This is a genomic window from Acinetobacter sp. YH12208 (genome assembly GCF_013418055.1).
In the GTDB taxonomy this organism is placed as follows: Bacteria; Pseudomonadota; Gammaproteobacteria; order Pseudomonadales; family Moraxellaceae; genus Acinetobacter; species Acinetobacter pseudolwoffii.
The window spans coordinates 1-57,671 of sequence record NZ_VPCT01000012.1 but is presented as its reverse complement, the minus strand read 5'-3'; the positions used below and the strand labels follow the sequence as shown (position 1 = coordinate 57,671).

Annotated in this window: 46 protein-coding genes, 1 other RNA gene and 1 pseudogene (1 of these 48 running past the window's edge); 36 read left to right on the top strand and 12 right to left on the bottom strand. The window is 41.1% G+C overall.

Features of this window, described 5'->3' with window-relative positions; all coding sequences use genetic code 11:
• The 5 genes from argB to FTU95_RS11525 all read left to right on the top strand — a co-directional run.
• Positions 1-414, top strand: the 3' end of a protein-coding gene (argB, locus tag FTU95_RS11545; RefSeq protein WP_005096046.1) for an acetylglutamate kinase. 495 nt of this gene lie to the left of the window's left edge; only the last 414 of its 909 coding nucleotides appear in the window; its start codon lies off the left edge, out of view; the stop codon is at positions 412-414.
• Positions 415-546: 132 nt separating this feature from the next.
• The gene (locus FTU95_RS11540) at positions 547-1,395 is read left to right on the top strand and encodes a class II glutamine amidotransferase (protein WP_180078568.1); all 849 of its coding nucleotides are present in this window, start codon (positions 547-549) and stop codon (positions 1,393-1,395) included.
• Positions 1,396-1,676: 281 nt separating this feature from the next.
• On the top strand, positions 1,677-2,132 hold the full coding sequence (locus tag FTU95_RS11535) for a bacteriohemerythrin (RefSeq protein WP_005096048.1): 456 nt from the start codon (positions 1,677-1,679) through the stop codon (positions 2,130-2,132).
• Between the two features lie 143 nt (positions 2,133-2,275).
• Positions 2,276-3,355: a hypothetical protein gene (locus tag FTU95_RS11530; protein WP_005096049.1), complete on the top strand. Its 1,080-nt coding sequence runs from the start codon at positions 2,276-2,278 to the stop codon at positions 3,353-3,355.
• Complete coding sequence (locus tag FTU95_RS11525) at positions 3,355-3,687, top strand: RnfH family protein (protein ID WP_180078566.1); 333 nt, start codon at positions 3,355-3,357, stop codon at positions 3,685-3,687. The genes FTU95_RS11530 and FTU95_RS11525 overlap by 1 nt, the downstream gene beginning before the upstream one ends.
• 100 nt (positions 3,688-3,787) lie before the next feature.
• Here the strand turns inward: FTU95_RS11525 and FTU95_RS11520 are convergent, their stop codons facing one another.
• Positions 3,788-4,186, bottom strand: a complete 399-nt coding sequence (locus FTU95_RS11520) for an outer membrane protein assembly factor BamE (protein ID WP_004279275.1) — start codon at positions 4,184-4,186, stop codon at positions 3,788-3,790.
• Between the two features lie 112 nt (positions 4,187-4,298).
• On the opposite strand from FTU95_RS11520, the gene fur reads away from it, so the two are divergent.
• On the top strand, positions 4,299-4,736 hold the full coding sequence (fur, locus tag FTU95_RS11515; protein WP_005096051.1) for a ferric iron uptake transcriptional regulator: 438 nt from the start codon (positions 4,299-4,301) through the stop codon (positions 4,734-4,736).
• A gap of 69 nt (positions 4,737-4,805) precedes the next feature.
• Here fur and FTU95_RS11510 read toward each other — a convergent pair whose 3' ends face one another.
• Positions 4,806-5,927: a PilT/PilU family type 4a pilus ATPase gene (locus tag FTU95_RS11510; protein WP_005096052.1), complete on the bottom strand. Its 1,122-nt coding sequence runs from the start codon at positions 5,925-5,927 to the stop codon at positions 4,806-4,808.
• A gap of 30 nt (positions 5,928-5,957) precedes the next feature.
• Positions 5,958-6,995, bottom strand: a complete 1,038-nt coding sequence (locus tag FTU95_RS11505; protein ID WP_004279279.1) for a type IV pilus twitching motility protein PilT — start codon at positions 6,993-6,995, stop codon at positions 5,958-5,960.
• A 123-nt stretch (positions 6,996-7,118) separates the two neighbouring features.
• Here FTU95_RS11505 and FTU95_RS11500 point away from each other — a divergent pair, with 123 nt between their 5' ends.
• The gene (locus tag FTU95_RS11500) at positions 7,119-7,805 is read left to right on the top strand and encodes a YggS family pyridoxal phosphate-dependent enzyme (protein ID WP_180078580.1); all 687 of its coding nucleotides are present in this window, start codon (positions 7,119-7,121) and stop codon (positions 7,803-7,805) included.
• Between the two features lie 33 nt (positions 7,806-7,838).
• Here the strand turns inward: FTU95_RS11500 and FTU95_RS11495 are convergent, their stop codons facing one another.
• Genes FTU95_RS11495 through FTU95_RS11485 form a run of 3 tightly spaced genes read right to left on the bottom strand, consistent with a single transcriptional unit; the run spans position 7,839 to position 13,821 of the window.
• Positions 7,839-8,942 carry an acyltransferase gene (locus tag FTU95_RS11495; RefSeq protein ID WP_100357381.1) on the bottom strand — a complete coding sequence of 368 codons (1,104 nt, stop codon included), beginning with the start codon at positions 8,940-8,942 and terminating at the stop codon, positions 7,839-7,841.
• A 5-nt stretch (positions 8,943-8,947) separates the two neighbouring features.
• A complete protein-coding gene (locus FTU95_RS11490; protein ID WP_180078564.1) occupies positions 8,948-12,559 on the bottom strand; it encodes an AAA family ATPase in 3,612 nt (1,203 codons plus the stop codon).
• An 8-nt stretch (positions 12,560-12,567) separates the two neighbouring features.
• Positions 12,568-13,821 carry an exonuclease SbcCD subunit D C-terminal domain-containing protein gene (locus FTU95_RS11485; protein ID WP_180078562.1) on the bottom strand — a complete coding sequence of 418 codons (1,254 nt, stop codon included), beginning with the start codon at positions 13,819-13,821 and terminating at the stop codon, positions 12,568-12,570.
• Between the two features lie 468 nt (positions 13,822-14,289).
• Here FTU95_RS11485 and FTU95_RS11480 point away from each other — a divergent pair, with 468 nt between their 5' ends.
• Both FTU95_RS11480 and FTU95_RS11475 read left to right on the top strand, forming a co-directional pair.
• A complete protein-coding gene (locus tag FTU95_RS11480; protein WP_100357320.1) occupies positions 14,290-14,751 on the top strand; it encodes an ABZJ_00895 family protein in 462 nt (153 codons plus the stop codon).
• Between the two features lie 152 nt (positions 14,752-14,903).
• Positions 14,904-15,809: a TIGR01777 family oxidoreductase gene (locus FTU95_RS11475; protein WP_180000916.1), complete on the top strand. Its 906-nt coding sequence runs from the start codon at positions 14,904-14,906 to the stop codon at positions 15,807-15,809.
• Here the strand turns inward: FTU95_RS11475 and thiO are convergent.
• The gene (gene thiO / locus FTU95_RS11470; protein WP_180078560.1) at positions 15,798-16,925 is read right to left on the bottom strand and encodes a glycine oxidase ThiO; all 1,128 of its coding nucleotides are present in this window, start codon (positions 16,923-16,925) and stop codon (positions 15,798-15,800) included. The genes FTU95_RS11475 and thiO overlap by 12 nt on opposite strands.
• Positions 16,926-16,940: 15 nt before the next feature.
• Positions 16,941-17,954, bottom strand: coding sequence for a porphobilinogen synthase (gene hemB, locus FTU95_RS11465; RefSeq protein WP_005172298.1), 1,014 nt, complete (start codon positions 17,952-17,954; stop codon positions 16,941-16,943).
• 105 nt (positions 17,955-18,059) lie between these two features.
• Here hemB and FTU95_RS11460 point away from each other — a divergent pair, with 105 nt between their 5' ends.
• A complete protein-coding gene (locus FTU95_RS11460) occupies positions 18,060-18,557 on the top strand; it encodes a thioesterase family protein (protein ID WP_100328911.1) in 498 nt (165 codons plus the stop codon).
• A 73-nt stretch (positions 18,558-18,630) separates the two neighbouring features.
• Here the strand turns inward: FTU95_RS11460 and glpK are convergent, their stop codons facing one another.
• Complete coding sequence (gene glpK, locus FTU95_RS11455; protein WP_180078558.1) at positions 18,631-20,115, bottom strand: glycerol kinase GlpK; 1,485 nt, start codon at positions 20,113-20,115, stop codon at positions 18,631-18,633.
• Positions 20,116-20,245: 130 nt separating this feature from the next.
• On the opposite strand from glpK, the gene ssrA reads away from it, so the two are divergent.
• The 20 genes from ssrA to FTU95_RS11355 all read left to right on the top strand — a co-directional run bounded on the left by ssrA (position 20,246) and on the right by FTU95_RS11355 (position 47,492).
• Positions 20,246-20,604, top strand: a transfer-messenger RNA (tmRNA) gene (ssrA, locus tag FTU95_RS11450).
• A 183-nt stretch (positions 20,605-20,787) separates the two neighbouring features.
• Positions 20,788-21,939, top strand: a complete 1,152-nt coding sequence (locus FTU95_RS11445; RefSeq protein ID WP_100534746.1) for a tyrosine-type recombinase/integrase — start codon at positions 20,788-20,790, stop codon at positions 21,937-21,939.
• Between the two features lie 455 nt (positions 21,940-22,394).
• Entirely contained in the window at positions 22,395-25,196 is a 2,802-nt protein-coding gene (locus FTU95_RS11440; protein WP_180078556.1) for a hypothetical protein, read from the top strand.
• 283 nt (positions 25,197-25,479) lie between these two features.
• Positions 25,480-26,397, top strand: coding sequence for an inovirus-type Gp2 protein (locus FTU95_RS11435; protein WP_100534471.1), 918 nt, complete (start codon positions 25,480-25,482; stop codon positions 26,395-26,397).
• 66 nt (positions 26,398-26,463) lie between these two features.
• Positions 26,464-26,736, top strand: a complete 273-nt coding sequence (locus FTU95_RS11430; RefSeq protein WP_100534745.1) for a hypothetical protein — start codon at positions 26,464-26,466, stop codon at positions 26,734-26,736.
• 20 nt (positions 26,737-26,756) lie between these two features.
• Positions 26,757-27,791, top strand: coding sequence for a DUF932 domain-containing protein (locus FTU95_RS11425; protein WP_100534470.1), 1,035 nt, complete (start codon positions 26,757-26,759; stop codon positions 27,789-27,791).
• Positions 27,792-27,939: 148 nt separating this feature from the next.
• Positions 27,940-29,004, top strand: a complete 1,065-nt coding sequence (locus tag FTU95_RS11420; protein WP_100534469.1) for a YqaJ viral recombinase family protein — start codon at positions 27,940-27,942, stop codon at positions 29,002-29,004.
• Between the two features lie 278 nt (positions 29,005-29,282).
• Positions 29,283-30,182 carry a hydrolase or metal-binding protein gene (locus FTU95_RS11415; RefSeq protein WP_100534468.1) on the top strand — a complete coding sequence of 300 codons (900 nt, stop codon included), beginning with the start codon at positions 29,283-29,285 and terminating at the stop codon, positions 30,180-30,182.
• 96 nt (positions 30,183-30,278) lie between these two features.
• On the top strand, positions 30,279-30,509 hold the full coding sequence (locus FTU95_RS11410) for an AlpA family transcriptional regulator (RefSeq protein WP_100534467.1): 231 nt from the start codon (positions 30,279-30,281) through the stop codon (positions 30,507-30,509).
• A gap of 72 nt (positions 30,510-30,581) precedes the next feature.
• Complete coding sequence (locus FTU95_RS11405; RefSeq protein WP_100534466.1) at positions 30,582-31,166, top strand: bifunctional 2-polyprenyl-6-hydroxyphenol methylase/3-demethylubiquinol 3-O-methyltransferase UbiG; 585 nt, start codon at positions 30,582-30,584, stop codon at positions 31,164-31,166.
• The gene (locus FTU95_RS11400) at positions 31,159-32,166 is read left to right on the top strand and encodes an HNH endonuclease (RefSeq protein WP_100534465.1); all 1,008 of its coding nucleotides are present in this window, start codon (positions 31,159-31,161) and stop codon (positions 32,164-32,166) included. Before FTU95_RS11405 ends, FTU95_RS11400 begins: the two co-directional genes overlap by 8 nt.
• Before the next feature lie 16 nt (positions 32,167-32,182).
• Positions 32,183-33,196 carry a competence protein CoiA family protein gene (locus FTU95_RS11395; protein WP_100534464.1) on the top strand — a complete coding sequence of 338 codons (1,014 nt, stop codon included), beginning with the start codon at positions 32,183-32,185 and terminating at the stop codon, positions 33,194-33,196.
• Between the two features lie 102 nt (positions 33,197-33,298).
• Positions 33,299-35,752 (top strand): type I restriction-modification system subunit M, encoded by a 2,454-nt coding sequence (locus FTU95_RS11390; RefSeq protein ID WP_100534463.1) that lies wholly within the window; start codon positions 33,299-33,301, stop codon positions 35,750-35,752.
• The gene (locus tag FTU95_RS11385; RefSeq protein WP_100534462.1) at positions 35,752-37,092 is read left to right on the top strand and encodes a restriction endonuclease subunit S; all 1,341 of its coding nucleotides are present in this window, start codon (positions 35,752-35,754) and stop codon (positions 37,090-37,092) included. Before FTU95_RS11390 ends, FTU95_RS11385 begins: the two co-directional genes overlap by 1 nt.
• A gap of 31 nt (positions 37,093-37,123) precedes the next feature.
• Positions 37,124-38,980, top strand: a complete 1,857-nt coding sequence (locus tag FTU95_RS11380; protein ID WP_100534461.1) for a DUF262 domain-containing protein — start codon at positions 37,124-37,126, stop codon at positions 38,978-38,980.
• A 23-nt stretch (positions 38,981-39,003) separates the two neighbouring features.
• Positions 39,004-42,096, top strand: a complete 3,093-nt coding sequence (locus FTU95_RS11375; protein ID WP_100534460.1) for a type I restriction endonuclease subunit R — start codon at positions 39,004-39,006, stop codon at positions 42,094-42,096.
• Entirely contained in the window at positions 42,093-42,797 is a 705-nt protein-coding gene (locus FTU95_RS11370) for a M48 family metallopeptidase (RefSeq protein ID WP_100534459.1), read from the top strand. The genes FTU95_RS11375 and FTU95_RS11370 overlap by 4 nt, the downstream gene beginning before the upstream one ends.
• A 556-nt stretch (positions 42,798-43,353) precedes the next feature.
• Positions 43,354-44,748: a GntP family permease gene (locus tag FTU95_RS11365; RefSeq protein WP_005400066.1), complete on the top strand. Its 1,395-nt coding sequence runs from the start codon at positions 43,354-43,356 to the stop codon at positions 44,746-44,748.
• 37 nt (positions 44,749-44,785) lie between these two features.
• On the top strand, positions 44,786-45,943 hold the full coding sequence (locus FTU95_RS11360) for an iron-containing alcohol dehydrogenase (protein ID WP_005400065.1): 1,158 nt from the start codon (positions 44,786-44,788) through the stop codon (positions 45,941-45,943).
• A 52-nt stretch (positions 45,944-45,995) separates the two neighbouring features.
• Positions 45,996-47,492, top strand: coding sequence for a CoA-acylating methylmalonate-semialdehyde dehydrogenase (locus FTU95_RS11355; RefSeq protein WP_005400064.1), 1,497 nt, complete (start codon positions 45,996-45,998; stop codon positions 47,490-47,492).
• Positions 47,493-47,536: 44 nt separating this feature from the next.
• Here the strand turns inward: FTU95_RS11355 and FTU95_RS11350 are convergent, their stop codons facing one another.
• Together FTU95_RS11350 and FTU95_RS11345 are read right to left on the bottom strand one after the other, a co-directional pair.
• Positions 47,537-48,289 carry an IclR family transcriptional regulator gene (locus tag FTU95_RS11350; protein WP_100534458.1) on the bottom strand — a complete coding sequence of 251 codons (753 nt, stop codon included), beginning with the start codon at positions 48,287-48,289 and terminating at the stop codon, positions 47,537-47,539.
• 174 nt (positions 48,290-48,463) lie between these two features.
• The gene (locus FTU95_RS11345; protein WP_100534457.1) at positions 48,464-49,195 is read right to left on the bottom strand and encodes a Fic family protein; all 732 of its coding nucleotides are present in this window, start codon (positions 49,193-49,195) and stop codon (positions 48,464-48,466) included.
• A gap of 387 nt (positions 49,196-49,582) precedes the next feature.
• On the opposite strand from FTU95_RS11345, the gene FTU95_RS11340 reads away from it, so the two are divergent.
• From FTU95_RS11340 to FTU95_RS15110, 6 genes and pseudogenes are all read left to right on the top strand, one after another.
• On the top strand, positions 49,583-49,999 hold the full coding sequence (locus FTU95_RS11340; protein ID WP_227591103.1) for a cation efflux protein, CzcI-like: 417 nt from the start codon (positions 49,583-49,585) through the stop codon (positions 49,997-49,999).
• Positions 50,000-50,047: 48 nt separating this feature from the next.
• The gene (locus FTU95_RS11335; RefSeq protein WP_005096108.1) at positions 50,048-51,373 is read left to right on the top strand and encodes a TolC family protein; all 1,326 of its coding nucleotides are present in this window, start codon (positions 50,048-50,050) and stop codon (positions 51,371-51,373) included.
• Between the two features lies 1 nt (position 51,374).
• Positions 51,375-52,601 (top strand): efflux RND transporter periplasmic adaptor subunit, encoded by a 1,227-nt coding sequence (locus FTU95_RS11330; protein ID WP_005096109.1) that lies wholly within the window; start codon positions 51,375-51,377, stop codon positions 52,599-52,601.
• Positions 52,591-55,755, top strand: coding sequence for an efflux RND transporter permease subunit (locus FTU95_RS11325; protein ID WP_100534456.1), 3,165 nt, complete (start codon positions 52,591-52,593; stop codon positions 55,753-55,755). The genes FTU95_RS11330 and FTU95_RS11325 overlap by 11 nt, the downstream gene beginning before the upstream one ends.
• A 63-nt stretch (positions 55,756-55,818) precedes the next feature.
• The gene (locus tag FTU95_RS11320; protein ID WP_005096111.1) at positions 55,819-56,721 is read left to right on the top strand and encodes a cation diffusion facilitator family transporter; all 903 of its coding nucleotides are present in this window, start codon (positions 55,819-55,821) and stop codon (positions 56,719-56,721) included.
• Positions 56,722-56,846: 125 nt separating this feature from the next.
• Positions 56,847-57,096 (top strand): annotated as a pseudogene (locus FTU95_RS15110) (Fic family protein); the annotation flags it as partial.
• A 460-nt stretch (positions 57,097-57,556) separates the two neighbouring features.
• On the opposite strand, the gene FTU95_RS11315 reads toward FTU95_RS15110, so the two are convergent.
• Positions 57,557-57,671, bottom strand: a 115-nt coding sequence (locus tag FTU95_RS11315) for a transposase (RefSeq protein WP_180050720.1), incomplete at its 5' end; no start/stop codon positions are given.

Here is a 57,671-nt window from a genome sequence, read left to right as displayed (position 1 = left end):
GATGTGCTGGAAATGTTCACCAACAGCGATTTCATTCCCGTGATTGCACCGCTGGGTGTGGATGAAGAAGGCAATACCTATAACATCAATGCAGACTTGGTGGCAGGTAAAGTCGCAGAAGCCCTAGGTGCAGAGAAGCTGATTCTGCTGACCAATATTACAGGTGTTCTGGATGAAAATAAAAACCTGCTGACGGGTTTAAGCACTCAGGAAGTTGACCGTCTGATTGAAACAGGTGTGATCTATGGTGGCATGATTCCTAAAGTCGGCTGTGCACTGGATGCGGTCAAAGGTGGCGTAGTGAGCGCGCATATTGTAGATGGTCGTGTGCCACATGCCAGCTTATTGGAAATTTTTACCGATCATGGCGTTGGTACACTGATTACCAACCGTGCCCATCCACCTCGTCCATAAGTTGTTTTTTTGCGGAAAAGAGCCTCAATTGAGGCTCTTTTTTATCTCTATTTATAACTGATAGCTATTTGAAATGACTCGGGTAGTCATGCACAATAAGCATCTAAGAAAATAGAAAGCTGAAACCAGACCATGTGCCAACTGCTCGGAATGAATTGTGCCACCCCGACGGATATTACCTTTTCATTTCGTGGGTTTTCCCAGCGGGCCGGAATTACCTCGGATCATGCCGACGGTTTTGGAATTGCTTTTTTTGAGGATAAAGCCTGTCGCCTATTTGTCGATAACCAGTCTGCGGTTGAATCTCCGATTGCCGAGCTGGTGCGTAACTATCCGATCAAATCACGTAATGTGATTGCCCATATCCGTAAAGCCACTCAAGGCAAAATTAATCTGGAAAACTCGCATCCTTTTAGCCGTGAACTTTGGGGGCGACAGTGGATTTTTGCCCATAATGGCGATTTACATGATTATTTTCCCGAACTGTCAGGGCGCTTTACCCCAGTCGGCAATACCGACAGTGAGCGTGCCTTCTGCTATCTGCTCGATCAGCTGGTCAAACGCTTTGGTTATGATGAACCGAGTCTGGATCAGGTCTTTGAACTACTTGCTGAGGTTTCACCTACGATTGCAGAACACGGCACTTTTAATTTCTGTCTTTCCAATGGGCAGGCGCTGTTTAGCTATGCCATTACCAAATTGCACTGGCTGGTGCGTGAATACCCGTTTAGACCGGCACAGCTGATTGATATTGATGTCGAGGTGGACTTTAGTCAGGTCACTACGCCTAAGGACAGGGTTGCGGTTATTACCACCGAGCCATTGACACAAAATGAGGAATGGACCGCTTTTCAGCCGGGTGAAATGATTCTGTTTAAAGAGGGTGCCAAGTTCCGTTCGCAACTGACTCAGGTAGATCGGTTGGAACGGGAACGTCTAGATCCGTCCTTAAAACGTGTGACCAAAGCAGATTTATATTAAAAATAGATTTTTTTATTTTAAAGATGGGATTTAATTCCCGTTTTTTAATATCTTTTTTATTTAAATTAAAGAGAAACCATATTATTAGAAATAGTAGATTGATTAAAAAATATCTGATTCTTATACTCGGGTTTAAAATATATTCCTAATAAAAACAGTTAATTGCAAGGTTTCTCTTAAATTAAGCCGAAAGCCGACTAATTTACTTCATTTTTATTCAAATCAATACGTTATATGATGATTTTTATGTGATAAGTCCTTAATATTTATAGGTGGTCGTAATGAAAATGAAATGGGTTCCAGACTATAATACTGGTATCGATGTGATTGACGATCAGCACAAACGAATTCTCGATTATATCAATGAAATTGATGAGATCAATGTAAATACCGACCGTGCCCGTATTAAACAGATCCTCGAAAATATTATCGATTATACCCAGTCGCATTTTACTTTTGAAGAATCTCTTCAGGAAGAAGCGGGTTATAAATACCGAGTTCCACATAAACGTGTACATGACCTGTTTATCAAGAAAATCGAGTCTTATCGTGATCGTTTTGAACTGGGGCAGTCGATTGAATCAGAACTGCATGAAGTATTATCTAAATGGTTAATCAACCATATTCAGCACGATGACGCTGATTATGTCGGCGCAGTCAAAGAAAATATGATGGGCATTATCAAAGAAAAAGAACAGAAAAAAGGTAAAAACTGGTTCGCTCGTTTCTTCTCATAATAAAAGACGTAACGAGATAACAAGAATTACAATTTAATAATAAATTTTGCGCAGCAAATCACTGTTATGGTGGTTTGCTTTTTGTTTTTGATTTTCACCGCTTCACAAGGCAAAATAGCGCTAGATTTTTATAGGAATGCATCATGCAGGACAATGCTATGTCAAAATGGTTATCACCGCTGATGGCTTTCTGTTTATCGTTTATTATCATCGCGACGCTCGCACCGATAACGGGTATACAGATTGATCGTCAGCTGGATTTCTGGATGCTCTGGTTAGCCACTATGTTGATTCTGGCGCTTCCCATCTGCTACTTGGAAATTGCTTTGGCCAAGCGCTCTAAAACAACGGCATTACAGGCACTGTCAACGCTGACCCGTGAAGCAGATGCCTCACAAAAATGGCGTATAGTCGGCTGGCTCAGTGTGATCTTTATTCCTTTTCTGGCCGGTGCCATGCTGAACAATGCCAGCAATGTTCTGGCGCTTGCTGCTCTTGATCTTGCACCGAATCTTTTGTTTATAGGTCTGGTAATTGCCGCTCTGGTCTTGTCACTGCTGCCGCGTCAAATTTTGTTAGTCATTACGGCGATTGGCGTACTGGCATCTCTGATCTTGGCAAATGTGATGGGAACTGCGCTACCTGCATGGCAAGTCACGCCAGTTGAATTCTCGGAATGGGGCAATGCCACCGTATTGGCACTGGTTGCAAGTGGCCTAGGCATGGGCTTGTACTGGCAGTCTAGCCTGAGTGCTGTACAACAGCAGGATGTCGCCAGCAAGACGGTCTTGCCGATCTGGATCGCACAATTGCTTGCTGTGATTGTATTTGCCTTCTTTGCTGTACAAGCACAAATCCCTGCATTTACGTTGGTGGCCGCGATTGTAGCGACTGCTGCATTCATCCTGCAGATGGCACGAGAGCAGTTACAGCAACGTCAGCTTCACCCTGCGATTCAATGGGCGATTATGGCTGTCGTCACCCTGATCTGGGCCATTCCAAATGTGACACCAATGTTCAACGTAGTCTTACTGCTTTGGGGCTTATTGATTTGTTTGATTTATGCGCTCTTTGCGGGCTGGATCATGAAGATCAGCCATTTACGTAAATCAATGAATTTTAGCTCTGAAGGGTTCTATAACCTGTGGCGTATTGCTGTCCGTGTGGTATTGCCTGTTTCGATTATCGTGGCGATGGTCGCTGTTCTAGGACAACTGTTCTGATGAATAATGCACTGATCTGGGTGGTCTACGCGACTCCGGAGCAACAGTTTCATCTGGCTGTGCCATTTCAGCCCGGCATGACAGCATTGGATGCCATCCAGCAAAGTGGCATAGCAGAGCAGGTTACCCTACCTGAACCCTTGTCTTTGGGCATCTTTGGTGTACGCTTGCAAGATCATCAGCAGCCACTTGCAGCAGGTGATCGAGTCGAAATTTACCGAGCACTGACTATCAATCCTAAAGATATCCGACGTAAACGTGCCGAGAAAAATCCGGTGGGTCGTTATGCCAGAGGCAATCTTTTAAGAAAGCTGAAACCATCTTCCGAATAGAAAGCGGCTTGAATGAGCATTAGTTTCAATGATCTGCTCAATCAATCGACTTAATCAAAAAAGCCCCTGATGATTCAGGGGCTTTTTCATGAGAAAGCGACTATAGTGGAGGCGCATTTAAAATTGCTTCTTTTGAACCTGGTAAGCCGGGTTGAGATTCTGGAATGGTTTCCAGACCTTCAACACGTTCCACGATACCAGACTGGTTAAAGTAAATTTTCAAATGCTGGCCTTGGGCTGCCGGGATCTTGGCTTTTTTAGCGTAGGTTCCTGGGGTATAGTTATAGATGTAGTCCCAGCGTAAAGGATTCAGCGGATCGCTTACCGTTGGACTGCCCAGTAAGAAACGCACCTGTTGATGGCTCATTCCCACTTGAATTTTAGCGGCTTGAGCTTGGGTTAAAGGGGTTCCTTGTGGAATATCTACTTTATAAACACCTAATGTCGAACAGCCGACGAGCAAGGAAGTGACGAATAACGTCAACATGATTTTTTGCATTTTGCTAAACTATCCCAAATTAATTATGATGCATTTGATCCAAGGATAGATCATACTGCATCTAAAGTTTGTTGCATATTCCAACTTTGATTTTGTTGAGAGACCTTTTTACATGACTATTTCAAACCAAGATTTACGAAAAGCTGGACTGAAAGTTACCCTTCCACGAATTAAAATATTAGAATTACTAGAAAATTCAAGACAACATCATTTAAGTGCGGAAGATATTTACAAGACTTTACTCGATCAGGGTGAAGATGTAGGTTTAGCAACTGTGTATCGTGTGTTAACACAGTTTGAAGCCGCGGGTATTATTGAGCGTCATAATTTTGAAAACAATCATTCCGTTTTCGAGATCATGCAGGAAGATCACCACGATCACCTGGTCTGTTTGAATTGCAGCAAAGTCGTTGAATTCATCAATGATACGATTGAAAAAGAGCAGCATGATGTTGCTGAAAAATTTGGTTTTGAATTAACCGGTCACTCTCTGAATCTGTATGGCTACTGCGATGCGCCGGCCTGTCAGGAAGTGTTTCGTAAAAAATAATTTGCGCTCCGGTTGAAACAAAAAAAACAGGCTTCGATTGAAGCCTGTTTTTTTATGTGTTCAATCTGATCAGGACTGGCCATCAAAGGTGATATTGGAATGTGCACGTAATAAATGACTGCCGCCTTCTTCTGCCAGTTTGATTTGCAGACGTAAGTCATTGGGTGAATCCGCATGTTTCAGCGCATCTTTATAGCTGATCTGCTTGGCCTTATACAGGTCATACAGTGCCTGGTCGAAGGTTTGCATGCCCAGTTCACGGGAACGCTTCATCAGGTCCTTGATCTCATGCACATCACCTTTACGGATCAGGTCAGCAATCAGGGGGGAGTTAATCAGAATCTCAATCGCGGCACGACGACCATTGCCATCGATGGTTGGGATCAGTTGCTGTGCCACAATGGCTTTCATGTTCAGTGACAAGTCCATGAACAGCTGGTTATGCCGGTCTGCTTCAAAGAAATGAATGATCCGGTCAATGGCCTGGTTGGCGTTGTTGGCATGCAGGGTCGCAAAGACCAGATGACCAGTTTCGGCAAAGGCAATCGCATAATCCATGGTTTCACGCGAACGAATCTCACCAATCAGAATCACGTCCGGCGCCTGACGTAAGGTGTTTTTCAGGGCAATTTCAAAGGAATCGGTATCAATCCCGACTTCACGCTGGGTGATGATACAGCCTTTATGCTGGTGAATGAATTCAATCGGATCTTCAATGGTAATGATATGACCTTTGGAATTTTCATTGCGATAACCGACCAGCGAGGCCAGCGAAGTTGATTTACCGGTACCGGTTGCCCCGACAAAAATAATGATGCCGCGTTTGGTCATCGCCAGTTCTTTTAGAATCGGCGGTAATTTGAGTTCATCCATGGTCGGAATCACGGTTTCAATCCGACGCAAAACCATACCCGGCTGATCACGCTGCTGAAAGGCACTGACACGGAAGCGGGCACTTTTATCCGGTGTACTGATGGCAAAGTTACATTCACGCGTGTCTGCAAATTCTTTACGCTGCTTGTCGCTCATGATGGAGTGAAGCAGTTGCCCCACTGCCGCGCCGGGTAATTTTATCGAACCAATCGGTAAAATCTGCCCATTAATTTTGATTGAAGGTTCGACATCGGCTGTAATGAACAGATCCGATGCTTTTTTCTCCACCATATAATCGAGTAAGCCGTTAAAATCCATGTATAAAAACCCCAATACAATTAATTTTTCTTATAAGAATGCTTCTGGCTGTTTGGCTGCAGTACGTGCCACTTGCGGGCTGATGAGACCTTTAGATACCAGGGTTTTCAGGGTCTGATCCAGTGTGGTCATGCCATAGTTGGCACCGGTCTGAATCGCAGAATACATTTGTGCGACTTTATTTTCACGAATCAGGTTACGGATTGCAGGAATACCAATCATGATCTCATGTGCCGCAACACGTCCGCCGCCATTTTTCTTCAGCAAGGCCTGTGAAACCACAGCCTGCAATGATTCCGATAACATGGCACGAACCATATCTTTTTCTTCGGCAGGAAATACGTCAATCACACGGTCAATGGTTTTGGCCGCAGAGGTGGTATGCAGGGTGCCAAACACCAGGTGACCAGTTTCTGCCGCAGTTAAGGCCAGACGGATGGTTTCAAGGTCACGCATCTCACCAACCAGAATAATATCCGGGTCTTCACGCAGTGCGGAACGCAGGGCTTCATTAAAGCCGTGCGTATCACGATGCACTTCACGCTGGTTGATCAGGCATTTCTTGGATTGATGCACAAATTCGATTGGATCTTCGACGGTCAGAATATGGTCATAGCGGTTGTCGTTAATATAATCCAGCATCGCCGCCAAGGTGGTTGATTTACCCGAACCGGTTGGCCCTGTGACCAGTACCAGACCACGCGGATATTCACAGATATCTTTAAAAATCTGTCCCATGCCCAGATCTTCAAGGGTCAGAACTTTGGATGGAATGGTACGGAATACTGCACCGGCACCACGGTTCTGGTTAAATGCGTTGACACGGAAACGGGCCACACCGGGTACTTCAAAAGAAAAGTCAGTTTCCAGATTTTCTTCAAAATCACGGCGCTGTTTATCGTTCATGATGTCATAAACAAGTTTATGTACTTCTTTATGTTCTAATGCTGGCAGGTTGATACGACGAACTTCCCCATCGACACGAATCATTGGCGGTAAGCCTGCAGACAAGTGTAAATCCGACGCACCATTTTTAGCAGAAAATGCCAACAATTCTGTGATATCCATAAGGTCCCCGAGTTCATTAAAATGTTAATTATTTTGATAGAATAATAAGGCTTTCCCACAGCTTAACCAACCCTTAGTTTATGGGCAAGGGAAAAAAAGATGAATGAAATGAGAACCCCATCAATGAATATGTTGCAACAGTCACGAAATCAGGTTTTAGCGCAAATTGAAACAGCCTGTGCTCAGGCCGGTCGTGAGCCAGATTCGGTGCAACTGCTGGCCGTTTCCAAGACCCAGCCGAGTGCAGTACTGGCTGATATGTATCAGGCGGGACAACGTGCCTTTGGCGAAAACTATTTGCAGGAAGCGCTAGAGAAAATTACGGCTCTAAAAGACTTGGAAATTGAATGGCATTTTATTGGCCATGTACAGCGTAACAAGACCAAGCATCTGGCAGAAAATTTTGCCTGGGTGCATGGGGTGGATCGTTTGATTATTGCCGAGCGTTTATCCAATCAGCGTAGAGAAGATCAGCTCGCGCTGAATATCTGTCTTCAGGTCAATATTGATGCTCAGGATACGAAAGATGGTTGCCAACCGGAAGAAGTTACTGATTTAGTTAGACAAATCAGCCAACTGCCAAATGTGCGCTTACGTGGCTTGATGGTGATTCCAGCGCAGGGGAATCCTCAAGCTTTCATCGAGGCTAAAGCTTTATTTGATAGGGTGAAAGCTCAGCATGCGCATCCTGAAGATTGGGATACCTTAAGTATGGGCATGTCGGCCGATATGCAGGCTGCAATTGCTGCCGGTTCCAGCATGGTGCGTGTCGGCACGGCATTATTTGGTGCACGTCCTCAAAAGGATTAACAGGCGTTGTCGGGTTATTTTGAAAAAGTATGATTAAGCGTTATTCGATAACGCTTTTTTTCTTTGTGGCTCCAGCCATTTTGCCATGAGCCAGGCAAAGACAATCAGGCTGCCCATACTGCCGAGCAAGGCTAAAACAGCGCCGCCCAGACCATAAGCCAAGGTTGCCGGAACACAGCCCAGAATAAACAGCAGCAAAGGGAAATGGGTTACATACAAGGTATAGGAAAAATCAGCGGATTGTACCCAGACCGGATTGTAGTGACTGCGCTGCTGCTGGAGTTGTACCAGCCAGCAGCTAAATGCTAGGCCGATACAGAAATTAAAGAGAGTAAAATTTGCAGCGCGATATTGTCGGGCTTGATCGACGATATGAAACTGGTAAGCATCAATGCAGGCGATTAGAAATGCCAAGCCAAATAACCCCAGTTTAAGCACTTGTAACCGGTTTAGAAAATGTCGCTGGATATGACGAAATGAACAGGCAAAGGCCATCAGCCAGACCAGAAAATAAATAAAAAACTGAATATTCAGGATGGATAAAACGATTAAAACACTAAAAAAGCCGATTTTGGCTATTTCTGAATCTTTGAAAAAAGGCAGAAATCCGGCCAAGACATAGAACCAGACTTCATAACTCAGGCTCCAGAGCGGGGCATTGGCTGAAACTGTAGGCGTGATGAAGCCATTCAAAAACAGCAGAGCGCCAATAAAATCACCTGAATCGAGACCATAGTCAGACCGGATCATCATGCCAAAACTGTTTTGAAAGGCATGGCTTTGAGTGGCAAAGAGTAGTGGTGCCAACAGATACAACAACAGGCTCAGAGCCATGGCAAACAGAAAGGGTGGCAAAATCCTGCGATAACGCTGTTGGGTATAACGGCGCAGATTGAACTGACCATGCTGATGAATATTGTGCTGGATCGAATAGCCAATCAGATAACCACTCAGAACAAAGAAAATCATGACCGCGGCCTGACCAAGCAGGCGCACCCATGAATACAGGCTGAGGTCAAAAGGGGCGATAAAGGCCTGAAAGCAATGCGTGAACAGTACAACAATGGCACTGATGCCCCGTAGGCTCTCGAGCTGTAAGCTGAAATAGGGCGAGAGCTTGTCTGGGGCAGGGTGCATCATTGTCAACCTATAATCTGAATGGTACTGGCGCCAGCACCGACTGGCTTGACCTGAATCTGTACTGGAATCCGTTCATGCATTTCCTGCACATGCGAGATTAAGACCACTTTACGACCCTGACTTTGTAAATGATCCAGTGCATTCATCACCATATGTAATGAGGCTGGATCTAAAGTACCAAAGCCTTCATCAATAAATAGCGATTCCAGTTTCATCGAACCGGAAGCCATATTGGCAATCGCCAGTGCCAAGGCCAGAGAAACCAGAAAGGTTTCTCCGCCAGATAAAGACAAGACCGGACGTACTTCGCTGTTCATGTCCAGATCAATAATCGCCAGACTCAGGCTGTCTGGAATACGGTGCAACTGATAGCGCGGTGCCAGCGGTTGCAGTTGTTGGTTGGCGTATTCCACCAAGATATCCAGATGATGTTCCTGAGCAATTTTCTGGAACTTGGTACCTTCCTTATGTCCGATTAAATCGTAGATACGGCCCCAGCGATATTCTTCGGCTTTGACCTGTTCAATCTGTTGCTGATATTTGGCATAGGTATTTTGATTATTGGCATTCATACGCAGTTTGGTATCAATCTCATTGAAGCTGTTTTGTTGCTCGGTTTTTTCCTGTGCCAAACTATTTAAATGTGCTTCCACTTCCTCAAAAGCAAGTTCAGGCTGTTGCTGGAGATGCTTCTGGTATTGATCTTCCAGCGTTTGCCAGGCAATTTTGGCATTTTCCAGTGCTTGATGTTGTGCCTGTAATTGCTGCCGGATTTGCTGATGTTCACTCAGACCAATGGTCAGACATTGTTGGATCAGTTCCGCATTAAAATGTCGATGCAGATTTTGCCATGTACGGATGGCCTGATCAGATTGTGCCTGCTGTTGAGTTAGCTGTTGCATTTGGGTCAGCAAAGCCTGTTGTTTAAGTAAAGCCTGATGCAAAGCTTGCTCATGCTGTTCATATACCTGGCGTTGTGCTTGAAGCTGGCTATTAAGCGCTTTTAACTGGGTATCCAGTTGCTGTCGCCATTCTGCTGCCAGCTTATAGGTCTGACCGGCATGTTGTTCGGTCAGCTGATTGAGTTGCTGACGTAAGTCTTTGCCTTGTTCAAGCAAATAATGGGTCTCGGCCTGTATTTGCGTATGCCGCTGCTCATGCATCTGTAGTTGCTGTTGAGCCTGATTCAGTTGCTGCTTGAAACCTTGTAGCTCCTGTTCCGCAGTTTTGACTTGATTGACAAGATGTAATCGCTGCTGCAAATGTTGTTGCAGCTGGGTACAGGCAGCAGGCGCATTCTTGTGCCAAGCGAGCTGCTGTGCTTCGGGCAGTACTGTAAGAACTGGCTCAATCAGTTGATCCAGTTGCAGCATTTTTTGCAGACTCAGTTGCAAGCTGTCGAGTTGCTGTTGCTGTTGTCGCCAGTTTTGCCAAGTCTGTTGCAGGATTTTGAACTGTTCGTTTGCCTGAGTGTGTTGCTGTTGCCACTGGCCAAGCTGTGTTTGCAGGGGATGGAGCAACTGGGCTGAATGATCAGGATTGGCTGGCTCAAGTCCTAACTCTTTTAAGTTTTGTTGTAATGTCTGGTGCTGTTCATTCAGTATCCGTTCAATGTGGATTAAACGCTGTTGTTTTTGCTCAAGGAGCATCTTGATTTTGGATTGTTGAATCTGGGTTGCTTTTAAATCATCTTTAAGCTGATTCAGTTGTTGTTGTGCCTGTTGCAGCTGTTGATCTTGCAGCTGGTTTAGCGCTGTGTCTAATAATGCTTGATGTTGGACAAACGGATGCTGTTGGCTGCCACAGACCATACAGGCTTCATCAGGTTTGAGCTGCGCGCGCAGTTCCTGCACGCTTTGGGTTTGCAGCAGGCGCTGTTGCTGCAGCATATTTTGTAGTTGTTCAAATTCCTGTTCGGTGTTGCTGACTATTTGCTGCAGTTGAATTTCCGTATGTTCAAGCTGGGTTAATTCTGTCTGTGCATGCGCTACGTCTTGTTTGAGTTGCTGTTGTTCGGCTTCCTGTTCCGCTAGACGTGCCACGTGCTGGATCAAGCCTTCCAGTTTAAGCAGTTGAGTCGTGCTCTGTTGCTGTACAGTCTGCTGCTGCTGAAGCTGTTGTTCCAATTGGGCTTGATTGCCAAATTGTTGCTGCAAACTTTCGATTTGTTGAGCCAGCTGCTGCCGGGAATGTTCCAGTTCAGTACGCGATTGAGAGAGTACTGCCGGCGCCTGTTGCTGCATCTGTTGATACAGCTTTTGATAGTCTTGCAGTCGTTGCAGTGTACTTTGTGGTTCCAGATCAAACACGGCAAGATCAGCCTGCTGTTCAAGTTGCGTCAGGCGTTGCTGTTGCTGCTCGGCAGCAGATGCGAGTTGCTGTTTCGATGATTCAATCTGTTGTTGCAAGGGTTGGATATACTGCTGTGCATAGTCCAATAAATCTGCTGATTTTTTCTTATAGTCATTGCCGACCAGATGCATCTCATGATCCAGTTTTAGACCTTGTTCCAGATGCGGCTGCATGGCATGCATATGTTGAACATGGGCTTGTTGCTGTTGCTGGATCTGAGCAAGTTGCGCAAATTCAGCATCACGTTGCTGTTGCACCTGTTGTAGCTGCTGTTCGAATGATTGTTGTTGTATCGCAAGCTGCTGTTGCTGCGTGAGCATTTGATTCTGCTGAATAAACTGTTCGCGAATGCCCTGAAACTCATCCAAATGAACCAGCAACTGCTTTTGTGCGGTCAGCTTCTGATCGGCATCCAGCTGTACATCGTAAATTTCTTTTTTGGCCTGAATTTCAGTATATAAAGCATGTTTCTGCCGATGCCATTTTAGGTCATTTTCTAGTAATTTTTCACTCTGGTTAAAATGCTCAAGTATCTGGTTTAAGGCAGTATGTTGCTGTTGCAGCTGGGCAATATCGTCTTCGGATAATAATTCCAGATGACCGAGCCAGTTTTCCAGTTCATGGCGCTTTTGTCGAACCTGACTATGCTTTTCCGCTGCTTTTTTACTGACCTCACTGAAAATCTGCGAATTGGTTAGATATTCCAGCAAGTCTGCACGTTCATGATCTTTGGCTTTTAAAAATGCGCCAACTTCCGACTGCGCCAGCAGAACCGCGCGGGTAAATTGCTCAAAGCTCAGGCCCAGCAGTTTTTCAATTAAGGGGGTAACTTCAGATATTTTTTGCGTTAGCGTCGTATCATCATCGATGCACTTGATAAAACGATCTACTTTTAGATTGCCATCGACTTTCTGACGTGCTCGGCGAATTTCCCAGCGTGCTGTATAGCGTTTGCTATCCAGTGCAATAAACTCCAGCTCGGCAAAACCATGCACACAGCCACGGCGTAGAATATTCTTGGAATCTTTAATCGAAACATCCTGACCGCCGGCATCTTTCAGGCTACCGGTCGCACCTTTTAGGCGCGGAATTTCGTTATAGAGCGCCAGACACATGGCATCGAGCAGGGTCGATTTACCAGCTCCGGTTTTTCCAGTGATTGCAATCAGGCCGGCATGTGTTAAAGGACTGGATTCAAAATCAATATGATGGGTGCCGGTGAGGGAGGCCAGGTTGTTGAGACTCAAACGTAAAATTTTCATGGCCGATCCTAGGCTTGTTGTTTCTGAGCAAGTTCGTGCTGGGCTTCAACCAGAAGTTGCTGAAAATCCTGTTGTACAGAATGATCATGTTCATAGCCCATTTTTTTCCAGATATTCAAAAACAGCGATTCCGGCGTCGGTGGTGCCAGATCAATTTTCGAATCTCCTTGCGTATGTTCGGCCTGTTGCTGATAAATCCGGCTGATGCGCAGCAAGCGGTAACGGTTGGCGGGTAAAGCCAGTTCAATTTGCTGGCGTAAATCGACTGGTGGCGGCGCATCGGTGGTGTATTCTATTTCCAGAAAATGTCGTGCCGACAGTTGTTCGATTTCTCCGGCAGGCAAGGCCTGAAGTTTAGCAATTAAATCTTCCAGCTTTTCCCGAATCCGGCACAGCTCGACGGTGCGTGGCACTTTTAGAACATCGTATTGAAAGCGCTGTTCCGGGCTTTGCTCAGGATCAATTCTGACCTCAACCACCTGATGTTGATAGTTGATTTCACTAAATGACAGCGGAATCGGTGAGCCACTATAACGGATATGCGGCTGACCAACTTTTTGTGGTTTATGCAGATGACCGAGTGCGACATAATCAATCACTTCATCAAACAGCGCCGTCGAGAGCGCTTCTTCATTACCGACAATAATTGGCCGTTCCGAGTCGGAAGTTTCGCCACCTTGCATATGTGCATGCGACATTAAAATCAGGGCTTGATGCGGCTGTTTACGGGCCTTGGCTTCGGCAATCAGTTGTTGATGCAGATAGCTAATCGCATTCTGGCTATTGCTGGTATGTTCATTCAGCCCCGTAATTTCGGCACTGCGTAAATAGGGCAGGGTCAGACACCAGGCGATAATATTTTTATCCTGATCATAAATCGGAATCAGCAAGCGATCCAGATTCAGGGTGTTTTCTGCGGTTCGGCCCACAATTCCCACAGCTTTGGCATTGAATTTAGACAGAAAAGGTTCAACCTGCTCAATCCGGTAACCGGAATCATGATTACCGGCAATCATCAAAGTCTGCATATGCGGCGCCAGATCATGTGCATCGGCCAGAAACTGATACAGTTGCTTTTGCGCACTTGAGGCTGGATTGATCACATCAAAAATATCACCGGCAATCAACAAAGCATGCGGCTGTTTTGTTTTAATTTGATCGAGCAACCAAGTCAAAAACTGGGCATGTTCAAATTCACGGTCATGGTTATGGAAAAATTGCCCCAGATGCCAATCGGAAGTGTGAAGAAAATGAACTGCCATGTAGATGAACCCTGAAATGTCTGCCTTGCTACTATAGGAAAAAGCTGAGGGAAAAATCTACTTAAAAAAGATATTTCAGCGAATTGTTGCTGATGTCAGGCTGAATTTATTTTAATCAGTAGGCAAAATGGCAGGATAGTCATGTCTAAATCACCCAGTCTTGAACAGTCATGCAATTCATCAGGCTGAAAAATCGGAATTTTAAAAAATAAAAACCGACGATTCGAGTGATGTGAAATCGTCGGTCAAATTTGTGTTACATGAAGATTTTGGCTGCTATTCAAAATTTCCCTGTACACTGGACTTATTGCTTTAGCTCTAAGGTCAGCAAAAATTCGTGGATGCCAGTCCAAATTTTTGTACCTTGTACCCTATATAACGTCACCTTCTGGCCGATGGTTGACAATAAAATGAAAAAAAACCTGTTTTTTTTTATACTAGCTTGATGAATGTCACTGAGTGATTCTTATGTTGCCTTTAACCCGTTATTTTATCTGGTTTTTTATTATCTGCTTTATTTTTACCTGCATTTGCGGGGTGCTGGCAGCACTGATGCCAACGGGGATGGGCGCCGTACTGACGATTGTTCCTTATCTGGTGGCCATGATCTGGATCTTATTTAAGTTTTTAAAACAGCAAAAACGTGCCCCAACGCAGTCGGAACGTAAAAAATTCACCTTGGGGTTTAGCCTGATCTATTGGGGCTATAACCTGCTATTTCTGTTACTTGGTATTCTGATTGCCACGCGCTCTAATCCAAATGCCTGGCAGGACTTTTTGCTATATCTACAGCAGCCACAATTTATAAGTATTGTGCTGATCATGTTCTTGCTGATCGCGATTCCGTTGTATCTATTGACTTACTGGTTCTATGGCAAGCAGGCACAGCGTATGGCAGATCAAATGTTTGGCAATTCGCCGCAGGCCTGATAGGTAGGTGGCTTTATGACGATTGATCTTGATAGATTGATCGCATCAGGCTGGATACAAATTCACCACGACAAAGAGGGCATTGATTGAAAAATCCCAGAATAAGTTGCGTATAATTTAAATAGAAAAAATAACAGGGCTAAGAATGACTTATGGATAAACCTGTAGTGCTGGTGACCGGAGCGAGTGGTTTTATTGGCAGTCATCTGGTGCGTTTTTTATTGGAACGTGATTATCGGGTGATTGGGCTGACCCGCCGCAAGAATCAATCTGAACCGCATCCAGATTTTCACTGGATTAACCAGCTGGATGAATTAAAACAGCCTCAGATTGATTATGTGATTAATCTGGCTGGCGAAAGCATCGGTCAGGGACGCTGGACGGCAGCGCGTAAAAAGAAATTGTTGGATAGCCGTTTAGACACCACCAAACAGTTATTTGACTATTTAGAAAAATACCAGATCAAACCGAAACGGATTATTTCGACCTCGGCCGTTGGTTATTATGGTATTGACCCGAGCGAGCGTTGGGAGCAGGTCTGTACGGAACAAAGCCCGCCACAAGATATTTTTATGTCTGAGCTCTGTGCGAAGTGGGAACAACTGGCTTTGTCCTATAGCAGTCAGAACACCAAAATTGTTCGCTTTGCTGTGGTCTTTGGCAAAGGTGGTGGAATTCTGCCGCAGATGTTATTGCCGATTAAACTGAATCTGTTCGGGCGGATTGGTCATGGGCGTCAGCCAGTCACTTGGGTGCATTTAGAAGATGTATTGCGTGCGATTGAATTCTTGATGCTTGAAACGACGACCGGGCAGATTTTTAATGTGGTTGCCCCGGAAAAAGTCAGTCAGGCACAGTTTGCCCGGACTGCTGCACAGCTACTGAAGCGCAAACCTTTACTGCCACTGCCAGCATGCAGCTTGAAAATGATGCTGGGAGAACAATCGCAACTGGTTTTAAACGGTCAGTATGTACAGCCTCAAGCTTTACAGGATGCGGGATTTCAGTTTGATTATCCAACCTTGAAAGAAGCGCTGCATAATATCCTAAAGCACTAAGCGACCTGGCTCCAATAGATGGGCCGGAGCATAGGGCTGTGGATCTACAATGGTCGGCGTTTGTTCAAGCATCAATTGAGCAAGTAGCTTGCCTGAGGCTGGGGCCATGCATAAGCCATTGCGGAAATGGCCAAAATTGGCCCAGGCATTTTGCAATTCGGGGATTTTGCCAATATAGGGAATACCATCGGGTGAGCTGGGTCTTAATCCGGCCCATTGCTTGACCAGCGGAAAATCCGCCAGTTCCGGCACCATCTCCAGACAAGCCTGTAGAATATCTTGCCGGATTTCAGCAGAAGGCGAGGTGTCAAAACCGACCTGACGCATACTGGAACCACATACAACATGTCCGTCGCGCCGTGGAATCAGATACATGACCTTGTTCATGCACATGCTCGGTAGCCAGTTTTCTGGGGTTTTAAACAGCAGCATTTGTCCTTGCACCGGTTGCACCGGAATTTCACAGCCAAGCTGTTCTGACCAGCCTGCAGACCATGCGCCTGTGGCGATTACAAACTGATCTGCCTGAAAGTGTTGACCACTTTCACTGGACACACTCGTTACCCAGCCTTGCTGAATATTGAGCTGAGTGATTTTACAGTGCTCTTGCCAGGTGACATGCGGATGCTGTTTTAAATAGCTGATGACCGACTGTAATAGTCGCGGATTGCGGATATTGGCCAGTTCCGGAAAGTAAATCGCCTGTTGGAACTTGTGCTGATCAATTCGGGGATTGATTTGTTGTAGCTGAGCCTGATCAAGCAATTCGGCCTGTTGCTGAGGGTCCTGATATTTTTCCGCATAGCGCAAGCCAAGCTCAAAATCATCTTCATCAAAAATCAGCATACCACTTTCATGAATCTGGAAATCGATACCGGTCACTGGCTGCAGTTTTTGATTCCAGTCCTGATAGAGCGGTTTGGCATGCCGGGCCAACGTATTGACTGCAGCGGGGTAGCGCCAGGGATACATCGGAGAAAGAATCCCGCCTCCGGCCCAGGACGCAGCCTTCCCGGCAACTTGCTGATCAAAAATCGTGACAGAACATCCCTGTTCAAGCAGTTCCAGCGCCGACATCAACCCGGTGATGCCAGCGCCGATAATGGCGATATGCATTGCGCCGAAATCCTTTTACTTCATGTCTTTCAGTTTAAGCGCAGCTTCTTCGGCAAAGTAAGTCCAGATGCCATCGGCACCGGCGCGGCGGCAGCTCATCAGCGATTCAATAATCACGCTGTCAGATAACCAGCCATTTTGAATGGCAGCGGCCAGCATCGCATATTCACCACTGACCTGATAGACAAAGGTTGGTACACCAAAAGTGTCTTTAACTTCACGGACGATATCCAGATAAGGCATGCCCGGTTTGACAATCACCATGTCTGCGCCTTCCTGAATATCCAGCGCAATTTCATGCAGTGCTTCGGCACGGTTACCGACATCCATCTGGTAATTGTATTTATTGCCGCCTTTTAAATTGCTGGCAGAACCGACTGCATCACGGAATGGGCCATAGAAGCTGGATGCATATTTGGCTGAATAAGCCATGATTGAGGTATAAATATGCCCATTTTGTTCAAAGGCCTGACGAATTGCACCGATCCGGCCATCCATCATGTCACTTGGGGCAAATACATCTGCGCCTGCTTCGGCATGGCTTAAGCCCTGTTTAATCAGACATTCGACCGTTTCATCATTTAAGACATAACCGGTCTCATCAATAATGCCATCCTGACCATGCGTGGTATAGGGGTCGAGTGCACCATCAGTAATCAGCACCATTTCTGGCAGTTCTTTTTTTAATAAACGCAAAGTGCGTTGGACCAGACCATCTTCGCGCCAAGCCGCTTCGGCGGTCAGGCTTTTATCTTCTTGTGGTGTGACTGGAAACAGTGCCAGTTTGTTGACGCCCAGTTCCAGCAGACGCTCTGATTTTTTTAACAGCAAGTCTGCTGACAGGCGCTGGATATTCGGCATACTGGGAATATCTTGGCTCTGGTTTTGTCCCGGCAGTACAAATACTGGATAAATCAGGTGATCTGCACTGAGATGCGTTTCACGTACCATAGAACGTAAATGCTCATTTTTACGAATACGACGCATGCGAGTTGCAGGAAACGCGGGACGATTGAACGTATAGGTCATAAAAATCTCAGCAATCAGTATTAAACTAGGCACCTATTGTAGCCCTAACTGAACTTTTTGGGCATAAATTAGCGGTTTTTTATTGCGGTGGATTTGAGCAGAGTGATGACTAAGACAGAGAAAAGCTGGACAGGTAATATACACTTGGGGGCAAAGGTGGATATTGATGTGGTCTTAAATCAGTTGGTACATGCTTTTAATAGCTCTCCTTTTTTTAAGCATAATGGTATGAGCATGCGGGTGGTGGAAGGCCAGATCGAAGCCTATGTCGAAATGCAGGATTTTATGATTGGTAATGTCGCGTTTCAAATTTTGCATGGCGGTCTTGCGGCCACGGTACTCGATAGTGTCGGTGGAATTGTAGCGATGGGGGAGTTATATAAAAAAGCCGAACCTGAAACCATTGCCGACACCATTAAAAAAGTCTCGCGTTTGGCGACAGTGGATATGCGGGTGGATTATCTGGCACCCGGGCGCGGTAAATATTTTATCGCGCGGGCAGAAACCTTACGTTTGGGGCGTAAGGGCTGCACCATGCGTATGACCATGGTCAATGATGAAGATAAGCCAATTGCTACAGCGATTGCATCTTATGCTTATTGAGGGTAAGAGATAGAAAATAAAAAGCACTGTTTAACAGTGCTTTTTTAGCTTTCGACCTTCAGATTGATACAGGTTATAGATCTGATTTGGCCCGATTTAAGGCCTTCTGCCATTTGGCTAAATGAGCTTCACGCTCATCATTTTGCATTTTTGGTTCAAAGGCACGTTCAAGTTGCCAAGACTGCGAAATTTCCTCCAGACTGGAAAATATTCCGGATTTTAATCCGGCCATGGCGGCTGCCCCCCAAGCGGTAGACTCCAGCATTTTCGGACGCAGCACCGGCACATTGAGAATATCTGCCTGAAACTGCATCAGCATGTCATTGCTACTGGCACCGCCATCGACCCGTAATTCTTTTAAAGGGTGGGCAATATCGGATTGCATTGCACTGAGGACATCCGATACCTGAAAAGCGATTGATTCTAAGGCTGCTCGGGCGATATGCGCTTGAGTCGTACCACGAGACATGCCACAGAGCAGGGCACGCGCTTCACTGTCCCAATGCGGTGCGCCAAGTCCGGTAAAGGCCGGAACCAAAACCACGCCGTCGGTATCCTCAACTTTACAGGCCAGTTTTTCGATATCATTGCTTTTTTGAATAATCCCCAGACCATCACGTAGCCATTGCACTACCGCACCTGCCATAAAGACGCTGCCTTCCAGTGCATAGGTGGTTTGACCCTGCGCTTGCCAGGCAAGGGTAGAAAGCAGTTTATTCTGACTGAGCTGGATGTCTTGACCGGTATTGAACAGCATAAAACAGCCGGTGCCATAGGTGTTTTTTGCGCTCCCCACTTCAAAACAGGATTGACCAAACAGTGCAGATTGCTGATCACCTAGAATACCGGTAATGGGGATATTGGCACCGAGTAAACCTGAAGCGGTGTCAGCGATATAACTATCCGAGGAAATAATTTTTGGTAAGACCGAAGCAGGAATATGAAACAGCTCCAACAGTTCTTCGTCCCAAGTTTGTTGATGCAGATTCATCAGCATGGTACGGGAAGCATTGCTGGCTTCAATCACATGTTCTGCGCCTTGAGTCAGGTTCCAGATCAGCCAGCTATCGATAGTACCAAAAGCGACATGACCCTGTTCAGCCAGTTCACGTACGCCTTCTACATGCTCCAGAAACCAGACCAATTTTCCTGCACTAAAATAAGGATCAATCCGTAGACCGGTTTTTTGCTGAATTTTGGTCATCCAGCCCTGTTCAATCAGCTGGTTACACCAGTCAGACGTTCGACGGTCTTGCCAGACGATGGCCGGCGCGAGCGGTTTACCATTTCTTCGATCCCAAACCACCGTGGTTTCGCGCTGATTGGTCAGACCAATGGCTTTAATATCTTTGGCGAGAATACGCGCCGTAGCAAGCGCTTGCTGTACCACCGCAATCTGCGTGCTCCAGATTTCCTGAGCATCCTGTTCGACCCAACCTGAATGTGGCGTCTGAATATGGGTTTCACGTTGAGCCGTTGCCTGAATTTGTCCATGTTCATTAAAAATAATAGCCCGACTCGATGTGGTTCCTTGATCTAGGGCCAGTAAATAGCTCATAATTTTTCTGTTATTCGGCTTGAAAAGTAAAATATTAGCGCAATAATGTAATTAAGCGCATCAAGTTGTGTAAATGTTTAGAAAATGCATCGTAATTTTTGACATCTATGCTATGATTGCCTTGTACTTTGGGGGTGTTTCTGGCTTCGACGCTGGTGATGAAACTCATAGATGCATGCCGAGAGCGCATTTTCTCTCGTAAATCAAATTTGCATTTTTTAGTCGCAAACGACGAATCATACGCTCTAGCTGCCTAAGGGCAGCTTGTCCGCCTCTCCGAATACTTGTGGTTAGAGAGTCCGACTGAAGCGCACGCACACAAGTCCGTATAAAGCCAAGCCTCGGGGCTTTGTACTAAACTAAGAGGATCGCGATTTGTATCCTGTTCGTCGGGTCACAAAGAGTTAAAACAATAGACGATATCTAAGCATGTAGTATTCTCGAGCGTAATGCTGGCGGACGCGGGTTCAACTCCCGCCACCTCCACCAAAATTCTTTCCGAAGTAATCCATCGGAATCTAAAAAAGCCTTTAAACTCAATGTTTAAAGGCTTTTTTATTGGCTGTATTGTCCGACCCTGTCCTAAGCTGTTTGACCCTATTTTTGCTTTATGAGGGTCAAAATTGGGACAATTTGACCCACTAAATAAGTTTAATTATGTGGGACAAAGATATGTCGCTTACTGATGTGCTGTGTAAAAAAGCATTACCGCAGGAAAAACAGTACCGCCTTTCTGATATTAATGGTCTGTCTTTACGAATCGATCCGAATGGCAAAAAATATTGGTCTATCAGATACACGGAAAATGGACAAAGGAAGTCCAAAGCATTAGGTATCTATCCTGAGCTAAGTTTAAAGCGTGCAAGGGAGATCGCGCTTGATCTGAGATATAAACTCAAAAATACAACTGAGGTCGAGCAGGAGCAGCCTTATTTTAAGGAAGTCGCAGAGGATTGGTTCAATAATCAAAAAGAAACCTGGTCATCCAAACATATTAGTAATGTTCGAGCTTCCTTGGATGAGCTTTATATTGCTCTTGCTAATAAGCGTATTAATCAAATTCAGGCACCTGAGATTCTGCAGATCATTAAAAAGATTGAAGCTAGAGGCTCGCTTGAAATTGCAAAACGAACCTTATCTCGTTGCGGTATGGTCATGAAGTATGCAATTGTACATGGTTATCGTTATGATAATCCGGCAGGTGATCTGGTTTGTGCTCTCAAGAACAAAAGAGTCAAAAACCTGGCTTCGCTTACTGCCTCTGAAATGCCTGAATTTTTAAGAAAGGTAAGAGCATACCCAAGTGATGCTCAAACACATCATGCCATTATTCTGATCATGCTGACAGGCGTTCGGGTTAGTGAATTGCTGCAAGCACGCTGGGAAGAATTTGATCTGGAAGGGCGTAAGTGGGATATCCCTGAAGAGCGGATGAAGAACCGTCTTCCACATCGTGTACCGTTGACGGACATGATGATTGCCGAGCTTCAGTCTTTGAGACTTACCCATAATCAGGAACTGCTATTTCCACATCGTTTAAATAACAAAGAACCTATGCGTAGCGAGTCTATTTTGGCCGTGATCAAGCGTTCGGGCTATGCAGGTCGGATGACCACACATGGTTTTAGATCTCTATTCAGTACTGTCGTAAATGAATCGAATCTGTTTAATCCAGATGCCATTGAGCGCCAGCTTGCTCATGTGCCTCAAAATAGAATTCGCTCGGCCTATAATCGAGCACAGTACTGGGATGAGAGAGTAAGGTTGATGGCGTGGTATGGGGAGCAAGTGAAAGAGTGGGTGGCTCAAACAGCTGAGTTTTGACGTTGCTTACACCTAATAGATTCTTAGATTTATCCTGGTCAAATTTACTCTGAAAGAGCTTAATTGAAGTAAGTAAATTACTTTGAAGACGTGCGTATGCACGTCTTTTTTTTGCCTACTTTTTTAAAAATCTGACATGTCTAAATGAAATTTTAATTGAATTCTGTAGCGTGGGGGGAGCTGTTTAGGAGGGTATTTTAAGAATGAGGAACTCTTTTTTTATCGAATTTTTTATTCAACCAAAGAGATAGAGCTAATTATTTAAAGAAATAATAGAATTAAAATAAAAGGATAAGATATAAAAATATAAGAGATAGAAAAGCATATTTATTTTATGTAGTTAACTAAAATAAGGGTTTTTAAATTATAAAACATGTATTATTTAGAAAATTACAGATCTATTTTATCTATATTTATAACTTTTTAACATCATTCTACGCAAGGGATTAAGTCAGATGATAAAGGACTGGGCAGGCAACGATGATGAATTTTTTAAAAACCTGTTTGCCTACTTAAAGGAGAAATTCTCTACTGAGTTGCCTTCACTGCAGTACATGCAAACAAATACAAAGGTGAGTATTTATCATGAGACCATTGTTGCTTTAGAAGATGTGCATACTGTTTTAAGAAAGATAGAAAATGACTCGTTTTACAAACGGGCTGATTATGAAAAAGCACTAAAGGGGGATGAAAAGAAAGTTCAGGAGATTATCGATTTTTATAAGAAGTTAGCTTTTCTGAATAAAGCAGAATCATCTTTTGCATTTAATGGATTCAATGACCACTATCATTGGGATTCTTTCATCCTTAAGTATTCAGCCTTTGTAAGGCAGAGTGAGTGCAAACTTTATGATGAATTTAAGTCTGCCAGTACATGGGATAAAAAAAGTTTTAGCCCAGACAAAATATTTGGATTTGTGGCTGCTTATAAAAAATTTGCACTGGAATATGAACATACATCTGAATCAATCTTGGAAGATATCTCGAAGCAAAATGAACTCTATAAAATATTGATAGAAAACTATAATGAGTTATTGAGCCAAAATATAAAAATAGGTGTCAGTGTCTTTGATGTTGTTTTGCCGAGCAGGCTCAAGAAAAGAGAAGATGGAAATGGCTATATGTCAACAGATTACCTGCAAGATTTTATTAATCATTTGGAGTTAGTATTCTCAAAAGATAACGGCATATTGATGACGATAAATCATGCGCATATCGTCAGCACTAACAAATTCATCCTATCTTTTTTGCTGATTTATAAGACGAAAAACTATGCTAATCCTCAGGAGGTGTTCGATTATTACAATCGAAAAGTCTCGGATATTGTGGGTCATATTGATAGACCTAATATAACGCTCATTAACCGGCATGAGATGATTAAAAAGGTCTATCCAGATGATCACTTTATAGGAGAGTTGAAGTCACAAAAACAAAAAATAGCGTTTCGCGAAAAGTTTTTGAGATATTTTTTATCTAGTATTTTTTTATTGCAAGCTGATAAGGGAACTGAACTTGAATACCAAGAAAGAAGGTATTCCATTTTTCTTAATGATTTTAGGTACTACAAGGATAAAATTTATCTAGATCCTGCAAGATCAAAGCCTAAAAAGATCTTTGAACCGGCTGGCTATGTTAAGAAGAAAAAATATGATCTGAAAGAGTTGGTTGATGATAATGCTAGTAAAAGATTGAATAAATACTTTACGTTAAAAGGTCTGTCTACCACGGCGATTGAACGAATAAAGTTAATCGAATATCTATATAAACAGCAGGCGATTACTATCATGGTTCGTCCTAGTGTTTTGGATGAGTTGGTAAAGATTGAATGCTTCCTTACTCGATTGATGTATTCTCGTGATTACCATGGATTTACAAGTGAGCAAATCAGAAGAAATTTTGAAGAATCTCGTAAGCTTGCACAGTTACCTCTACTCTTGCAACAGTTAGCCTTACTTTCCTATAGGGGTTGTCTAAAGGAAGGATATGGTGCGCTGATAAATTTGAGAACGGATGCGATTTTTTTTATTGATAAATTCAAAAGCTACTTCCCTAGAGGCCTTTTAATTGAAGATACTAATTCTATAGAAAAGCAACTGCTACTCTATAAAAATGAGGTTCTTAAGCCAACCTTCAAAAAAGAAAAGCAAGCGTGGCGCGATCTTGCAAAAAAAGAAAATTTAATTAACACGTTTCTTCTGCAAGTATTTGATAAAGATTTGAAAGATGTGATAGCTTTCCGGTTTATTTTCGAGGTTGGGGCGTTAAAAAGTAAAGCTGAAGCTAAGCTGTTTGACGAAATGTTTCGCGACTATATTGATAACTTAAAACGTCGTTCTACTGCTGGAGTCTATCTACTTAAACATATAGGTGTTTATATTCCATATGGTCAGTCACATTTTATTGATGCAACTTTACTATTCCAACAAAGTGACGATACTAATCCTAATGATATAAGTGACGCTGTTACGAAGTATTGGAAGAATTATGTTGACAATAAAGATGATCAAATTGAAAAGTATTATAAAAAAGACACAGCTAATAAGACTAACCAATTTGATTTTTTTAGGAATAAAAACCTAAGAGCAAGGGCAGTTTGTGTGATCAAGACAGAACAGTCCCTGAATCAAAGATATGTTGAAATATTTAATAATGATCGGAAAACAAGACGATTATTTATTGAAAGGGTGTCAAAATTCTATGCTTACTGTCCTCTGATTTTAGTTGATGAGCAAGATCTTTTATCCTTTCCAAGGAAGTCTGGTTTTTTAATTTTAGGCAGAAACCGTAAAACCTATGCGAAGAAAGTAGAGGATGCAGCTGAAAATACAAATGGCAATGGTGATGAACAATCTAAAGAAGCAGTAACACCTGATCCTAAAAGCTTACAGGCTACTCACATGCTGAATACAGATCAGAGGGTGGTCTCAATTGAATCTGATGATAATACTTTGCTAGAGGATGAAAATGTCGAAGCCGAGCTATCAATAGATGGAGGGGTGGAAGAACAGGATACTATTGTAGATGATTCTGATGGAGTATTGATACCAGATAAAAGTGAAACCCTTGTAGAGTCAAGCTCTCAGGCTCTCTCTCCTGTAGTGGGGAATTCAGATAATATACAAACAGTGCAAACAGCTACTTCAAATAAAGCACAGTATTTAGTTATGGATCCTAGGAAAAAGCCTAGTTTTGTAAAGCCAAGTGCTGACCAAATTGTAGCTGAAGCAAGAGCGAAAGAAAAAAATAAGGATGTTTAACTTACGCTTCACTTTTCTCTATAAAAAAGGGGGACTCGTAAGATTTTCCTTCTTTGCTATAGAAGTAGAGATTTTCTTTTTAGTCATGCACTTGCTGGCTTATTCAATATGAGAATAGCTGGGATATATATTTAATATTATTAAATACTTAAACAACTTAATAACCTTCATCATCCCCAAATGATGAAGGTGTTTTATTGAGAGAAAAATAACCCACCCGCTTCAAAGTTAAAAAATACAGATCAGTCACTCCTATGGAATTAACCACCATAGGACGACAACGATGAATGAAGCACAAACTTTACTGGCAATTGAAAACCTGATGAAGAAAGTGATGAAAAAAACATATCACTGGCAAGATCTCGAATCTGAGTTGGATGGATTAAGCAAAGATGTCGAATTAATTTCTGACTCAAACAGAATGTACAGACCTTTGATTCAAGCTTACTTTGATTTATTACCTAAACGAATCAAACGTAGCGATGAAGAAATATTCTATCGTCGTGCTGCATTTCAAAGGTTCCAGTCTGAACTTAGAGAGCATCATGAAGAGTTCATTAATGAATTTTGTGAAAATAATAAGGAAAATAAAAAAAGTTTGTTTAAGTACTTTGATGGGCTGGTTGACGACCATTGCAAATTATTGCTTGTACGGGTGGATTTATTTTATCGCACTGGGCGTGACCCAAGTATTGAACGCTTTGCTCAAGATATCAAAAGAATGATTAAGCGGGTTCAAGACAAGGATACGATTTTTAAAGATCAGGTCGGTTATGCCTATCGACTGGAACAAGGAGGAAAGAGTAAGGGGTATCACTGTCATCTCTTGGTGATCTATAACGGCTCATTGCGATATGGTGATAGTTATCTAGGAATGCGTATAGGTGAGATCTGGAAGGAAAAAATTACGGGAGATGATGGTCTGTTTTTCAATTGTAACCAGTCTGATTACAGGCAGTATCATCAGCAGAAAGACCAGTGGGGTCTTGGTTTGCTGGAAAGGTCCGATCTAGCTAAAAGAAGTAAGGCCCAAAAGATGCTCGCTTACTTAGCTGATCCTGAAAAGGATGATCAATATATCCGAGGACCCTTATTGGGTATGCGACAGTTTAGAAAGGGGCAATTAAAGAAAGATCAGCGTAAGCGTAAGAATCGTCGATCCCAAAAAATCATAGATATACATCATCTACATGAACAGTGAATGTTTATTTACACATTCAAAGGCTTATCAGACGGTAAGCCTTTTTTCATTTTAGAGGTATATCTTATGAATATTACATGTCCTTATTGCCATTCCGAAAACGTTAGCCGTGTGATTGACCAGCAGTCCTCCAGTCAGGGCAGCCTGTCTTCCATGACTTGTGCCGGTATTGGTGCCAGCATCTCTAAAAGCCTACCCATGCCGATCTCTCCGTGGATGGGTGGAATTGCAGGGGCAGTCGTCGGTGGATTGATTGATAGTTTCATCCAGCCCTCCCGACCAGTAGCGACACCCGTTCGTTACTTCCACTGTCACCATTGCCAACGCAATTTTGATTAACCCACTTTAGGAGAAAGGATATGGCGCATCAAGTCGAACAAATGGCTTATGTCGGTGATACACCTTGGCATGGCTTGGGTAATCAACTGACACAGAATCAGCCGATTGAAGTTTGGGCACAGCAGGCAGGGATGGATTGGCGGATTGAATCCTCCGATGTTAGCTACATGGCCCAGAATGAACGCGGGCAGAGCATCATCATGCCTTATGAAGAACAGCGAGTGCTGTATCGTTCCGATACTCATGCTCCCTTGTCTGTGGTCAGTCAGCGGTATCAGGAAGTCCAGCCTATGGAAATTTTGGAGTTCTATCGGGATCTAACTGAGCAATCTGGCTTTGAGCTGGAAACCGCGGGTGTACTTAAAGGGGGTAAGAAGTTTTGGGCATTAGCACGTACCGGGCAATCTACGGCACTGAAGGGCAAGGATGTCAGTAATGGTTATATCTTATTGGCAACCGCATGTGACGGTACGTTGGCCACCACAGCACAGTTCACCAATATCCGTGTGGTCTGCAATAACACGCTTGCGATTGCCTTACGCGGACAGAGCAGCAGTGCAGGTGTGGTGAAAGTCCCACACAGTACTAAGTTTGATGCGGACAAGGTCAAACAGCAATTGGGCATTTCAGTTCGTGCATGGGATGAACATATGTATGAGATGAAACAACTGACTCAACGTAAAGTCACTCAAGGCGAAGCGGCTGCCTATTTTGATGCCGTGTTTAACAACACTAGCCTAAGCATTGCAGATCAGGAGGAAAACATCATTCAGTTTTATCGCAATATGGCTACTCCAAATCCAGCCAAAGAAAAGTCTGAACCGAATGGACGCGCTATGACTAAAGTCATGGACATGTTTAATGGACAAGGTCGTGGTGCAGAACTCAGCTCAGCCAAAGATACTGCTTATGGTCTACTGTGCAGTATTACAGAGTTTGCCGATCATGAACGTCGTGCCATGAGTACCGATCATCGTCTCGATTCAGCCTGGTTTGGTGCTGGTGCTGCGTTAAAGCAGCGGGGGCTGGAACAGGCCTTTCGTTTGGTGGCTTAAATACCATTTGAACTCATACTCTCAGAATACTGGTCAAGGATCATCGTGATCCTGCTTCAGTGAACATACTCCCTTTTGCCACATCTCAAGATGTGGCTTTTTTTATGCCGAAAATTTTACAGACCTCACTATTTATAAGGATCAAAGCATGAATCAGATTGCACCGATAAATCCCCCTCAACGAACTCATTTCCCAATTCCGAATGAGATGAATGAATCAAATACCGCAGCTAAACGAACAGCGACAGCCAAACGTTTAGCTAATACCAAAAATATGGATTATCAAGAATGGCTAGAAGTGCGTAAGCAAGGCATTGGCAGTAGTGATGCCGCAACCGCATGTGGATTGAATCCCTACATGTCGATGCTGGAACTATGGATGATCAAAACTGGACGTGCGCAGCAGAATGTTGATGATGACAGCTCAGGCGTTGCACCGTTGTACTGGGGCAAACAGTTAGAGCCATTGGTGGCTGAGTACTACAGTCTGCACACTAATAATAAAGTGAGACGAGTGAATGCCGTGCTTCAGCATCCCGACCCAGACAAAGCCTTTATGTTGGCAAATCTGGATTATGCGGTGGTGGGTAGCGATGACGTCCAGATCCTGGAATGCAAAACAGCTGGGGAACATGGTGCCAGGCTATGGCGAGATGGTGTGCCTTTATACGTGTTGTGTCAGGTGCAACACCAACTTGCGGTAACAGGCAAACAGGCTGCACATGTCTGTGTTCTGATCTGTGGGCATGAAACCAAAATCTTCAAAGTGACACGTTCTGAATCAGTGATTCAACACATCATTCAGGCAGAGCGTTATTTCTGGGAGTGTGTAGAAACGGATACTCCGCCATCAGTCGATGCCAGTGAATCCGCAGCCAAAGCCATTCTGCAACTCTATCCAGCGCATGTACCCTTGACTGTTGAAGATCTCTCGCAAAATGAAAATGCCAATTTGATGTTCGATCAGCTCATCAAAATGAAGCAAGAGATTCAGCATAAGCAGGAACGCTTTGACCAGCTGAAGCATCACATCCAGATGTTGATGAAAGATGCTGAACGAGCCACCTTTGCCAATGGCTCTGTGGTCTGGAAGAAAGCCAAAGACTCTATCAGCCTGAATACCAAGGCATTGCTTCAGCACCAGCCTGAACTCATTGAGCTTTACCCCCTTCAAAAGCCGGGCAGTCGTCGTTTCAATATCTATACCGACTAAGCCTATTTCAGCCCATTCAAATAGCGAGGCGCAAAAACCGCTCCCCGCCCTCCATTCGCTAGGAATAGAGGGCAAACGGTCGCGGCTTTTGTTGCTAGCAACGTTATTCATTCATTTTTAGTTGATTCAATTATTTCGAAACATGCTTCTTACATATCTACGGCTGGTCTGCTAGCAATAATCTATTTCTGTTGATTGGATTTATTGAGTGTCTTTGAAACACGTCTCTTACATAGCAGCGGCAAATCTGTAAGAAAATAAATTTAAGGATATTTTCCATGATTAAAGGTTTAGCGATTACACCACCAGCTCTAGGGCGTATCAGTATTGGTCGGGTAGTAGAAAAGAATGGCAAACGCCTACCGGAAAAAGATGATCAGTTCACCATTACTTCCCAGATCCAAAGCAAAGAGGGATGGGTCAAACATCCATTAGATGAACAGCTTCGAGCCAGTACGCCGAATCAAAAGCTACGCTCAGTCCCCGTCAGAATGATCTTTAATGATCCTGATTTGAACTTACGCGCTGAATACACCTTATTTGACCGACAGACAGGACGGCCAGTCTGTGTCGGCAATGGAGAAACTTGCCAGCGTTTAACTAATCAAGGGGTCGAGCAACATCCCTGTCCATCACCTGATCTATGTCCTCTGGCTCAAGGAGGGAACTGCAAACCTTATGGACGTTTACATGTGAACCTGGATGACTCGGATGAGTTTGGCACCTTCATCTTTAGAACCACGGGCTTTAACAGTATTCGGACTTTGGCTGCACGGCTGAGTTATTACCACGCAGCTTCAGGAGGCTTACTCTCTTGCCTGCCTTTGCAACTGACTTTAAGAGGAAAAAGCACCACACAAAGCTATCGTCAGCCGGTGTATTACGTGGATCTAACTTTAAGGGAAGGGATTAACTTGAATGATGCGATTGCTCAAGCCAGGCAAATTGATGAGCAGAGTAAACAAGCTGGGTTTTATCAGGAGGCTTTGGACTTTACGGCAAGGAAGGGTTTTGCCAATGCGCGATTTGAAACAGATATAGAGGAAGGGTTGGATGTGCTGGAGGAATACTATCCTGAACAAGAACAGAACCGGGCAGTGGAGCAACAAGTTTCGCCTGAAGGGTTTGTACAGGATATTCAGCAGGGATTGCAGCAAAGTGTAAGAGCTGTGAATTAGGCCAAGGTTGTGAAGTATTCAAATTAGTTTTTTACAGAACGTCCTGATTGTTTGAGCGGTAGACAGCTCGCTTAAACAATCTAAGGAGAATCAGTCATGAATACATTTATTGGTCAAACATTTCAAATGAATCAGCTTATCAATATCAAACAAGTTGTATTGTTTACAGGAGTAGGACGTTCAACTATCTATGAAATGATGGATGAAAATTCACCTTATTACGATGCCACATTCCCAAGGAAAGTTAAAATTACTCAAAATCGTATCGGCTGGTCAGCTTATGAGATCCATCAATGGATTGAAAGTAAGTTGGCGAGTCGAGAATAAGGGATGCTCTTAGCTCCCTTATTTTTTTGTTTTCTTGTACACTAAAAATGTCTTTTAGCCTAAGTGTCCGTAATGAAAACAATAGACTACTATAATAAGCATGCAGAAGAATTTACAGCTTCAACGGTTGAAATTGATATGGAAAGCCTATATCCGCCATTTTTAGCTGAGTTGCCCGAGGGTGCTCGGATTCTTGACGTTGGCTGTGGTTCAGGACGAGATACTCTGGCTTTTAAAAATAAAGGCTATCACATTGATGCAATCGACTACTCAGAAGAACTTATCAAAAAGGCAACGGAGCTGACGGGCATTCAAGTCAAGTATCAAAGCTTTTATGAGCTGAGTGAAGTGGCTGTTTATGATGGGATTTGGGCATGTGCCTCATTATTGCACTGTCAGCGTCATCGATTAGCTGAAGTACTGCAAAGATTGCTTCGAGCATTAAAGCCTGGTGGCGTAATCTATATGTCATTTAAATATGGGGATTCAGACCGAGAGAAAGATAGTCGAGAATTTACCGATTTGAATGAACAGCAAGCACAGGAACTATTAGCTCAATTTGATCAGGTCAGCTTGGTTCAACAATGGATTACGGTTGATAAGAGACCTGATCGAGAGGAAGAGTGGTTAAACTTGCTTTGGAAGAAAAATGATTAATTGCAGTCCGACAGCTCAAGAGCAACTTAAATTCCTTAAAAATATCCAACTGATTTTGCAGTCAGGTAGTTTTAGCAGTACCTATAAGTTCGCATTGCTCATTAGCCTGAGTCGATTAGCCATTGAAAAGGGTGAGGATAGTGGCGAGCAATTGGTGCTTGAGTACAGTGACATTGCTGAGAAGTTTATCGAACTGTATTGGAAACAGGCTGTGCCATATACTTTCAATGACGAAGGGCAGCTTATTTTAAATCAGAACAACGGTAAGCAAGCAGCGATTGTAAATCGAATCATTGAGCTAAGGCAGATTTATTCATCTCTTGGATTATTAAGACGAGATTCAGCTGTTTGGTCGAAGTTAGTTAAAGATGTGGCTCGCACTGTAAAAGAGATGCCAGTCCGTTACCTGCAAAACATGAATGGTCAAAATTTTGAGTTTTTATATCAGCTTGATCAATGTGGAAAGCAATTGATCCTTCTGCCTCAAGTCATGTTTTGCTTACGGCAGTTCAGTGAGATTGTTGAAGAACTTTGCCAGAAACGCTGGATTGACTATATCCGTAAGAACAGTACCAATGCGCCTGTTTTGAATCAGTTACCCAACCTTGAGCAATTCATGTTTGAGCCGAATCGAAATCAATTGAATGCTGTGGCGAATGTACTGGTTGAGCTACAAGACTGTAAATGCTTTTACTGTAATAAGCCGATGCGAAAAGGTAAGTATACAGTCGATCATTTTATCCCTTGGTCGATGTATCCATCAGATACAGGGCATAACTTTGTGTTGGCGGATTCCAGTTGTAATTCTAAGAAAAGTAATCTACTTGCATGTGATGAGTTTTTGCATAAGTGGTACGAGCGAAATGAAGATCAAGATTTGATTATTGTGGATAGAATTTCTGTATTGGGATTTCTGACAGATAAAGAGCGGTCGCATAAGGTGGCGGAGTGGGCTTATAGTCAAGGGAAAGAAAATAATTATTTATTGTGGATGGGTTGAATTTATAGGGGGAGAAATGGCACGTTATCAATATGCAAAAAATGAGAATGGCGAAATCGTTAAGGCGGTTGATCTAGTCGGACAAGAAGTAAAGGCTGAATATACTTGTCTTGGTTGTGACAATCTATTAATTGCTAAGGTAAATGGAAAAATCAAGAAGCCCCATTTTGCCCATAAAAATGTACTAGAGTGTAATGGTGAAACTTACTTACACCGATTGGGTAAACGTGCTTTTTTTGAAACTTATCAAAAATGTTTAGTTGAAAATGAACCGTTTTACATTACCTTCCATGTGCCCAAGAAGTGCCAAAAATTTAAAAGAACAATTCGAAAGCACTGTGATCTAGGTTATACGGAGAAACGATTTGATCTAACGAGTTATTTTTCACAAATACAAGTCGAAAAGAAGCATGATCAGTTTATTCCTGATCTTTTGTTGACTCGTCAAACCAATAGTGAGGACAGCATTTATATTGAAATTGCTGTGACTCATTTTCTGAGTGAAAAAAAGGAAAGCTCAGGTAAACGGATTATTGAACTACCATTAGATTGCGAAGAGGATGTTGAAAAAATCTATAAGGCCGATTTACAACAAAATGATGCTCTCTTTATTGGATTCAATCAGGAAAGTGCACCTATAGTTGATTCTGACTGTAAATGTATGCACAAAAGGTATTTCTTATTTATTGTTTGGGATTCTGGCAAAGCTTGGTTAGGCTTGGAATATCTGTCAGATATTAAAGCTAAATTAGCCAAGTACCAAAGTAAAATCGAATATAGCAATATTATTGAAACTGATCTGCAATTTGAAAATTCAAATGTACTGATGGGATATGCCCATGGGGATATGTTCATTTCTCAGTTAAAACTTGCGGTTGAAAAGAAAGTACCCGTGAAGAGCTGCTTTTTATGCAAATATAGCGGAGATAATTATAATTATACCGAGGGATTGCCCATTTACTGTAAAGCTAAAAAAATCGCATGTAATTCAAATCAGGCAGCGGAATGTGATTGGTATCGCTTAGCCTGAAATAATTTAACTTCATTCTGAAAGCTCATAAATTGATCGAATGTTTTCAATTTATTTCGCTATGATTCAACTCAATATTTAAACGAATTTATTTGGTCAGTCATGGCGATTAAAAAAACAGAACTATATTCTTCTCTTTGGGCAAGTTGTGATGAATTACGTGGTGGTATGGATGCGAGTCAATATAAAGACTATGTGCTTACCATGCTGTTCTTAAAGTATATTTCAGATCGTTTTAGCAATGATGACTTTGCCATTATTGAGATCCCCGAAGATGCAACATTCGATAAAATTAGTGCGCTTAAAGGGAATAAAGAAATTGGTGATAAGCTCAATATCATTATTCGAAAAATTGCCGAAGCCAATAACCTGCGTGGTGTAATCGACGTTGCTGACTTCAATGATGAAGACAAGCTAGGCAAAGGCAAAGATATGATTGACCGATTGACCAAGTTAATCGGTCTTTTCGAAGGCTTAAACTTAGCTGATAACCGTGCAGACGGGGATGACTTACTTGGTGATGCGTATGAGTATTTGATGCGCCACTTTGCCACGGAGTCGGGTAAATCAAAAGGACAATTCTATACACCAGCCGAAGTTTCTCGCGTAGTTGCAAAAATCGTGGGGATTAAAAAAGACACACCTAAAAATGCCACGGTTTACGATCCAACCTGTGGTTCAGGCTCATTATTATTAAAAGCATCTGATGAAGCTGAAAGAGGCTTAACCATCTACGGTCAAGAGATGGATAATGCAACATCTGCATTAGCCCGTATGAACATGATTCTACATGGTGATGTGGGTGAAGGTGCCAAAATTACCCAAGGCAATACTTTATCTTCACCTGAATATAAAGATGAAGCTGGTCAGCTGATGAACTTTGATTTTGCTGTTGCCAACCCTCCATTTTCTAGTAAGAACTGGACTAATGGTTTAACACCAAACAGTGACGAATTTGATCGCTTTATATGGGGTGTTCCACCAGAAAAAAATGGTGACTTTGCCTTTTTATTACACATTCTAAAAAGCTTAAAAAGCACAGGTAAAGCCGCTGTTATTTTGCCACATGGTGTTTTATTCCGTGGTAATGCCGAAGCACGTATTCGTGAAAACCTGATTAAGCAAGGCTATATCAAAGGCATTATTGGTTTACCTGCTAACTTGTTCTATGGCACAGGTATTCCTGCTTCAATTATTGTGATTGATAAAGCTGCTGCTAAACCTATTCAGTTTAATGAAGAAGGTGAAGTGACTGAAGGTCAAAGCATCTTCATGATTGATGCAAGTAAAGGCTTTATCAAAGACGGCAACAAGAACCGCTTGCGCCATCAAGATATTCACAAAATTGTAGATGTGTTCAATAAAGAACTTATTATTGAAGGCTACAGCCGTAAAGTTGATATTCATGCCATTGTTGCCAATGAATATAACTTAAATATTCCTCGCTATATTGATTCGAGTGAAGCAGAAGATTTACATGATTTAAGTGCGCATCTTAAAGGTGGTATTCCAAAGCGAGATATTGATGCACTACAACACTATTGGAACGTTTTGCCGAATGTGCGTGCTAGCTTGTTTGAAAAAGATCGTGAAGGTTATGGTCGCTGTTTAGTCGTTGCTAATGAAGTAAAGAAAACCATTCTAGAGCATGCTGAATTTAAAACCTTTGCAGTTGAAAGTTTAAAGCCATTTACAGCGTGGTTTGAACGTAGTGCATTTAAGGCGATTGAAAAAGATCAAAAGCCAAAAGACATCATGCTACGTGTCAGTGAAGATTTGTTGCAAAGTTATGCAGATGTGAAGCTATTGTCTAAATATGACATCTACCAAATCTTTATGGAATATTGGGATGAAGTACTACAGGACGATGTTTCTGTCATTACCCAAGATGATTGGGCAGGTGCAAAGCTTATTCGTAATTTAACTGCTGAAAAGGATAGCAAGTTAAAAGAAGTGCCTGATTTAGTGATTGGGAAAATTAAGTATAAAGCTGAAGTGATTCCACCGCATTTGATTGTGGCAAAGTATTTTGCAACTGAACAAGCAACCCTAGATGCAAAACAAGCAGAGCTAGATATTGCAACGCAAGAGCTGGAAAGCTTTATTGAAGAGCATACAGCCGATGAAGGTTTATTGCTTGAAGCTTTGAATGATAAAGACAAAGTGACTTTGGCAACCGTTAAAGCTCGCTCGAAACTTGCGGTTGATATTGAAGAAAAGCAAATATTGAAAAATGCTCAAAAGTTGTTTGAAGCAGAAGTAGCTTTAAAGAAAAAAGTCAAAGAGTTGCAAGAAGCATTAGACCTTAAAGTATTTACCAAGTACCCGACTTTAACTGATGATGAAGTAAAAGATTTGGTGGTACAAGATAAGTGGTTTGCCACTTTAAATAGCAGTATTGAAGCTGAGATTGAGCGTGTGACGCAGCAACTGGCAAATCGTGTAAAAGAGTTGAATGAGCGTTATGCAGAGCCTTTACCGCAAATTACCCAAAATGTTGAAGCTTTAAGTTTAAAAGTGGCTGAGCATTTAAAAGCAATGGGTTTGGAGTGGTAATGATGACTCAAAGCAATTTGACCTTTACAGAAAATCATGAAATTCCTGAAGGTTATAAAAAGACTGAAGTAGGGATAATTCCTAATGATTGGACTGTAGAAAGTCTTCAAAATTTATGTCGCAGTTCTATCACATACGGCATAGTTCAATGTGGACCACATATTCCAAATGGTATTCCATATATCCGTGTATCTGATATGAATTCATCGGAACTTAATGTAGATGAAATGCTAAGAACTTCTCCAGAAATAGCTTCATCATTTGGAAGGTCCAAAGTTGAAGAGGGAGATATTGTCTATGCTTTACGAGGGAAATTAGGTGAAGTAAAAATGGTTGGCACTGTGGTCTCTGGTGCGAATCTCACACAGGGTACAGCTAGGATTGCCCCAAAAAATAATATAGACAATCGTTATTTATTATGGACTTTACGTAGCCCTCAGGCGTTAAAGCAAGCTGTAAAAGAAGCTAAAGGAAGTACATTTGTAGAAATTACTTTAGGTAATTTAAAAGGCATTAGTGTGCCATTACCTTCTTCAAGAGAAGAACAACAAAAAATTGCCACAGCTTTATCCGATACCGACGCTTTAATTTCTGAACTTGAAAAACTCATTGAGAAAAAGCAAGCGATTAAAACAGCCACCATGCAACAGCTTTTAACAGGTAAAACTCGTTTGCCAGAATTTGCGTTGCGTGAAGATGGTACGCCTAAGGGTTATAAAGATAGTGAGTTAGGTCAGATTCCTGAGGATTGGGAGATTTATCCTTTAAGAAGTTTATTAAAATCTCAGCCCAAATATGGAATAAATGCAGCGGCAACTGCACTATTGGGTAATTTACCAACATATATTCGTATTACAGATATTAATGAGGACGGGAAATTTAGCCCAACAGAGAAGGTGGGTGTAAATAGTCCTTTATCTGAAAATTATATTTTAGAAAGAGGCGATATTGTTTTAGCCCGTACAGGTGCCAGTGTTGGAAAGTCTTACTTGTATGATGAAGATGATGGCGAATTAATTTATGCAGGATTCTTAATCAAGATTTCTCCTGCTTCAAATTTATTATGCTCTAAGTACTTATCATTATATTTTCAAACTAAAGAATATTGGGATTGGATTGCAACTAACTCTATGAGAAGTGGACAGCCTGGAATAAATGGTAATCAATATGCAAATTTGAAAATTGCATTACCAGCAATCAATGAGCAATTAAAAATCAGTAGGATTTTTATAGATATTGATAAAGAGTTAGAGAAATTAAAAATAAAGTTGAATAAGGTGAGTTTACTTAAACAAGGCATGATGCAAGAGCTTTTAACAGGTAAAACTCGCTTGGTTTAAGGTTACGGTTAAAAAATATTTGGGGGTAAATATGAAAATTGAAGCACAAGTAAAATCGATTGAAAAATTAAAGGACTATTTCTTTCTCGTACCTGACTATCAACGTGAATACGTATGGAAAGCAGATGATCAGGTCGAGCAGTTTTTAACAGATATTGATAATGAATACGATGAAAATGCAGATCAACAAGAAAGCTATTTTATTGGTTCAATTATCATTGTTAAAAACAAAAATAAGTACGATGTGATTGACGGTCAGCAACGTCTGACCACCATTACATTAACCTTGTGCGCAATTCGAGATTTACTCTCAACTCAAGAATCAACCTTAAATGATATACAAAAGGAGCATTTAAGTACCGTCAAGAAGCTATTGTATAGTTTTGATTCAGACACCGAACAACTTCTAGTTAGATTAGAATTACAGTATGAGGAAAGTAAAGATTTTCTCGATAAATTAATTAAAAAAGAAATATATACAGGTGAAGACACTGCATCAATTCAAAAGATGCGTGCAGCGTATAATCAAATTTATAGTTATCTGCAAAATTTTTTGCAAAAAGGGGTAAGTAACCTAACTAAGTTTGCAAAGTATTTTTATAATAAAATTGAGTTAGTGCTTATCGAATCTGAAGATATCGGTAGCGCACTCAAAATCTTTGAAACCATTAACCAGCGTGGTGCAAGCTTAAATGCGATGGACTTGGTCAAAAACTTATTGTTTAGACAAGCCAATGAAAGTCAGTTTAGTACCATTAAGGAAACATGGAAAAAAATTAATGAAGCGTTATTACGTTGTGGAGAAGATGAAAATCCACTACGTTTCCTACGTTACTTTATGATGGCACGTTACCACAACGGTATTTTACGTGAAGATGATATCTACAACTGGATTATCACAAAATCAGGTAAAGCGATCCTGAAGTACGAAACTCATCCGATTGAGTTGGTTAAAGAAATAGAATTTATGGCACAACGCTATGCAGATTTAGTCAATGCAACTAAACGCTTGAGCGATGGTAGTAACTATCCACATGTGACACATATTGGTTTTATTAATAAATATAAAGCTCGACAACATTTGGTCATGCTCTTGGCTTTGTCAAAAAATGCGGATAAAGCAGCTATTGATTATTTAGCTCAGCAAATTGAAAGTTTCTACTTTGTCACCAATACAGTGGGCATCTTAGGTAAAAGTAATGAGCACTCATTTGCCAATTGGGTGGTCTCGTTCCGTGGAAAAACGACAATAGAAGAGATTCAACAGGCTGTCGAAAAAACAATTGTGCCGTATGTGTTAGAACGCTTAGATAACTTAAAATTCAAATTCTTAAATATCCGTCACGATGGTTATAACCCACAATATCGTCAGCGTTTTATCTTAGGTCAATTAGAAAATCAGGCACGTACACAAGCTGGTCTAACGGAGTTTAATTTTAAACAAATTGGTCAATTAGAAATTGAGCACATTTTCCCACAAACACCAAAAGATGAGGTGTTGCCAGAAGAATTTTTGGATAAAGCGGAATATAACAACACCATCTATAAGTTGGGCAACGTTACTTTATTGGAAAGCGTAATCAATCAGGCAATCAATAAAATGAATGACCTCACAACCAATTGGTTTGAGCAGAAGCAGCAAGAATATGCAAAATCTAACCTATTGACCGTGAACTTACTCGATCACAAATATAACATTGGTAAACAGACAGCTATTACCCGTTTCAAAGACGATAAAAACTACATTTTTGAAAATTGGTCAAAACAAGCCATTATTGACCGTCAAAAAATTATGCTGGATCTGGCACTTGATGTATGGCGTTTTAATGGTCAGCGCCTTGATCAATATCAATTTCCAATTGAACAGAAAGATACCGCAAACGCATAAGTATTAAAGATTAGGGTAAAGGAATGAGTGAAGTCGGACAGCGTGAGCGAGTCACACAAGACCGTGTCGTTCAATTATTTAAAAATGATTTGGGTTATCGTTATTTAGGAAACTTACATGACCTAAATAATAAAAATATTCGTGAGCAAGATTTAAAAGCATGGCTGAAAAAACGTGGTATCAGTGATGTGCTTATTCAAAAAGCATTTCGCCAATTAGATATAGCCTCAGCATTGGGTGAAGGTAGAAAGCTCTACTATGCTAATAAAGATGTTTATGAATTATTGCGCTACGGTGTTAAAGACAAAGAAGGGCAAGGTGAGCAGAAACAGACGGTATGGCTGATTGATTGGCAAAACCCAGAAGAAAATGATTTTGCTATTGCTGAAGAAGTGTCTGTACAGGGCGAATATAAAAAACGTCCCGATGTCGTGTTATACGTTAATGGCATTGCTTTAGGTGTGATTGAGCTTAAACGCTCTACAGTAGGGTTAACCGAGGGCATTCGACAAAATCTAGACAATCAAGATAAGAAATTCATTCGTGATTTCTTTACTACCATGCAATTGGTCATGGCGGGGAGTGATTCCCAAGGTCTACGTTATGGCACAATCGAAACGCCTGAAAAATATTATCTTGAATGGAAAGAGGAAGTCGAGAATCCATATGCGCCCAAATTGGATTTACATCTGAGTTTGATGTGCAATAAAAAACGGTTTTTACAGATAATTCATGATTTTATTGTATTTGATTCAGGTGTTAAAAAGACCTGTCGCCATAATCAGTTCTTTGGTATTGAAGCAGCAAAACAACGTATTGCTCAACGAGAAGGCGGTATTATCTGGCATACTCAAGGTTCTGGCAAAAGTCTCACCATGGTATGGTTAGCCAAATGGATTCGAGAAAACGTTATTAATAGCCGTGTTCTCATTGTCACAGACCGTACTGAACTTGATGAGCAAATTGAGAAAGTATTTAGTGGTGTTGAAGAAACGATCTATCGGACACGTAGTGGCGCAGATCTGATTCATACCCTCAACACAATTAACCCGTCACTTATTTGTTCATTAGTACATAAGTTTGGCAGGCATGTTGAAGATGAAGAAGGTGATGGGGAGTCATCGGCTGAATTTATTGAAGAAATGAAAAAAGCATTGCCTCATAATTTTAAAGCGAAGGGTGATCTTTTTGTTTTTGTCGATGAGTGTCACAGAACACAGTCTGGCAAACTCCACGAAGCAATGAAGCAGATATTACCTGAAGCCATGTTTATTGGTTTTACAGGTACACCATTGATGAAAAAGGATAAGAAAAAATCTATTGAAGTCTTTGGTTCTTATATCCATACCTATAAATTCAATGAAGCAGTAGAGGATGGTGTTGTCCTGGATATTCGCTATGAAGCAAGAGATATAGATCAGCGAGTAAAATCACCGAAAAAAGTAGATGAATGGTTCGAAGCCAAAACTCGAAAACTCTCTGCTTTAGGAAAAACTCTTCTTAAACAGAAGTGGGGCACTATGCAAAAAGTGCTCTCAAGTCGTTCAAGACAAGAGCAAATCGTTGCTGATATTTTAATGGATATGGATACTCGACCACGCCTAATGGATGGTCGAGGTAATGCGATGCTTGTGTGTTCAAGTGTCTATCAAGCATGTACAGCCTACAAATTATTTAATGACACTGATTTAAAAGGCAAAGTTGCAATTGTCACAAGCTATCAACCTACGGCAGCCAGTATCAAAGGTGAGGAATCAGGTGCAGGTTCAACTGAAAAACTTGCTAAGTATGATATCTACCGTCAGATGTTAGCTGATTATTTTGAAAAGCCAGTAGATCAAGTTGGTGGTTTGGTTGAAGAGTTTGAAAAACAAGTAAAAGAAAAATTTATTAAAGAACCAGGTCAAATGCGACTGCTGATTGTGGTTGATAAATTATTAACTGGCTTTGATGCACCATCTGCAACTTATCTCTATATTGATAAAACGATGGCAGACCATAACTTGTTTCAAGCGATTTGTCGTGTCAATCGTCTAGATTCTGACGATAAGGAATATGGCTATATTGTTGATTATAAAGATCTATTTAATTCAATTGACAAGACTATTAAAGATTATACATCGGAAGCTTTAGATGGTTATGACAAAGAAGATGTTGATGGGTTGTTGAAAGATCGTATTCAGGCTGCAAGACTCGATTTAGATACTGCTTTAGAGATGGTCAAGGCACTTTGTGAGCCTGTACCTGCACCAAGACTGAGTCAAAATTATCAGCATTATTTCTGTGGAGAGTCTGGTTTAAACTCTGAAGAAATTAAAGAGAAAGAGGCACTGCGTTTAAGTTTATATAGATCGATTAATAAGCTTTTACGTAGCTATGCCAATATCGCAAGCGAGCTGACTGATGCTGGATATACAGGGCAGGAAATTCAATCTATAGAGAAAGATGTGAAGTTCTTTGAAAACCTAAGTAAGGAAATCAAAGCTCATAGTGGTGATGCTGTCGACATGAAAGTATATGAGCCGGCAATGCGTCAATTGCTTGACATGTACATTGAAGCTGAAAGTAGTGAAGAAGTTGTTAAATTTGAAGAGTTCGGCTTAATTGATTTGGTTCTTCGAGGTGATGAGGTGTTTAAGGGGGTACCAGAGAGTATTCGTAGAAATCCAGAATCTATGGCGGAAGCAATTGAAAACAACGTTAGAAAAAAAATCGTAGAGGAAAATCCAGTCAATCCGGCCTACTATGATCAGATGTCGGTTCTGCTCGACGAAATTATTGAATTAAGACGAAAGAAAGCGATTGAATATAAAGAGTATTTAGAAAAGATTCGCGATGTTGCTAGTAAAGTCACTCGACCAACGGGTAGAACTAACTATCCAGAAGAGATTAATACAGCAGGTAAGCAAGCCCTGTATGATAACTTTGGCAAAGATATTGAGCTGACCATCAAGCTTGATCAAGCCATTCAATCTAATAAGTTGGCAGCCTGGGTCGGAGATCATGCAAAAGAAAGAATTTTACTTAGGGAGCTAAGTCATGCTTTGGAAACTAGAGATAGAGATGTTCTAATAGCATACATAGAGTTGGCTAAACTACATCAGGAATATCATTGAGCGAAACGCTGAAAATTGGTTCTATTGATATAGAAATTCATCGTAAAGATGTAAAAAATCTAAATATCACAGTACATCCTCCATTGGGGGATGTACGTGTTTCTGCACCTTTAAGTATGTCTGAAACAGCAGTGCGAATGGCAATCATTGGGCGATTAACTTGGATCAAAAAGCAACAGGCAGATTTTAATGAGCAAAGAAGACAATCTAAGCGTGAAATGATGAGTGGTGAGAGTCACTACTTATGGGGTAAACATTATCGTCTGAATGTAATAGAGCGTCATGGAAAGCATGTCATTAAGAAGCATGGTCACTGGTTGGATCTTTATGTAAGCCCTAACTCGACCGTAGAAAATCGTCGTAAAGTCATTGAAGAGTTTTACCGTAGCGAGCTAAAGATAGCTTTAGATGAATTGTTAGTTGAATGGCAAAAAAGACTACAAGTTAAAATGAATGCTTATGGCATACGTAAAATGAAAACAAAATGGGGGAGTTGTAATACTGATGCGGCTCGGACTTTATTTAATCTTGAATTAGCAAAAAAGCCTTATGAATGTTTGGAATATATTGTGGTACATGAGCTCGTGCATTTATTAGTTCGTACCCATAATGATGAGTTTAAAGCTTTAATGGATTTGCATGTGCCAGATTGGAAACAAAGAAAAGCGCTGTTAAAGGATCAGCCACTTACTGATTTTTAGCTTTAGTTCATGATTAACTAAGGTCTGTACTTTTCTATATGCAAGTACTGCAATTGGGTAATGGTTGGGTAAACGTAACAAATTTATTATAAGAATATCAGGGGGAAATTGACCTAGTTCAACTGCCACCATCTCAATCTAAAAAAAATTTAGACGATTTCCAAAGCCCCATATTTAATACAATTTGATAAGATTTAAACCCTTCCAGAACAGCCTTGGCAACCAACTGACTAAAATGTTGAGTCTTCTATAAGCTACTTATTGATTAAAAATATCGTAGTAAGCCAAATGATTTTTAACCAAAACTATCTTGAATATTAAAAAAATTAGTTAAGTCATGAATTAATTAATAATTTATAAGTTTATGAAATTATTATTATTTTAATATGTAGAGCATGCAAATATCCTTCTTAAGAACTCTCAGAATCATTAATTTATACAACTAAGGTCTAGAATTTAAATTTTATATTGACTTGGTTTAGATTAAATTATATACATTAATAATGATACGAAACGTATCATTATACGAAGAATATAAGAATGGGATGTATAAAAAATGGTAGGACTAATTGGAATAGTCTTGTCCCTAATACTGCTGATGTATCTGGCATATAAAGGATTTAGCGTAATTGTTCTGGCTCCACTGCTTGCACTGTTTGCTGTTGCTTGGAGTGGATTGAGTAATGAATTACTTGGATTTTATTCTCAAATTTTTATGACCGGCTTAGGCGGGTACATAATTAAATATTTCCCACTTTTTTTGCTAGGTGCAATATTTGGGAAGCTAATGGATGACTCTGGCTCTGCACGAACTATTGCCAATTTTTTCGTCGAAAAATTAGGGCATAAAAGAGCTATGCTTTCGATTGTGCTCTCATGTGCAATTTTAACTTATGGTGGTGTATCACTATTTGTTGTTGGTTTTGCAGTTTTCCCGATAGCATCAGCACTATTCAAAAAACTTGGAATTCCGAAAAGATTAATTCCAGCTGCAATTATGTTGGGTGCTTTAACTTTTACAATGACAGCATTACCCGGAACGCCTGCAATTCAAAATGCAATTCCAATGCCGTTTTTTAATACTGATTTATACGCTGCACCTGGCTTAGGAGTTTTATCCTCTATCTTTATTATAATTACAGGAATGTGGTGGTTAAATAAGCGTATTGCCAAAGCAGATTCTCTAAAAGAAGGTTATGGCAATCATGTTGAAATCCATAGCAATGACGGTGCATTGACCACTTCGGGTCCAAGCCTTACCATTGCTTTTGCTCCCATTTTAGTAGTAATAATTACTAACTTGGTTCTTACTAAAATAATCTTACCTTCACTCGATACAGCATATTTAGCAACTGATAAATTCGGTAATGTTTCATTAAACTCAGTTGTAGGGCTTTGGGCAATTATTTGTGCTCTGGTCTTAGCATGTTTAACTATCATTATTTTAAATTGGAAAGCGATCGTAAATATTAAAGACTCAATACAACAAGGGGTCTCATCTTCGTTCTTACCTATTTTTAATACAGCATCAGAAGTTGGTTATGGTTCAGTTATAGCATCATTGGCTGGCTTCATTATTCTACGTGATTTCTTAGTTGGTATTGCACCAGACAATCCTCTTATCTCTGAAGCTATTGTTATTAATGTACTGGCTGGGATTACAGGCTCAGCATCAGGCGGCTTAAGTATTGCTTTAAATACTATGGGGGAAACCTATAAAAATTTAGCAATAGATAATGGTATTTCATTAGAACTTATGCACAGAGTAGCCTCTATGGCGTCTGGTGCCTTAGATTCGCTTCCCCATAATGGTGCAGTAATTACCATTATCACATTATGTGGATTAACGCATAAACAATCTTATTACGACATGTTTATTGTCGCTGTTGTAATTCCACTCATTGCTTTAGCAGGGGTAATTACCCTCGGAACTATGTTCGGATCATTCTAGAAAGTTAATTACTTCAATAATTTATGGTGAATTTAAAATGTCTCATTCAATTAACCTTCCACGAATTATGCAAGTCGGGAAAAATGCTAGAAGTCATCTTCCTGAGATTTTGAATAGCTTAGGAGCGAAAAGACCATTAATCATCACTGATAAAATGATGGTTTCACTGGGATATATTGATCAGATTCAAAATTTACTTAAGGCAGAAAACATCGAGAGTGACTATTTTGATGAAACGATTCCTGAGCCGACTTCAGCTTCAATTGAAGCTGGAGTGAATCATGTCAAAACGCACCAATATGATGCCATTATTGCTGTAGGTGGCGGAAGCCCTATCGACAGTGCTAAGGCTATCAGTATTTTAAGTAAGTTTGGGGGAGAGATAAGAGATTATAAATTTCCCAGACAGGTCAACGAGATCGGACTGCCAATTATTGCAATCCCAACTACAGCGGGAACAGGTTCTGAATGTACTCGTTTTACAATCATTACTGATGATAAGACCAGTGAAAAAATGCTTTGTGCTGGGCTTGGATTCTTACCCATTGCAGCAATTATCGACTATGAGTTAACGATGTCTTTACCTGCTAGAACTACGGCAGATACTGGGATTGATGCACTAACACATGCAATTGAAGCATATGTTAGTAAAAAAGCAAGTCCATATAGTGATGCCCAAGCAATTGCAGCGATGAAACTAATCGGACCTAACTTACAAATTGCTTATCATGAGCCGGGTAATGAATCTGCACGTGAAAAGATGATGCTTGGTTCCACATTTGCAGGCATTGCATTTTCAAATGCTTCTGTTGCATTGGTTCATGGGATGAGTCGACCGATCGGTGCTTTTTTCCATGTACCTCATGGCCTATCGAATGCAATGTTACTTCCTATGATTACTGAGTTTTCAATACAAGCTGCACCTGAACGTTATGCAGACTGTGCAAAAGCAATGGGTGTTGCACATATTGATGATTCCCATGAAGTCGCAAATCAAAAGCTAGTACAAGCATTGGCTGAAATTAATAAAGATTTAAAAGTTCCAACTCTGGCTGAGTTCGGGGTGGATAGAAAATATTTTGATGAAGTTGTACAAACAATGGCTGAGCAGGCAATAGCATCTGGCTCTCCATCTAATAACCCAATAACTCCTACAATTGCTGAAATGATTTCGCTCTATAAGCAATTGTGGTAATGCATTTTTCAATTAGCTTTAATTATTTTTTATATAAAGAGGACAGATTCACATGGAATTGATCGGACATTTTATTAACGGCGTATTGAATACCAATCATACAAGAACGCAGCCTGTTTACAATCCATCAACAGGTGAACAAAGTAAAGAAGTAGGGCTAGCCGGTAAAGCAACCGTTGAAGAAGCTATTTCTGCTGCCGAAGCTGCTTTTCCTGAATGGCGTAATACTCCTGTCATTAAACGCGCCCGCGTCATGTTTAAATTCAAAGAACTTCTTGAGGACAATGCTGAAAAAATTTGCAAACTTATTGGCGAAGAACACGGAAAAATTGTGCATGATGCTGCCGGTGAATTACAGCGTGGTATTGAAAATGTTGAGTATGCTTGCAGTGCCCCTGAATTTTTAAAAGGTGAATTCAGTAAAAACGTAGGTCCAAGTATCGATTCATGGAGTGAGTTCCAGCCTTTAGGTGTCGTTGCAGGTATTACTCCATTTAATTTCCCAGTCATGGTTCCACTTTGGATGTTCCCGATGGCAATTGTTTGTGGAAATACTTTTGTTCTTAAACCATCTGAGCGTGATCCATCATCAACTTTGTATATTGCACAATTACTGAAAGAAGCTGGTCTACCTGATGGCGTACTAAATGTTGTAAATGGAGATAAAGAGGCTGTTGATACCTTACTTTTAGATTCTCGAGTACAGGCTATAAGCTTCGTTGGCTCGACACCGATAGCTGAATATATTTATAAGACAGCAACTGCTACTGGGAAAAGATGCCAAGCACTTGGCGGTGCAAAAAACCATGCGATTGTTATGCCTGATGCTGATATTGATAATGTAGTAAGCTCTTTATTAGGTGCTGCTTTTGGTTCATCAGGTGAGCGTTGTATGGCTCTTTCAGTCGCTGTTGCCGTAGGTGATGATGTTGCTGATTTGATGATTTCTAAGCTCTCTGAAGCTATGGCATCGTTAAAATATGGGGCATATTCAGAAAAAGAAAATGATTTCGGTCCTGTGATTACAGCCCAGCATAAAGCTAAAGTTGTGGGTTATATCAACAGTGCAGAAGAGCAAGGTGCAACGATTGTTGTTGATGGTCGAGATGCAGCTCCAGTTGGTTACGAAAAGGGATTCTATGTGGGAGCCACGCTAATCGATCAAGTGACTCCTGAAATGACTAGTTATAAAGAAGAAATTTTCGGTCCTGTACTACAGGTTATACGTGTAAAAACCATGCAAGAAGCTATGAATCTGATTGATGATCATGAATACGGCAATGGTACTTGTATTTATACACGTGATGGGGAAGCAGCTCGTTACTTCAGTGACAATATTAAGGTCGGAATGGTAGGAATTAATATCCCATTGCCAGTCCCTGTGGCTTATCATAGTTTTGGTGGCTGGAAGCGCTCATTATTTGGTGATTTAAATGCTTATGGTCCAGATGGTGCACGTTTTTACACCCGTCGTAAAACGATTACACAACGTTGGCCAACCGCTAATGTTCGTGAGGGTGCTCAATTCTCAATGCCAACGCTGAACTAATGTTTTTATGCTGAACAAAAAGCAAGTCATCATGACTTGCTTTTTTAATCAATATTAATCAATTTACTTAAATCGTTCGCAGCCTGACGTAGTACCGATTCAAAACTTAATAAATCATCAAGAGATTTTCGTATCGTTGGGGCATGGACATATAAGCATGCAATGATTGTATCTCCCTTGTGGATGGGAACAGAGCATGCGACCATTCCTGAAATAAACTCTTCATTATCAGTTCCAAGTTTATTTAAGAAAATATGATTCAAATTTTCTTCAAGCATCACAGGATCAGTAATAGTATTTTTAGTAAGCTGTGTAATAGGAAGGTGTTCTATTATATTTTTTCTTCGACTTTCCGGTTGAAAACTTAAAAAAAGTTTTCCACTAGATGTACACCATAATGGTACGGTAGATCCAATAGGTAAGTACACTTGTAATGGCCAATTTGCTTGTACTCGATCTGTATAAAGCATTTGATTATTATTAAGGATGGCAATTCCACAAGTTTCATTAGTTTGATCTGATAGTTTTTGCAGAATTGCTAGTCTTTCTATTTTTTTAGGTTCTTGCTCCCAAGCGCTCATTAGCAACTTGTAAGTCCTATCACCTACAATATAACCACCGTAAATATCTAATTTAATGAATTTTTCTTGCTCCAAAGTTTGAAGTAAACGATGGATACTTGGTTTTGGAATATCTAGCTCAATAGAAAGGTCCAAAGGTGTGGGAGGATGCTTTGCGGTTGAGATAGCCTCAATAATATCTAAAACTCTGGTAATTGATGAGCCTTTCTTATTCATATCGAAAACCTAGTATAATCAAGTGCATATGCAGGAAAAACCTAAAATAATTAGTTCTACGAAAATTAGAGATAAAGTATAAGTTTCTTTACTAGAAGAATTTTAAGTCCATAGTCATCATTAAGTCATGAGAGTTATAATATTATTATCATTAAATAAATAGCTATAGAATAACTATATTCCTAAAACCACCTGATAAGGTTTAAACCCTTCTAATACAGCATCCGAAACCAATTGAATAAAAGCTTCAGTTTTTCCGTAAGCCATCCACTGATCAAGAGCTTCATAATAAGCCAAACGATTTTCAACTGTGATGACACAAGGTGGATAACCAGCTTTAATCAATTCGAGGTTCATCAATAGACGTGATGTACGGCCATTGCCATCAATGAATGGATGGATACCTGCAAAATCAGCATGTACTTTGGCTGCACGTTCAATTGGATGCAGCTTATGTGCTTCACTATTATACCAGTCTACGAATTGAGCCATCTTGTCATTTAATAACGTGTAATCAGGCGGGGTAGACGTCGCACCTGATATCAGGACATTTTGCTGACGATAACGTCCAGCATTATCATCATCAATATTCTTTAAGATAAGCTGATGGATATTACGAATTTGCCATTCAGAAAAAGGCTCCTCTTTCCGAATGATATCTTCAACATAGTAAATTGCATTTCTATGGTTGATCGCTTCGAAGTGTTCTCTTAATGCCTTTCCACCAACAGTAATACCTTCGAGTACTACTTTTGTTTCTAGCAGGGTGAGGGTATTACCTTCAATTGCATTGGAATGATAGGTCCAGCGGACAATAAGATCTTCTTGTAAATTTTTGACAATTGACGGAGAGAGAGGGCGATGTTGATCTAATTTTTTCTTTAAATCATCAATAGTTTCAAACATAACCTTATCCCTGAATTTGTCTTAGTCGATCATACATGAAAAAAGAAAGATCAGAAATGTAGTGATATATCATTACATTTTGTATTGATTGTAAATGGTTACATGTGTCTAGAATTTTGGTGGCTATTCAAAAATATGTAGCTAATAAAAAACTGCCATCATACCGAAGTTTTCATATGGGATTACTTTGTATGATTTCGTCGTACCTTGAAGTTCTTGTGTCTATCTATTGTTATTCTTACTTGAAATTGATGTGAGCTTATAGAGACAAGGTAAATTTGCAAAAGTGCCGGCTATTCAGTGTTCATTGAATGTTTAATTTAATTTATTAAGCTTGACCTTGGAGTAGCTCTAAGCCTTATACTTGGTACAAATTTTTCGATTGTTATGATGATGCGTTCTACTACATGGATTACAGTCTTGGTTGGATTGTTCATGTTCCAAAGCTTTTGGAATGTGGCGGCGGCCTTTTGTGTCCATGAACAACAGCCTCAATCACAGCAGAGTTATCATTTTGGTCATCACCAAAATACCTTGTGTGCCAGCGATAGTCGTCAACACGATCATAATGGACAGTCAGAAAACATAAAAACATTCAGTAGCGATTTAGAAATCGGTGAAGATCATCAAGATCATCTACCATCGATGACGCATTTGATTGTACAAAATGAAAAAGTAGATGTGTTTCATCCAAGCTCTGAAGTTAAAGTGAATCCACAATTTCATTGGAAAAACAGCTATCAGGCTCCTGACCTGTTTCAACAAAGCCCACCTCCCGAATTTTCCCCGCTCATGGTGGGGTAGCCTAAAACATTCCCACCACTTTTATTATTTAAATAAGTGGGAAAAATCATGTCTTCACAATCAATTATACTCTTGCGTCATAGCTTGGTTGCTTGTATATGTGCAGCGGCTATGCAATATAGCTATGCTGAAAACGTTACCAGCTTTGAATCCGCTTTAGCAAAAGTACAAAGTTACCAGACTCAAGACAAGCTGTGGCAACAAGTTCAGCAAATATCTGAATTGAATATTCAGCAAAGTCGGTTATGGCAGAATCCAAGTATAAGTTTAGAACAGTCTGGCTTTGGCTCAGGTCAAGAACAGGAATTCAATGTTGGCGTTAGTCAACCTCTAGATCTATTTGGTCAGCGTAAGCTGAACCGGGTGATTGCCAATACCTCGAATCAACAAATCCAATTGCAACAGCAATTATGGAAGGCACAAAGCCAACTGATTGTTAAATTTGCATGGTCGCAATTTGCACTTGCTGAGGTTGAGCAGTCTGCTTATTCAGTACAGTTAAAAACAAGTAAAGCCAATCTGGACAGTGCCCAGAAACGCTATCAGGCAGGCAGTATTGCCCTGGTTGATTTTGAGCGTACCCAAATTGAAGCGCTAGAAATCCAACGACTTTATCAGCAAGCGATGCTGAATAAACAAGCTGCCGGTCGTCAGCTGTCTAATTTGTGGGGGGGAGAAACATCTTCACATCTTCAATTGAATAAAACCGCTATCCCTTGGCCAGAGCAAAGTCTCCAAACTGTGCAACGGTATATTGCTGAAGGGTGGCTAGAAAAATTCTATGCCTTGAACATTCAGCAATCGGATCATCAAATTGAAAATTTAAGAATTCAGGCACGTCCCAATCCGACTTTAAATGTAGGCATGAAACGTAGCAAAACCCCTAATGAAAGCAACGATACGACTTTAGCAATCGGCGTGGCTATTCCACTGAATATTTTCAATCGCCAGCAATATGCGATCCCGATGGTCCAGCAACAGCAAATATTGCTGAACCAACAGCAGCAGCGTGAGCTGAAGCAACAAATACTCGATATTGCCAACAGCATGCAACAGCTCAAAGGTTTACGTAGCCAGTTCGATGCCACAACAGCACAAGTTACTTTGGCGACCAAAGTTCAGAGCCGTACTTTACAAGGGTTTCAGGCAGGGAAACTGTCCATTACCGACGTTCAGCAAGCAACCACCCAACTGCAGAATCTTCGATTGGGTCAATTACAAATTCTACGTCAAGCTTGGCAAACTGCCCTAGCAGCTGAGGCACTCAGTATTGGCACAAGTTATGAAGAAATTAGCCGTTCGGATGCCTATACACAACTGAATAAAAAGGCAGTCGAAGCATCGCAAAATTTAATCAATGGGGGAGCACGATAAAATGAACGCCAAGCAAAACGGAAAAATATCCCAGTCTCTCATGATTGTAGTTTTGATTCTGATTACGGTCTTGGTCAGTCTGGCTATTTGGTTAAGTTCAAAAAAAACTGAATCTGAGGGGCATGGTCATGATGAGGGAAATGCCGAACATTCTGATGAAGATAGTTCTGAAGAAGGACATGCTGAAGAAGGCGAAATACAACTGACCAGCCAACAAATGGTTGAACAAGGTTTAAAAGTTGCTGTTGCATCCACAGGATTGGTTGAAAAGCTGACAACCCTGCCAGGTAAATTGGTGGTGAATACCGATCAACAAGCGCATATATCGCCTAATTTTAGTGGTCATGTTGAGCAAGTTAATGTTGCTCTTGGTCAGTATGTGGAACGTGGTCAAACGCTTGCAGTACTTTCCATCCCTGAATTAATTGATCAACAAGCGAATTTGAGCATTGCGCAGTCAAGTTTGCGTTTGGCACAGCAAGAATACCAACGAGAACAACAGCTTTGGTCACAAGGTATTTCGGCAAAACAAGATTTGCAGCGTGCTGAAAATACCTATCGCCAAGCCCAAATTACAGTGCAATCTCAGCAAGCCCGTCTACACGCTCTAGGTTCAACTGGGCAAAATGGACGTTTTGTTATTCGCGCACCCATTCCAGGCATGATCAGTCAAAAAGACATTGTGGTAGGTGAAAATGTCCAACTGGCGGATCAGCTTTTTGTGATTGAAAATCTAAAAGACCTTTGGTTGGAATTTAATCTACCAAATACCTCAAATATTCATCTTCAAGCAGGGCAAATTTTAAACTTTAAAACCAATGGTTCTGATCAAAATTACCAAGCAAAAGTACAAACGCTGAATTCACAGGCAGATTTACAAACTGGACGTTTACAAGTGCGTGCCAAAGTCACCACACAAGCGGATGTACTGCGTCCAAATGTTTTGGTAAATGTTTTTGTGACTGATGCACAAGCAAAAACAGCGTTAAGAGTCCAGAAAAAAGCCTTACAGCAGGTTGAAGGAAAACCTGTGGTATTTGTGATTGAGTCTGAAGAAAAGGGACTGGTTCATCTTAAAGCACAGCTAATAGAAGTGGGCGTGAGCAGTCAGGATGGGCAATGGCTAGAAGTCATTTCTGGATTAACTGAAGGGCAGAAATACATTGCGGATGGCAGTTTTCTATTAAAGTCTGAATTAGAAAAAGATGAGGCCGGTCATGAGCATTAATCAAGATTTACCTCGTCCTGAAGGATTATTTGAGCGTATTATTCAGTTTGCAATTCAAAATGCTATTTGGGTGATGCTGTTTGTCTGCACATGGATTGCAGTGGGTATTTATAGTTATCAGAAGTTGCCGATTGATGCTGTTCCTGACATTACCAATACCCAAGTACAGATCAATACCCAAGCCAATGGTTTTACAGCACTTGAAGTAGAACAACGGATTACCTATCCGATTGAAAATGCCATGGCGGGTATTCCAGATTTGGAGCTAACACGTTCAATCTCCCGCTATGGATTATCCCAAGTCACTGTTGTATTTAAAGATGGAACTGATATCTATTGGGCACGTCAACAAATTAACCAGCGTGTACAAGAAGCGCAAGCTGATTTACCTGCACAAGTTTCACCCACAATGTCACCTGTATCTACTGGCTTAGGTGAAATTTATCAGTGGGTGCTTACAGCCGAACCGAATGCGAAAAAAGTAGATGGTTCTACTTATACAGCGATGGATTTAAGAGAAATTCAGGATTGGATTGTTCGACCGCAACTGCAACGAGTTAAAGGTGTTGCTGAGGTTAATAGTATTGGTGGCTATAATAAAACCTATCTCGTTTCGCCCGATCTTAGTCGCATGCAGCAGTTGAATATTGGTTTAGATCAATTACAGCAAGCATTGACACTGAATAATGAAAATCGTGGTGCAGGGTTCATTGAGGAAAATGGTCAGCAACTCACGGTTCGTGTGCCGGGTACCTTGAATAATATCAGTGATATTGAAAACACCATGATTGCAAGTCCGAACGGTAGTCCAATCCGTGTGGGTGATATTGCTCAAGTCTCCATTGGTCATGAATTAAGAACAGGTGGTGCAACCTATAACGGTGTGGAAACGGTACTTGGGATTGCCATGATGGCGATGGGCGAAAATAGCCGTACGGTATCAAAATCGGTAGATGCTAAGATCCAAGAGGTTCAGAAAAGCTTACCCAAAGGGGTTAAAATTGAAACTGTTTATGACCGCACCAGTTTGGTCGAAAAGGCGATTAAAACGGTACAAAAAAACCTGATTGAAGGCGCCATTTTGGTCATCGTCATTCTGTTTTTATTTCTCGGGAATATTCGTGCAGCCTTAATTACAGCCTGTGTGATCCCATTGTCGATGCTATTCACACTCACAGGCATGGCGCAAAAAAATATCAGTGCCAATCTCATGAGTTTAGGTGCTTTAGATTTTGGGATTATTGTCGATGGGGCGGTGGTGATTGTTGAAAACTGTATTCGTCGTTTGGCGCATACTCAGCAACAGTTAAAGCGACAATTAACTCAACAAGAGCGTTTTAAAGAGGTTTTTTTAGCCGCACGCCAAGCTCGACGTCCCTTGATTTTTGGGCAATTGATCATTTTAGTGGTGTATTTTCCGATTTTTGCTTTAAGTGGTGTGGAAGCAAAAATGTTCCATCCGATGGCATTGACAGTGGTACTCGCCCTTGTTGCAGCTATTATTTTATCGATCACATTTGTGCCTGCTGCGGTGGCATTGTGGGTCAAAGGCGATATTCAAGAAAAAGAAAGTCGTTGGATGTTATGGCTAAAAGCTAAATATCAGCAAACTCTTGATATTTCGTATCAATACAAAGCAGTTGTGCTGACTTTTGCACTGTGTTTATTAGTGATTACGGGATTTATCAGTACCAAACTCGGCAGTGAATTTGCACCACAGCTCAGTGAAGGAGACTTTGCGGTACAACAGTTGCGTTCACCAAGTACAGGCTTAGAAGAGTCTTTACGTATTCAGGAGAATACTGAAAAACTTCTTTTAAAGAGTTTCCCTGAAATTAAGGCAGTATTTGCCAGAACGGGTACAGCCGAGGTTGCAACAGATGTCATGCCACCCAATATTTCAGATGGCTATATCATGTTAAAGCCTCGTTCAGAATGGCCAAATCCTAAAGAAAGTTTAGATGAATTACGTGGCCGTATGGTGACGTATTTAGCCACGATTCCAGGCAATAATAGTGAATTTTCACAACCGATTGAACTCCGATTTAATGAATTGATCTCAGGTGTGCGTAGTGATGTTGGTGTGAAAATCTTCGGTGATGATATGGATGTCCTCAATACTGAGGCGACTAAAATCTCCAAAATCATTCAGCAAATATCGGGTAGCAGTGCCGTGAAAGTTGAGCAGACCTCAGGTTTGCCATTACTAAATGTCGAGGTAAATAAAACTTTGGCTGCACAATATGGTTTGAGTGTGCGTTCAATTCAAGACCTTGTGGCAACCAGTATTGGTGGTCAAAATGTGGGTGAAATCTTAGAAGGTGATCGACGTTTTGATTTTGAAATTAGATTAACTGATCAAGATCGAAATACATCAACAGTTGCTCAGTTGCCGATTCAGCTTCCTAGTGGAGGGCAAATTGTCTTAGCCGATGTTGCGACAGTCAGTCTAATCGAAGGTGTGAACCAAGTTAGCCGTGAAAATGGTAAACGTCGTATTATTGTGACAACGAATGTTGAAGGACGTGATCTGGGTTCTTTTGTTACTGAGCTCCAAAAACAGTTAAAAGACTATGATCTGCCAAGTGGGTATTGGATTGAATATGGGGGGCAATTTGAAAATTTAGCTTCAGCTCAATCACGTATGCAAATTGTGATTCCACTCGCTTTGCTGACTATTTTTATTTTGCTCATGGCGGTTTTCCATAACATGAAGGAAAGTCTACTTGTTTTCACAGGCGTACCATTCGCTTTAACGGGTGGTGTTTTATTCCTTTGGTTACGTGATATTCCATTATCGATGTCAGCGGGTATTGGCTTTATTGCACTGTCAGGTGTTGCTGTACTGAATGGTCTTGTGATGCTGACTTTTATCAAAGAGCTGAGAGATGAATACAGTTTAGATGAAGCCGTCTGGAAAGGGGCAATTTTGCGTCTACGTCCTGTGCTGATGACGGCTTGTGTCGCTTCACTTGGTTTTGTGCCCATGGCACTTGCCACTGGAACAGGTGCAGAAGTACAACGACCTTTGGCGACGGTAGTGATTGGAGGCATTATTTCATCCACCATGCTCACCCTTGTATTGCTTCCTATTTTATATCGCTGGATCAATACTGATCAGGACAATAAGCTACTACAAACGGAAACCTATTAAGTATAAATATATTCAAGGTAATGCTTCGGCTTACCTTGAATAATCAATAATAAGGAGAGCACTATGAGTAGCTCAAATCAACATGACCACAGTCATTTTGAAGCATCGGAAAAAAATGCCAAAAAACTCTATTTCGCTTTAGCATTAACCACCACATTTTTGATTATTGAAGTCATCGCTGCGTTTATGACGCAAAGTTTGGCGCTGTTATCCGATGCTGCGCACATGCTGACAGATGCTGCTGCACTTGCGATTGCATTAGTGGCAATTAAAATCGGACAAAAACCTGCAGATGATAAGCGTACATTTGGTTATCAACGCTTTGAAATTCTGGCTGCATTATTTAATGCACTGATGTTATTTGTTGTTGCTCTCTATATTTTATTTGAAGCCTATCAGCGCTTTGAGAATCCACCTGAAATTCAAAGTATCGGGATGTTGGTTGTGGCAATACTCGGACTGATCATCAATCTCATCTCAATGAAAATCTTGCTCTCGAGTAGCAAAGAGAGTCTCAATATTAAAGGTGCTTATTTAGAGGTGCTTAGTGATGCTTTAGGTTCAGTCGGGGTCATCATTGGTGCACTAATCATCTATTTCACGGGATGGATGTGGATTGATACGCTGATTGCAGTATTGATTGGGTTTTGGGTACTTCCAAGAACTTGGATATTATTGAAACAAAGTATCCATATATTGTTAGAAGGTGTTCCTGAAGAAATTGATATTGAGAAGTTAAGATCAGATTTATTAATGTTAGAAGGGGTTCAAAGTATTCATGAGTTAAAAGTTTGGGCGATTACGTCAAGAAAGGTGGTTTTGACCGTGCATTTGGTTGCACCTGATGTGGATCAAAAAAAATTATACGATCAGGCTTTTCATATACTTCATGAACGGCATCATATCAGTGATATGACACTACAAATTGAAGATGATAATTGGCATAAGCACCAGCATGCTAAGTAACAAAAACGTAGTCGTAATTACAAAGGTAATTGATAATATAGGTCAATTTTGTAAAACAATGTAGCGATGATTTTTTGTATAGCTAAGTTGAAGGATTTTTTGAACCATTTAGTGGAAAAAATTTTGCTAGTGATCAAGCTACCGCTCAAGTCAGCGATCAAGTTAAGCGCCTAATTGAAACGATGGAACACAAGGAATAGAGCCTTAGCGAACTTATGTCATTATTAGCTTTATCGCATCTTGCAACGTTCAAAAAAAATATTTAAGTCCTGCATTAGAGGCTAGATTAATTGAACGAATAATTCCTGATAAACCAAGAGCTCTAAGCAGAAATACAAATTGAAAAAAAGATGGCCTATAGAAAATACTGAGTAGTAAATAAAAGCAATGTTATAACATTGCTTTTGATCTTCAGTCTTTACGTGTTAAAATGTGTACACCAGTTCTAATCCTGAATTTGGATTTGAACAAGATTTTAAAGTGATTCAATACACTAAATCTAATTTGGGTCAAAATTGGGTCAATGAATATTTATATTTGTAAAATTATGTTTAAAATGAATGGGTTGGGTTTTGAGTTCAATTGACGCCACCTCCACCAAATTCTTAAATTCACATGACGTTATATAATGACTTATGAATTGGAAAGCCCAGATCTATAAAGGATTCAGGGCTTTTTTACGGGTACTTATAACGAATTATAAATATCTACAGCATTGCTTATCATGTATCACACTTTGTGTCATTCAATAATTATTGAAACCGCAGTGATACAAAAATGAAAAGATCCGATATTAAAAAGTGGCCGCTATCAGATACCATATTAGGGCGTGTCATCAATTAAGCCAAATGATTGTTGAAGCCAGGTAGATCGCTGATAAGAAGTTTTGAGCCAATTTATCATAGCGTGTGGCAATAGCACGATACTGCTTGAGCTTGGCAAAAAAGTTC

What these genes read in the sequence shown, in the direction of transcription:
- FTU95_RS11330 (WP_005096109.1), top strand. Translation starts at nt 51,375, where the DNA reads ATGAACGCCAAGCAAAACGGAAAAATATCCCAGTCTCTCATGATTGTA.
- FTU95_RS11340 (WP_227591103.1), top strand. Translation starts at nt 49,583, where the DNA reads ATGATGATGCGTTCTACTACATGGATTACAGTCTTGGTTGGATTGTTC.
- FTU95_RS11425 (WP_100534470.1), top strand. Translation starts at nt 26,757, where the DNA reads ATGGCGCATCAAGTCGAACAAATGGCTTATGTCGGTGATACACCTTGG.
- FTU95_RS11385 (WP_100534462.1), top strand. Translation starts at nt 35,752, where the DNA reads ATGATGACTCAAAGCAATTTGACCTTTACAGAAAATCATGAAATTCCT.
- FTU95_RS11355 (WP_005400064.1), top strand. Translation starts at nt 45,996, where the DNA reads ATGGAATTGATCGGACATTTTATTAACGGCGTATTGAATACCAATCAT.
- FTU95_RS11400 (WP_100534465.1), top strand. Translation starts at nt 31,159, where the DNA reads ATGATTAATTGCAGTCCGACAGCTCAAGAGCAACTTAAATTCCTTAAA.
- FTU95_RS11325 (WP_100534456.1), top strand. Translation starts at nt 52,591, where the DNA reads ATGAGCATTAATCAAGATTTACCTCGTCCTGAAGGATTATTTGAGCGT.
- FTU95_RS11540 (WP_180078568.1), top strand. Translation starts at nt 547, where the DNA reads ATGTGCCAACTGCTCGGAATGAATTGTGCCACCCCGACGGATATTACC.
- FTU95_RS11345 (WP_100534457.1), bottom strand. Translation starts at nt 49,195, where the DNA reads ATGTTTGAAACTATTGATGATTTAAAGAAAAAATTAGATCAACATCGC.
- FTU95_RS11375 (WP_100534460.1), top strand. Translation starts at nt 39,004, where the DNA reads ATGAGTGAAGTCGGACAGCGTGAGCGAGTCACACAAGACCGTGTCGTT.
- FTU95_RS11500 (WP_180078580.1), top strand. Translation starts at nt 7,119, where the DNA reads ATGAATATGTTGCAACAGTCACGAAATCAGGTTTTAGCGCAAATTGAA.
- hemB (WP_005172298.1), bottom strand. Translation starts at nt 17,954, where the DNA reads ATGACCTATACGTTCAATCGTCCCGCGTTTCCTGCAACTCGCATGCGT.
- FTU95_RS11490 (WP_180078564.1), bottom strand. Translation starts at nt 12,559, where the DNA reads ATGAAAATTTTACGTTTGAGTCTCAACAACCTGGCCTCCCTCACCGGC.
- FTU95_RS11445 (WP_100534746.1), top strand. Translation starts at nt 20,788, where the DNA reads ATGTCGCTTACTGATGTGCTGTGTAAAAAAGCATTACCGCAGGAAAAA.
- FTU95_RS11380 (WP_100534461.1), top strand. Translation starts at nt 37,124, where the DNA reads ATGAAAATTGAAGCACAAGTAAAATCGATTGAAAAATTAAAGGACTAT.
- FTU95_RS11440 (WP_180078556.1), top strand. Translation starts at nt 22,395, where the DNA reads ATGATAAAGGACTGGGCAGGCAACGATGATGAATTTTTTAAAAACCTG.
- FTU95_RS11395 (WP_100534464.1), top strand. Translation starts at nt 32,183, where the DNA reads ATGGCACGTTATCAATATGCAAAAAATGAGAATGGCGAAATCGTTAAG.
- FTU95_RS11475 (WP_180000916.1), top strand. Translation starts at nt 14,904, where the DNA reads ATGGATAAACCTGTAGTGCTGGTGACCGGAGCGAGTGGTTTTATTGGC.
- FTU95_RS11430 (WP_100534745.1), top strand. Translation starts at nt 26,464, where the DNA reads ATGAATATTACATGTCCTTATTGCCATTCCGAAAACGTTAGCCGTGTG.
- FTU95_RS11365 (WP_005400066.1), top strand. Translation starts at nt 43,354, where the DNA reads ATGGTAGGACTAATTGGAATAGTCTTGTCCCTAATACTGCTGATGTAT.
- FTU95_RS11335 (WP_005096108.1), top strand. Translation starts at nt 50,048, where the DNA reads ATGTCTTCACAATCAATTATACTCTTGCGTCATAGCTTGGTTGCTTGT.
- FTU95_RS11415 (WP_100534468.1), top strand. Translation starts at nt 29,283, where the DNA reads ATGATTAAAGGTTTAGCGATTACACCACCAGCTCTAGGGCGTATCAGT.
- FTU95_RS11530 (WP_005096049.1), top strand. Translation starts at nt 2,276, where the DNA reads ATGCAGGACAATGCTATGTCAAAATGGTTATCACCGCTGATGGCTTTC.
- FTU95_RS11510 (WP_005096052.1), bottom strand. Translation starts at nt 5,927, where the DNA reads ATGGATTTTAACGGCTTACTCGATTATATGGTGGAGAAAAAAGCATCG.
- FTU95_RS11405 (WP_100534466.1), top strand. Translation starts at nt 30,582, where the DNA reads ATGAAAACAATAGACTACTATAATAAGCATGCAGAAGAATTTACAGCT.
- FTU95_RS11360 (WP_005400065.1), top strand. Translation starts at nt 44,786, where the DNA reads ATGTCTCATTCAATTAACCTTCCACGAATTATGCAAGTCGGGAAAAAT.
- FTU95_RS11480 (WP_100357320.1), top strand. Translation starts at nt 14,290, where the DNA reads ATGTTGCCTTTAACCCGTTATTTTATCTGGTTTTTTATTATCTGCTTT.
- FTU95_RS11495 (WP_100357381.1), bottom strand. Translation starts at nt 8,942, where the DNA reads ATGCACCCTGCCCCAGACAAGCTCTCGCCCTATTTCAGCTTACAGCTC.
- FTU95_RS11520 (WP_004279275.1), bottom strand. Translation starts at nt 4,186, where the DNA reads ATGCAAAAAATCATGTTGACGTTATTCGTCACTTCCTTGCTCGTCGGC.
- FTU95_RS11460 (WP_100328911.1), top strand. Translation starts at nt 18,060, where the DNA reads ATGACTAAGACAGAGAAAAGCTGGACAGGTAATATACACTTGGGGGCA.
- FTU95_RS11505 (WP_004279279.1), bottom strand. Translation starts at nt 6,995, where the DNA reads ATGGATATCACAGAATTGTTGGCATTTTCTGCTAAAAATGGTGCGTCG.
- FTU95_RS11435 (WP_100534471.1), top strand. Translation starts at nt 25,480, where the DNA reads ATGAATGAAGCACAAACTTTACTGGCAATTGAAAACCTGATGAAGAAA.
- FTU95_RS11525 (WP_180078566.1), top strand. Translation starts at nt 3,355, where the DNA reads ATGAATAATGCACTGATCTGGGTGGTCTACGCGACTCCGGAGCAACAG.
- FTU95_RS11410 (WP_100534467.1), top strand. Translation starts at nt 30,279, where the DNA reads ATGAATACATTTATTGGTCAAACATTTCAAATGAATCAGCTTATCAAT.
- FTU95_RS11320 (WP_005096111.1), top strand. Translation starts at nt 55,819, where the DNA reads ATGAGTAGCTCAAATCAACATGACCACAGTCATTTTGAAGCATCGGAA.
- FTU95_RS11390 (WP_100534463.1), top strand. Translation starts at nt 33,299, where the DNA reads ATGGCGATTAAAAAAACAGAACTATATTCTTCTCTTTGGGCAAGTTGT.
- glpK (WP_180078558.1), bottom strand. Translation starts at nt 20,115, where the DNA reads ATGAGCTATTTACTGGCCCTAGATCAAGGAACCACATCGAGTCGGGCT.
- FTU95_RS11485 (WP_180078562.1), bottom strand. Translation starts at nt 13,821, where the DNA reads ATGGCAGTTCATTTTCTTCACACTTCCGATTGGCATCTGGGGCAATTT.
- FTU95_RS11350 (WP_100534458.1), bottom strand. Translation starts at nt 48,289, where the DNA reads ATGAATAAGAAAGGCTCATCAATTACCAGAGTTTTAGATATTATTGAG.
- FTU95_RS11535 (WP_005096048.1), top strand. Translation starts at nt 1,677, where the DNA reads ATGAAAATGAAATGGGTTCCAGACTATAATACTGGTATCGATGTGATT.
- fur (WP_005096051.1), top strand. Translation starts at nt 4,299, where the DNA reads ATGACTATTTCAAACCAAGATTTACGAAAAGCTGGACTGAAAGTTACC.
- FTU95_RS11420 (WP_100534469.1), top strand. Translation starts at nt 27,940, where the DNA reads ATGAATCAGATTGCACCGATAAATCCCCCTCAACGAACTCATTTCCCA.
- thiO (WP_180078560.1), bottom strand. Translation starts at nt 16,925, where the DNA reads ATGCATATCGCCATTATCGGCGCTGGCATCACCGGGTTGATGTCGGCG.